We start from the raw sequence: 57,671 nt of genomic DNA on the forward strand, positions 1-57,671 counted from the left end.
CGATCTCTCGTCAGCGGGAGGCGAATTCTACAGCGTTACACGCTGCTGTCAACACCTCTTTTTCTCCGCTTTCGACCGAGAAGATCGAATCGTTAATAGCGTCAAACAACACGACCCTACCAACGCCTTCTGGGCTTCGATGAACTGAAGCAATCCGCTGCTTTATTCTGCATAACTCATTGTTTAGCAAGGAGTTTTACGTTTCGACTGCGCCGGAAGTGGGGCGAATTATAGACGTATACAATCTGCGGTCAAGCGTTAATTACGCTTTTGTTGCAGTGGGTGCTTTTTTAGTAATAAGTCGGGGGATTCGGCGCGCCACTGGCGGTACACGCAGTACCAGAAGCAACGCACCTATAGAAGCATAGATAGCCCATTCCTTCAGATCAGCCCGCACGATCCACAGCATGTGCAACAGACCAAGCCCAAGAATCACATACACCAGCCGATGCAGCTTCTTCCAGCGACTACCCAGTCGGCGTTGGCTATAGCGATTCGACGTGAGCGCCAACACCAACAAAGACAAGAACCCCAGCGCCCCCACAATAATGTAGGGCCGCTTACGCAGCTCCACACCCAATTGCGACCAATCCAGCCCCAGGACAAACACACAGTAAGCCGCCAAATGCAGCACTACATAGGCAAAGCACCACAATCCAAGCTGCCGGCGCACCGCGATCCACCCCGCCCAACCGCTCAGTTTCTGCAGCGGCGTCATTCCAAGGGTAATCAGCAAGAGGATCAGGGTACCCAGGCCAAGCCGATCAACCAGCACCTTGCCCGGATCCGGCCCCAAGGCAAAACTCCATGCATCATACAGCCATAATAACGGCCACACTGCCGCAGCTATAAAAACGCCAATGCGCCAGATGGGGTAACGCATCAGTAGTTCTTCCGCAGATCGAGGCCTGTATATAAAGAGGCGACCTCATCCGAGTAGCCATTGAACATCTGCGTCTCACGCACATTGGGACTGAACAGCCCACTTGGCAGACGACGCTCCCGCGCCTGGGTCCAGCGGGGATGATCCACCGTAGGGTTCACATTCGCATAGAAGCCATACTCATCCGCCGCAATGCTCTGCCAAGTGGTTTTGGGCTGCTCGCTTACAAGACTGATACGCACGATGGATTTCACGCTCTTGAAACCGTACTTCCAAGGTACGACCAGACGCAACGGTGCACCGTTCTGATTGGGCAACTCGCGCCCATACATGCCAACGGCAAGAATCGCCAAAGGGTTCATCGCTTCATCCAGACGCAGCCCTTCTACATAAGGCCAGTCAATCAAGCCAAAACTCGAACGCTGCCCAGGCATGCTCTTGGCATCCTGGAGGGTTTCAAAGCGGATGTATTTGGCCTTGGAGGTCGGCTCAACCTGCTTGAGTAAGGCAGAGATCGGAAAACCCATCCACGGGATGACCATCGACCACGCCTCGACACAGCGTAAACGGTAGATCCGCTCTTCTAATTGATAGGGCTTCATGAAGTCTTCAAGGGCGTAACGCCCCGGCTTTGCAACCTCGCCATCGATCACCACACTCCAGGGCTCGGTCTTGAGTGAGCCTGCATTTTTCGCAGGATCACCCTTGTCTGTACCAAACTCATAGAAATTGTTGTAGTGGGTTGCGTCCTTGAAGGGGGTGATGGACTCATCCTTGACCGTCACCGCCTGCCATTTCGTTGCCGGCAATTTTTCGGCAAACCAATTGGGCGCCTTGCCAGGCTCAACATCGGGATAACGCGCGGCCTCGTCAGCACTGACCCAACGCGGCAGGCTGCTGGCAGCAATGCCGGCAAGCGCACCACCGAGCAAGCTACGGCGAGAAAGGTAGAACGATTCAGGCGTGACATCCGATTCTTGGCAATCGGACGCTTTGGGCAATTTGATTAACATGGCAACTCCGCAGCATTGGAGAACTGATGCACCAATAGACTGCGGAGTATGGGGGAAATTACATTAAGGCAACGTTTTGTCCCGGCGCATATGCAGCAAGTACTGAATCGGCCCCGAAGCGGCGTAGACCAGGAAGGCCAACAGCAGAATCCGAGGAGGATCACTGAAGACCACCGCAAACACCAGTACCACTGCCAGGATCGCCACGAAAGGTACGCGCCCCTTGAGGTCAAGCTCCTTGAAGCTGTTGTACTTGATATTGCTGACCATCAGCATACCGGCAGCAGCAACCATCAACGCCACCAGGAACGACATTTTCGAACCCTGGATGCCGTAGTCGCTGAACGCCCAGACGATACCCGCCACTACGCCCGCCGCTGCCGGACTGGCCAGACCGATGAAGTAACGCTTGTCAGCAGTCCCCACCTGGGTATTGAAGCGAGCCAGGCGCAACGCCGCACCCGCAACATAGATGAAGGCGACCATCCAGCCAACCTTACCCATATCACCCAGCGCCCAGGCGAAGGCCAGCAGTGCAGGTGCAACACCAAAGGCAACCATGTCCGATAGCGAGTCATACTCGGCACCAAAGGCGCTTTGGGTGTTGGTCATGCGCGCCACACGACCATCAAGGCCATCCAGCACCATGGCCACGAAAATCGCGATGGCAGCAAAGCCGAAATACTTGCTGGCGCTCGCCGCATCACCCGCCGCCAGGGCGCTTTGGGCACTCATTGAGTTGATGATGGAATAGAACCCGGCAAACAGGTTTGCCGTAGTGAACAGATTGGGCAGCAAATAGATGCCACGATGCCGGACCTTGCGGCCTTCAGCGTCATGCCCTTCTTCGACATGTTCATCGATCGGTAGCAGGCTTTCGGCGTCAGAAGCCTGGCTTGGCTCTTCGGGACGTTCGCTCATGGACTTTACCTTGCAACGGTGTGAAAAAAATTCGACCAATACTTGCGGCGAGTGTTCGCCCGCAAACGATGCAGCTTTATACCAGAACCCGCCCCTCAAACGAAAAAACGCGGCCTAAGCCGCGTTTTCTGTTGATACGTACGACTTAGTTTTTGGCTTTGTCGACGATCTTGTTGGCACCGATCCACGGCATCATGGAGCGCAGTTGCTCGCCGATGACTTCGATACCGTGAGCAGCGTTGTTACGACGCTTGGCGGTCATCGAAGGGTAGCCGGTAGCACCTTCGCTGATGAACATTTTGGCGTACTCGCCGTCCTGAATACGTTTCAGGGCGTTGCGCATAGCTTGGCGGGACTCGGCGTTGATGACTTCCGGGCCAGTCACGTACTCGCCGTATTCGGCGTTGTTGGAGATCGAGTAGTTCATGTTGGCGATACCGCCTTCGTACATGAGGTCAACGATCAGCTTCAGTTCGTGCAGGCATTCGAAGTAGGCCATTTCCGGCGCGTAGCCAGCTTCAACCAGGGTTTCGAAACCGGCTTTAACCAGCTCAACGGTACCGCCGCACAGAACGGCCTGCTCACCGAACAGGTCGGTTTCGGTCTCGTCCTTGAAGGTGGTTTCGATGATGCCGGTACGACCGCCACCCACACCAGCAGCGTAAGACAGCGCAACGTTCTTGGCGTTGCCCGAAGCATCCTGGTAGATCGCGATCAGGTCAGGGATACCACCGCCTTTGACGAACTCGGAGCGTACGGTGTGGCCCGGTGCCTTCGGCGCGATCATGATCACGTCGAGGTCTGCGCGCGGTACAACCTGGTTGTAGTGGATCGCGAAGCCGTGGGAGAAGGCCAGGGTGGCGCCCTTCTTGATGTTCGGCTCGATTTCGTTCTTGTACAGCGCGGACTGGAACTCGTCCGGGGTCAGGATCATGACCAGGTCGGCGGCAGCAACTGCAGAAGCAACGTCAGTCACTTTCAGGCCGTGGGCTTCAGCCTTGGCAACGGTGGCCGAGCCTTTACGCAGGCCAACAGTCACGTCAACGCCGGAGTCTTTCAGGTTGCAGGCTTGCGCGTGACCCTGGGAGCCGTAGCCGATGATGGCGACTTTCTTGCCCTGGATGATCGACAGGTCACAATCTTTATCGTAATAAACTTTCATGAGGTTCCTCTATATATCCAGGCCGTAAGGCCATTCGCTAATTTGGGTTAGATGCTGAGTACTTTGTCGCCACGGGCAATCCCGGTGACACCACTGCGTACCGTTTCCAGAATCGAGGCCGTCCCGATCGACTGGATGAAGCTGTCCAGCTTGTCGCTCGTACCGGTCAGTTGAACGGTATAAACACTGGCGCTCACATCGACGATCTGCCCGCGATAAATATCGGTAGTGCGCTTGATCTCGGCACGTTGGGCACCCGTAGCCTTGACCTTGACCAGCATCAGCTCGCGCTCGATGTGGGCACTTTCCGACAGGTCGACCAGCTTGACCACTTCGATCAGCTTGTTGAGGTTCTTGGTGATCTGCTCGATCACCTCATCGTGGCCCACGGTGGTCAACGTCAGGCGCGACAAAGTCGGGTCTTCGGTCGGCGCCACGGTCAGGCTTTCGATGTTGTAGTTGCGTTGCGAAAACAGGCCGACAACACGAGACAGAGCGCCGGGTTCGTTCTCCAGAAGCAGGGAGATAATGTGCCGCATGATTAAGTACGCTCCGTCTTGTTCAGCCACATGTCGCGCATAGAGCCGTCTTTGATCTGCATCGGGTAGACGTGCTCACTGGTATCCACCTGAATATCGATGAACACCAGGCGGTCCTTCATGGCGAACGCTTCTTCCATCTTCGGCTTCAGATCTTTCAGATCGGTGATGCGAATGCCAACGTGGCCATAAGCCTCAACCAACTTGATGAAATCCGGCAACGATTCCATATAGGAATGGGAGTGACGGCTACCGTAGCTCATGTCCTGCCACTGACGAACCATGCCCAGCACGCCGTTGTTCAAGCAGACAATCTTCACAGGAAGACCGTACTGCAGGCACGTCGACAGCTCCTGGATGTTCATCTGAATGCTGCCTTCACCAGTGACGCAGGCAACGTCAGAGTCCGGGAAACTCAGCTTCACCCCCATGGCTGCCGGGAAACCAAAGCCCATCGTGCCCAGGCCACCGGAGTTGATCCAGCGGTTAGGCTTGTCGAACTTGTAGTACTGCGCGGCGAACATCTGGTGCTGGCCCACATCGGAGGTCACAAAGGCGTCGCCCTTGGTCACTTCGCAGAGCGTCTCGATCACGGTTTGTGGCTTGATGATGCTGCCGTCGCCCTTGTCGTAAGGGAACAGGCCACGGTCACCACGCCATTCGTCGATCTGCTTCCACCAGCTGGCAACGGATTCCTTGTTCGGCGTCTCGCCGATGTCCTTGAGTGCAGCGACCATTTCGGTCAATACACTTTCTACCGGACCTACGATCGGCACATCGGCCTTGATGGTCTTGGAGATGGACGCCGGGTCGATGTCGATATGGATGATCTTGGCATTCGGGCAGAACTTGCTCGCGCCATTGATCACGCGGTCATCAAAACGCGCGCCCACTGCCAGGATCACGTCGGCGTGGTGCATGGTCAGGTTGGCGGTGTAGCTGCCGTGCATGCCCAGCATGCCCACGAACTGACGGTCCGTACCCGGGAATGCGCCGAGGCCCATCAGGGTGTTGGTGACCGGCAGGTTGAGCAGCTTGGCCAGTTCGGTCAGCGGTGCAGAACCGCCGCCCAGGATCACGCCACCACCTGAGTACAACACGGGACGCTTGGCCGCCAGGAGCATTTCTGCCGCCTTGCGGATTTGCCCCGAGTGCCCACGAACGGCCGGGCTGTAGGAACGCAGCTTGGCTTTCTTCGGGAAAACGTATTCGAATTTTTCAGCCGGGTTGGTCATGTCTTTCGGGATATCGACCACGACTGGACCCGGGCGACCGGACTGCGCGAGGTAGAAGGCCTTTTTCATGACGTCCGGGATTTCCGACGCATGCTTGATCATGAAGCTGTGTTTCACGATCGGCCTGGAGATACCGATCATGTCGGTTTCCTGGAACGCATCGGTCCCCACCATGGTGCTTGGCACCTGGCCGGAAATGATCACCATCGGGATGGAGTCCATATAAGCAGTCGCGATGCCAGTAATGGCATTGGTTGCGCCTGGGCCGGAGGTTACCAGTACCACACCGGCTTTACCGGTGGCACGGGCATAACCGTCAGCCATATGGGTCGCGGCCTGTTCGTGGCGAACCAGGATGTGGGTAACAGCCGGTTCCTTGAACAGTGCGTCGTAAACATGCAGCAGAGCACCACCTGGGTACCCGTAGATATAGTCGACGCCTTCGTCACGCAAAAAGCGGACGAGCATCTCACCGCCAGATAAAAGCTCCACGTTGTTCACCTCTAAAACGCCAGAATACCGTCCGTTGAAAACCGACGGGTCTTAATAGGTTTACTTCTCAACAGAGCATGAGCGACGGTGGTCGCCGACTACGTCAGCACTGACTGAGCAAGTATTGGGATCGTCCCAAGTGTTGCGGGCTTTTCCCACCCAGCGCGAGGTAACGCGTTGCGGGTGTAACAGGTCGGCGCGGATGTGCGCCTCATGATCTGCTGAGCGGGCCTGCTTCTGGCAGTCCCGATACAGCGGACTTTGGATTCTTCTGTTTCAGGCCTCTCAAGTCAAGCAATAATTGCGCTTTTTTCCAACTAAGCGCATGAGAACGTAGAAGAAAGGGCTTTGAGGAGGGATAAAACTCGCCTGAATGTCGTCAAGCGGTAGAAATGTGCGCAAGACTGCCGGAAAAACCGGCAGCCAGGCAATTAACGAGCGTCGACGATCAGTTGATCGAACTTTTTCAGCGCATTACGCAAGCCAAGGCTCTCTCGCGGCCGATCGGCATAGACCATCTCGGCCATTTCGAGAATGCCTGAAGCATTCGGCAACGGCAGGTCCTGTTCGAGGATCTGTTTCATGCGCACCAGGAAGATCCATTGCAACCACTGGTGGAAGTCCAGTGTGTCGACCGCAAACGGCTCGACGCTGCTGAGCGCCTCGACGCTTGGGGACACCTCATCCCACCAGCCCTGCACGCGCAATTCGCGCTCGATCAGCAATAACTGTTCGGCAATCGCGGGAAACCGTGCATCCATCAGAGGCTGACCTTGGCTTTTTGCCGAGCCTGGGCAGCGCCGGCAGCGTCACCTTGTGCTGCACGCGCATCGCCGATCAACGCCCACAGGCTGGCTTGCAGGTCGGGACGACCGTTGGCCAGCGTGAGACCACGACGAGCAAATTGTTCAGCCTGGGGCGCATCGCCCTGGGCCATGCGTACCTGGGCCAGGCGATACAGCACTTGCGGCTCGCGCGGAGCAACACGTTGCGCACGCTCAAGGCTGGATGACGCACCATTCAAGTCACCACCCGCCTGCTGTTGCTGCGCGGTGGTCAGCAAGGCCAGCACCGGGCCGTCCAATTGCTCGTCGGCTGACAAGCCGCCAGCGCTGGAGGACGATGGAATGCCACTCGGCGTCGACGGCATGGTGTAGGTACCCTGGTTGATCGGCGCGGTCTGCATCGGCGCGGCATCGATCGGCCCGGAGGTGCTTGGCCCAGGCGTCCAAGGCTCGGCACTGATTGGCGCCGAGGTAGCTGCACCGCCGCCCGGCACCATCACGACCACACCCGAATCCTGCGGCACGGCCTGAGGCCTGGCCTGGGCCGGACGGTTGGTCACGGTTTGGCGGAAACCGCCATTGGCCGAGATACGGTCATTATTGGAGACAGCTGTACTCGAATCCACCACAGGAATAGAGCCGCGCTGCACGCTGGAGCAACCGCCGAGCAAAGCCAGAGCTGTAATAGCTGGAATCCACCACTTGTTCACTTGAAACCCTCTTTGCTTAATTCATCCAGCCCTTGACCCAATCCATCACCGATTCCGCATCTGCAGGGGCTCCGCCACCGCACGCAGCACCGGCTGGTGGTTCGCTGCCGCGAATATACGGCATCTGCACCGCGCCCGGACAGTTGGCATCGGAGCCCTGGCCGGTATGCGGATCAATCCAGGCCTGCACGATGTTATCCGGCTGCGGCATGTTCAACGGCAGCGGATCGGCCTTGCGCATGAAACTGGTCCAGACCTGCAGCGCGCCGGTGGCACCGGTGAACGGCGTCTTGCCATTGTCGTCACGGCCCAGCCATACCACGGCGAGCACATCCTGGCCGAAACCTGCGAACCAGCTGTCGCGCGAGTCGTTACTGGTACCGGTCTTGCCCGCCAGTGTCAGGTTGGCAGGCAACACCTTATAGACCGAGCTGCCGGTACCTTCACGCATCACACGTTGCATGGCGTTCTGGATCAGATAGATGGAGCCCGCGTCAAAGCGTTGCTGAATCTGGAACGGATAGCGCTTGAGCGGCTCCCCCTCCGCCGTCAGTACACTGCGGATCCCGCGCATAGGGGTGTTGAAGCCACCGTTGGCAAGGGTCTGGTACATGGTCGCCACTTCAATCGGCGTCATGGCACCGGCCCCCAGCAGAATCGACGGGAAAGCCGGGAATTCGCGGGTGATGCCCAGGCGCGCCAGTGTCTTGAGGACATTCGGCACGCCAACCTCCAAGCCGAGCCGGGACGTGGAAATGTTGTAGGAATGGGCCAAGCCCTGATACAGGAACACCGTGCCGTGGGAGCGGCGATCAAAGTTCTGCGGCGTCCAGACCTGGCCGTCGCCCCCCTTGACCGACAGCGGGTCATCCGACAGCCAACTGGTGAGGGTGTATTTGCTCGGTTTTTCCAGCGCCGTCAGGTAGACCGCCGGCTTGACCAGCGAGCCGATCGGCCGCACGGCATCCAGTGCGCGGTTGAAACCGGCAAAGCTGGCCTGGCGACTGCCGATCATGGCCTGGACTTCACCGGTTTCCGGGTTGGTCACCACCATGGCGGCTTCTACTTCGTCGGCGCCCTTACGGCCCGTCAGGCGCTTGAAGGTGTCGTTGACCGATGCTTCTGCCTTCATCTGCAGGATCGGGTCGAAGCTGGTGAAGATCCGCAGGCCTTCTTCGGTCAAGTCTTCGTCGCGATAGTCTTCACGCAACTGGCGCTTTACCAGATCGATAAAGCCTGGGAATGAACTGTCCGCCAACTTCCCGCGGGTTGTCACACCCAGTGGCATTTTCTTCGCCGCGGCCACTTGTTCCGCCGTGGCAACGCCTTGCTGTTCAAGCACATCGAGCACCAGGTTACGGCGCTCAAGCGCACGCTCCGGATTACGACGCGGGTTGTAGTAGGAAGGCCCCTTGACCATGCCCACCAACAAGGCCACTTGATGCAGCTTCAACTCCGACAGCGGTTGACCGAAGAAGAACTGGCTGGCCAAACCGAAGCCGTGCACCGCGCGCTGACCATCCTGGCCGACGAATACCTCGTTGAGGTACGCCTCAAGAATCTCCTGCTTGCTGTAGTGCAACTCGAGCAGCATCGCCATCATGGCTTCGGTGAGCTTACGGGTCAGGCTGCGCTCGTTGGTCAGGTAGAAGTTCTTCACCAACTGCTGGGTCAGCGTACTGCCGCCCTGGGTCATCCTGCCGCCGGAAGTATTCACCCAGACGGCACGGGCAATCGACTTCGGCGAAACGCCCCAGTGACTATAAAAGTCGCGGTCCTCTACAGCCACCAACGTTTCCAGTAGATACGGCGGCACCTGATCAAGCTTGATCAGGATGCGATCTTCAAGGTTCTTCGGGTAAATCCCGCCGATCATCAGCGGTTCAAGGCGTACCACCGGCAACTTGGAACCGTTCAGGGAGGACAGTTCGGCCACATAGTCGCCGGAGAAGCGCACGCGCACAGGCTGGGCCTTCTCCAGGCCTTCATAGAACTGGAAGCCGCGGGTATTGAGGTCGACGGTATTGCCGCTGACTGCAGCCGCCCCTGGACCATTGCTCACGGGTTCGCGTCGATAGCCCAGGGCGTCGAGTTCGGTGAGGAAGTCATCCTTGCTCAGCTTCTGGCCGGTAAAGAGTTCCAGCGGGCGTGCATACACCTTGGCCGGGATAGTCCAGCGCTTGCCGGAGAACTTCTCCTGGACCACAGCGTCGAGGTACACCGCAAAGCCAGCGAGCACCACAAGGCCTACCAGGCCGAGCTTGAGCGCCCAGCCAAGCCACGGGCGCAGGCCGCGGGAAGGAGGTTTTTTACGGGAACGGGGAGATCGGGTTCGAGTCATGGCGGCGGATTATACGCACTTTATTGATGATCAACATGAGCCGGACAGCGGTTTGCACGACCGCCCGTAGCAGCCATAATGCGCGCCATGATTCCCCCCCGACTCTGAAGGATCGCCCGTGAGCCAGTCACTGATCGCAGCCCTGCAAAACCCGGCTTTGTACCCTCATCCGGTTGAAGCGTTCCAGGTCATCGAAACGCATATTTCATGGGTCATCTTGACCGGCCCCTACGCTTATAAATTGAAAAAACCGATGAACTTCGGGTTCCTGGACTTCACCGACCTGGAGAAACGCGGGCACTTCTGCAACGAAGAACTGCGCCTCAACCAACGCCTGACCACAGATCTGTATCTGGAAGTGTTGCCGATTACCGGTACAGCCGAAGCCCCACAATTGGGTGGCGACGGCCCGGTGATCGAATATGCCCTGAAGATGCGTCAGTTCCCGCAAAGCCAATTGCTCAGCACTTTGCAGGCCAATGGCGAATTGACCGCCGCGCACATCGATGAAATGGCCAGGCAGATCGCACGCTTTCACCTCGCCGCACCAAAAGTGCCGCAGGACCACGCGGCCGGCACCCCCGATGAAGTGATGGCGCCGGTACGGCAGAACTTCGACCAGATCCGTCCATTCCTCAGCGACAAGGCCGACCTGATTCAACTGGAAGCCCTGCAAGCCTGGGCCGAAAGCAGCTTCGAGCGCCTGAAACCGCTGCTGGCACAGCGCAAGCTCGACGGTTTCACCCGCGAGTGCCACGGTGATATCCACCTCGGCAACGCCACCTTGATTGACGGCAACGTGGTGATCTTCGACTGCATCGAGTTCAACGAGCCGTTTCGCTTCACCGATGTGTACGCCGACACCGCTTTCCTGGCCATGGACCTGGAAGACCGCGGCCTCAAGTCCCTGGCGCGGCGCTTTATCAGCCAGTACCTGGAACTGACCGGTGACTATCAGGGCCTTGAAGTGCTGAACTTCTACAAAGCCTACCGCGCCCTGGTGCGTGCCAAGGTGTCGCTGTTCAGCATGCCGAGCGAGGCAAGCCCGGTACAGCGCGCCACCACCCTGCGCCAATACCGCAACTACGCCAACCTGGCGGAAAGCTACAGCACCATTCCATCGCGCTTCCTGGCAATTACCCATGGCGTCTCGGCAGTGGGCAAAAGCCACGTGGCCATGCGCCTGGTGGAAGCATTGGGCGCTGTACGCCTGCGCTCGGACGTGGAGCGCAAGCGCATGTTCGGCGAGCAGCAGGTGGAAAACACGCCCCAGGCTGGCATCTATGCGTCCGACGCCAGCGCCAGGACCTACGCTCGCTTGAATGACATCGCGGATACCGTGCTGCGCGCCGGCTTCCCGGTAGTACTGGATGCCACCTTCCTCAAACGCGAACAACGCGACGCCGCAGCCAAAGTGGCCGAAGCCACGGGGGCGCCTTTCCTGATCCTGGACTGCAACGCGCCACAGGCGGTTATCACCAGTTGGTTGGCGCAACGTCAGGCCGACAAAAACGATCCATCCGACGCGACCCTGAGCGTTATCGAAGAACAACAGGCCAACCGTGACCCACTGACCGCTGAAGAACTGTTACTGAGTAAACGCGTCGAGACCAATCAAAGCGGGACCCTCGATGCGTTGGTCGCACAAATTCGCCAGCGCCTGCCAGGTCTGTAAGAAAAATTTCTTGGGCGTGTCGTCTACTTGGACGCACGCCCAAGAAATAGTGGCACTATAATGGCGTCATAATTCCAACAGGAGTCGTTTTCATGAGTCAGCCCAAGCTTCTAGATACACCGCTCTACGCACTCCTGCATAAAGACGATATCCGTGGTTTCAACCAGGAACGCCCTGCAGGCGGCATTATAGACATGCGTGGTGGCGACTTCCGTGGACTGGACCTGCGCGACCTGAACGCCACCGGCGTGGACTTCACCGACGCGTATTTCCGCTCCGCCGACTTGCGCGGCCTGGATTTGCGCGACTGCTCACTGGAAGGCGCCAGCCTGGCCCATGCGCAGATTTCGGGCACCTACTTCCCGCCTGAATTGACTGCCGATGAGATCCTCATGTCGGTCAATTTCGGCACTCGCCTGCGCTACCGCACCAAGTAAGATTCGATCCAAGCCCGACTACGCGCAACGCGTAGCGGGTGCTTCACGCCTGCCCGGCGTCAAAATCCCCGCGCCATTCTTATAAGCTTTTTGGCCGTTTCGGACCAAAGAACTACGCTTTTCCTACTGAGCGCTACACTGCTGTTCAGGCCTGCCTGGTCACGATACCCACCGCACCATTCGGCCGTCGCAAGGAGGCTTGATGAACGATGAGCTGCAACACCTGAAAAACCTCGGCAAGACGTCAGCGCAGTGGCTGCATGCGGTGGGCATCCACAGTGCATCCGACTTGCGCCGCCTGGGAGCGGTCGATGCGTATCGAGCCGTCAGGACTCGCGGGTTTCGCGCATCAAAAGTGTTGCTCTATGCGATCGAAGGGGCCCTGATGGACGTGCACTGGAATGACATTCCGGTCGAGCGTAAGGAGGCGTTGAACCGCCAGCTGGATGCCATTTCAGCGCGCCAGAAGAGCTAGATCGTCAGCAAGGCCCAATGTTTATGCGCACTTCGAACGGACGTTTGAGGAAAAACGCAGATCCTTCAAAAACAACTGTTGACTCTCAAATGAGAATCGTTATGATTATCACAACTGGTCGCGAGATCAGCCGATAACTGAAAGACCATTGGTTCGGACTCTCAGATTATCTCCTCATCAGGCTAATCACGGTTATTTGACCCGGCTTTTGCCGGGTCTTTTTTTGCCTGTGAAAAAGCACGCCTCAGCGAGCAATGATTAACGGGTGGCCCAGCTCCGGGTGCGGCTGAACCAATACTTCCAAACCAAACACGGCCTTAAGCGGCTCGGGCCGCAGCACCTGCGCCGGTGTATCCAACGCGTGGGGACGGCCCTGCTCCAGCAGCAAAATGCGATCACAGTAGCGCGCGGCCAGGTTCAGGTCATGGAGGATCACCAGCACCGCCGCACCACGATCGGCAAAGCGGCGGATCGCTTGCAGGGTCGTGTGCTGATGCAGGGGGTCCAGCATCGATGTCGGCTCATCCAGCAGCAATGTCTGCCCCGCCTCACCCGGCCATAGTTGCGCCAGCACCCGCGCCAAGTGCACACGTTGACGCTCGCCACCAGACAGCGCCAAGTAACTGCGACCTTTCAAGTGTGCGACATCCGCCGCCAGCAAGGCTGCGTGGATAATTTCATCATCGCGCACACGCCCCGCCTGGTGGGGCAAACGGCCCATGCCGACCACCTCTTCGACACGGAACGCGAAGTCCAGGGTCGAGGTTTGTGGCAACACCGCCAGCCGTTGCGCGCGCTGCGGTCCGCTCCAGTCTTTCAACGCCTGCTGCCCCAACCACACCTTGCCCTGATCCGGGTGCAACTCGCCGCACAACGCCCCCAGCAACGTACTCTTGCCCGCACCATTGGGACCCAGCACACCGATCACTTCACCCGGCAGCAACTCCAGAGTGACGTCCGCCAGCACGACCTTGTGGCCACGCCGGATCTGCAGGCCTTCAACACGCAGCATCAGGCACGCCCCCGTAACAACAGGTAAAGAAAAAACGGCGCACCAATAAACGCAGTCACGATACCAATCGGCAATTCAGCCGGCGCCAAGGCCAGTCGCGCAACCAAGTCGGCAAACAGCAACAAACTCGCGCCCGCCAATATCGACGCCGGCAACAGCACGCGGTGATCAGGCCCGGCCAGCAACCTGACCAGATGCGGCACCACCAGCCCGACAAAACCAATCATGCCCGCCGCAGCCACCGCAGCACCTACACCTAATGCGGTACAGAACACCAACTCGCGCTTGAGCCCTTCAACATCAATTCCCAGGTGATTGGCCTCGGATTCGCCGAGCAACAGCGCATTCAACGCCTTGGCCCGGCGCGGCAACCAGAGCGCCACACCGGCACTGACCAGCAATAAGGGCCATAACCGCGAATAGCTCGCGCCGTTGAGGCTGCCAAGGTTCCAGAACGTCAGGGTGCGCAGGGTGGCGTCGTCCGCCAGGTAGGTGAACAGGCCCACTGCCGAGCTTGCCAGTGCGGTGAGGGCAATGCCGGCAAGCAGCATCGTCGCCACATTGGTCTGACCGTTACGGCGCCCCAGCCGATAAACCAGCGCGGTCACGCCCAGCCCGCCTAGAAACGCGCACAGCGACAGCACATAAGGCCCGAATGCCTCCGGTAACCCACCAAAAAACGCACCGCCGACAATGGCGATTGCCGCCCCCAGTGCCGCCCCGCTGGAAACCCCGACCAACCCCGGATCGGCCAGGGGGTTACGAAACAAACCTTGCATGGCCACACCGGACAATGCCAATACGCCGCCAACCGCCAAACCGAGCAACGTACGCGGCAAACGAATCTGCCCCAGGATCAACTCAGCCTGCTCCAGGCCTTGCGCCTCTATCGGCACGCCCATCAAGCGCAATGCCGCCTTGAGTGTATCCAGCAACGGCAAGCTTACCGGGCCCAGTGCCAACGAGAGCCAGGTCGCCATCAGACATAACAGCGCCAGGCCGATGAACAGCGTTTTCGGCTTAACCAGCGTAGTCATGGGGCAGGTTTAGCCTGTGACGGGTAAAAACCGGCCGAGAGCTTCACCAGACTTTGCGGCAGACGAGGCCCGAGCCCGCCAACCAGCAGGGTCGGGTCAAGCTCGAACACGCGGCCACGCTTGGCCGCCGGCGTCGAAGCCAGGATCGGATTCTCCTTGAACAACGCCGCGCGCGCCGCGTCTCCGGTAAGGGCACGATCGGCAAACACCAGCACATCCGGGCTCAACCCTGCCAACGACTCCGCCGAAAACGGCTTGTACCCGCTGTGGGTAGCCAGGTTATGCCCGCCCGCCTGCTGCACCACCCAATCGCCCGCGGTGTCCTTACCGGCAATCAGTGGCTTGCCGCCAGCATGACCGATCAGCAGTAACACGCCCGGTGCCTTCTGCGCGGCCTGCGCCTTGGCGACCCAGCTTTTCTGCTGATCAAGGGCCCGTTCATATCCGGTAAACAATACACTGGCCTTAGCCTCATCTCCCAGCAACTTGCCCAGGTGCTGAAGATTACCCTTCAAGGTCGGCAAATCCGGCTGCGCCGAGAACATCTCGACCTGGACACCTGCACTGCGAATCTGCGCCAGCACCGGTGGCGGCCCCATCTCTTCAGTCCCCACCAGCACCTGTGGGCGCAGGCTGAGAATGCCTTCGGCCGACAATTGCCGCTGATAGCCGATACTTGGCAACGCCTTGAGCGATTCAGGATGCTGGCTGGTGGTGTCCACGCCGACCAACTTCGGCTCACCGCCCAACGCCGTAACCCATTCCGACAGCGCCCCACCGGCACTCACCCAGCGTTGTGGCAGTTCAGAGGCTTGCGCCCCATGGTTGACCAGCAGTCCGACAACAAGCGCAACAGCGCTGGCACTCAGGCGCATAACAGGGTTTCCTTCCAAAGGGCAGGGCCTTTCGAGCACTCATCGATGTGACAGATAACCCCTGGCGGACATCGAACTGAGCACCCAGTCAGCTAACGGGCGAAGCCGGCATTTGATAATTGTTTGCATTTGAACGTCAAGGCACTTAAGGATTGAAATGAAGTTTCTCTGCCCCTCGGACACGCTCGCGCCCAACAGCAGCCTCGGTTTTACGATGGATGGCACGCCGCTGCTGGCGGTACGCCGGGACGGCATCGCCTACTTCTATATCAACCGCTGCCCACATCGCGGCATTCCACTGGAGTGGCAACCCGACCGGTTCCTTGACGACAGCGCCAGCCTGATCCAATGCGCCACCCACGGCGCGCTGTTCCTGATCGAAAGCGGCGAGTGCATTGCCGGCCCATGCGCAGGTAAAAGCCTCAAGGCCCTGCGCGGTCGTGAAGACGCACAGGGCCTGTGGGTGGATCTCTAGTCGAGCAGCACGTCTAACCGACGGTCCACGCAAATCTCCTCGGATGTCACGCGCACCCCATACGCCAACACTTCCACCCCGGCAGCTTTAGCTTCGCGCAAGGCCGCACCATAGGCGGCATCGATTTCCAGCGCCGGACGTACCGCGTCAATCCCCGAGAGGTTGACGCAATACAATTGCACCGCCCGCACACCTTCACGCGCCAGATGCGCCAGTTCCCGCAGGTGCTTGGCGCCACGCTGGGTCACCGCATCGGGGAAGGCAGCAACCCGGGTGTCATCAAACCCCAGCGTGACACTTTTGACTTCCACATACGCCGCGCCGTCGGGATATTCGAGACGAAAGTCGATGCGGCTTTTCTCCTGGCCGTAAGGCACTTCCCGCTTCAACGCGGTGAAACCGTTGAGTTCAGTGATCACGCCAGCGCGCAACGCCTCCTCGACCAACGGATTGGCGCGTGCCGTGTTAACGCACGCCAAGCGGCCCTGGGGCGTTTCGGCAATTTCCCAGGTGCCGGGCAACTTGCGCTTGGGGTCATTGGAGCGACTGAACCAGACCTGCCCGCCTTCCACCATGCAGTTGAGCATCGAACCGGTATTTGGGCAGTGAATAGTCAACAACTCGCCGGTAACGGTTTCGATATCGGTGAGAAAGCGCTTATAGCGGCGAATCAGCCGGCCTTCTTCGAGGGGAGGATAAAAGCGCATCAGCCTTGCCAGCTCCGCAGGCCACGCTGGATTCGTTCCACCGCCTCCTGTAGCCGATCAAGGTTTTGCGTGTAGGCAAAGCGCACATGATGACCCGCTTGATAGCGACCAAAATCCAGACCGGGTGTGAATGCGACATGCTCGGTTTCGAGGAAATGACGACAAAATGCGAAGGCATCTGCGCCGAACGCACTGATATCGGCGTACAAATAGAACGCACCTTCCGGCTCTACGGCAATCCCGAAGCCCAACTCGCGCAAAGCGGGCAGCAGGAAGTCGCGACGCCGGCCAAATTCGGCACGGCGCTCCTCCAGAATGCTCAGGGTTTGCGGGGTAAAGCAGGCGAGCGCGGCATACTGGGCCATGCTGGGCGCGCTGATATACAGATTTTGCGCCAGTTTTTCCAGGTCGCCGACCGCAGCCGGCGGCGCCACCAGCCAGCCCAGGCGCCAGCCGGTCATGCCGAAATACTTCGAAAAACTATTCAGGACGAAGGCCTCATCGTCGACCTCCAGCACGCTGGCGGCGTCAGTGCCGTAGGTCAGGCCGTGATAGATCTCATCCACCACCAAATGGCCGTTACGCGCCTTGATTGCGTCGGAAAGCCCGGCTAATTCATCGCGCGTGAGGATCGTGCCGGTGGGATTCGCCGGGGAGGCAACCAACGCGCCCACGCTGTCCTGATCCCAGTGTCTGGCCACTAGGTCAGCGGTCAGTTGATAACGCACTTCAGGGCCTACCGGCACCAGTTGCGCGGCACCTTCCACCAGGCGCAGGAAGTGCCGGTTACACGGGTAACCCGGGTCTGCCAGCAGCCAATGCTTGCCGGGGTCCACCAACAGGCTGCTGGCCAACAACAGTGCGCCGGAGCCTCCGGGAGTGATCAGGATACGCTCGGGATCGACGTTCAATCCGTAGCGCTGCTGGTAGAAACCGCTGATGGCTTCACGCAATTCCGGCAGGCCACGGGCCGCGGTATAGCGGGTCTTGCCATTGGCCAACGCCGCCTGGCCGGCCTGGATGATCGGCTCGGCCGTGGTGAAATCCGGCTCGCCGATCTCCAGGTGGATCACATCATGGCCTGCCGCTTGCAGCTCATTGGCTCGCGCCAGCAACGCCATGACATGAAAAGGTTCGATAGCGCGACTGCGCGCACTGTAGGGCTGAGCCATTAGCCTTCCTTAACGGTGAGGACAAAATCAGGATTCTACCGAACCCTCGCGGTAAAACATGCTCTATTGCCTGCCTGGCCGTCCAAGATGAACCCGGCAAGCGCTTGCAAAACGACTAAAATCAACATTCGAGACGATGCATACCCAGCCACAGCGGGCTGCTGCAGTTGGCAACCCCTGCGTGACGGGCGTCGACAACCGGGAGTGGCGCACCCTGAATCTATCTGGTAAGTTCGCCCGCTTGCAGCCGCAGGGCCGGCAGGTGTCGGTAACGTTGCAATCCTGCGCAATGGATTAGAAGAGTGAGAGGCGGTCTATTCATGTCCACCCAAGCAAAGCAACAGAGCATCAGCGGCTTCCAACCCTACGTTGAATCGAAGGGTGAGGAATACATGGGCAAGCCCATGCGCGAGCACTTCTCCAAAATCCTGAAGCAGTGGAAGCAGGACTTGATGCAGGAAGTCGACCGCACGGTTGACCATATGAAGGATGAAGCGGCCAACTTCCCGGACCCGGCAGATCGTGCCAGCCAGGAAGAAGAGTTCGCCCTCGAACTGCGCGCCCGCGATCGCGAGCGCAAGCTGATCAAGAAAATCGACAAGACGTTGCAACTGATCGAAGACGAAGAATACGGCTGGTGCGAATCCTGCGGTGTCGAGATCGGTATCCGTCGCCTGGAAGCCCGCCCTACTGCGGACCTCTGCGTAGACTGCAAGACCTTGGCTGAAATCAAGGAAAAACAGGTCGGCAAGTGATCCAGCCGAGCTGAACCAATGGGGCGTGCAAACGCCCCATTTTTGTTTCTGGGATTTACCGATTTTCCAGTAGTATCCGGCCCATGACTGCCTCTACCTATATCGGGCGTTTCGCCCCCACGCCCAGCGGCCATCTGCACTTCGGTTCCCTGGTCGCCGCCCTCGCCTCCTACCTCGACGCCCGCGCCAATCGCGGCCGCTGGCTGATGCGCATGGAAGACCTCGACCCGCCCCGCGAAGAGCCCGGCGCCCAGGTGGCAATCCTGCATGCCCTGGAGAGCTACGGCTTTGAGTGGGATGGCGAACTGGCCAGACAAAGCGAGCGGCAGGACGCCTACGCCAAGGTACTGAACGATATGTTCAACCACGGCCTGGCCTACGCCTGTACCTGTTCACGTAAACAATTGGAGCCCTACGACGGGATTTACCCAGGCCTGTGCCGAAATGCCGGTCACGACCAGCAGGACGCCGCCATCCGCCTGCGTGTTCCCGAGCTGGAGTACCACTTTACTGACCGCGTACAAGGAGAATTCCGACAACACCTGGGCCGTGACGTCGGCGACTTCGTCATCCGTCGCCGCGATGGCCTCTACGCCTACCAACTGGCCGTGGTGCTCGACGATGCCTGGCAAGGGGTTACCGATATCGTGCGCGGCGCCGACCTGCTCGACTCCACGCCACGCCAGCTGTACCTGCAGGAGTTGCTGGGCCTGCGCCAGCCGCGCTATCTGCACGTACCGTTGATCGTCCAGCCAGACGGTAACAAGTTGGGTAAGTCCTATCGTTCCCCGCCGCTGCATCCCGACCAGGCCACGCCGCTGCTATTGAGAGCCCTGCGCGCCCTTGGCCAGCAGCCTGGCGACGAACTGCTTCATGCCAGCCCACGGGAGTTGCTGGATTGGGGCATTGTGCACTGGGATGCCAGCAGGATCCCGCGCACACTGACCCTGGCCGAAGCGCAATTACGCTGAAGGCGCTTGCAGCCTGCCAGCCATCCGTTACCATCGCCGCAGTTTTTTAATCAGAGGCCAACATGTACATCTATCGATTGGTCCTGCTGCTGGTCGTCGGGATCTACTTGTTTTCCCCCGCCATCATGGATTGGTGGATCGACGCCACGGGCGCCTGGTATCGCCCCTATCTGCTGTGGCTGATCCTGATCGTCGTGACCTTCATCCTGCAGAGCCAAAAAGATGCCGATGAGCTTTAGCCTCACCCAGATGCTGCTGATCAGCGCCGCTTACCTGGCGGCACTGTTCGGCGTCGCCTGGATCAGTGAGCGCGGAATGATTCCGCGGGCGATCATTCGCCATCCGTTGACCTACACCTTGTCCCTCGGCGTGTACGCCAGCGCCTGGGCGTTCTATGGCACCGTCGGCCTGGCCTATCAATACGGCTACGGCTTTCTCTCCAGCTACCTGGGTGTGTCCGGCGCGTTCCTGCTGGCACCGGTGCTGCTGTACCCGATCCTGAAAATTACTCGCACCTATCAGTTGTCGTCACTGGCCGACCTGTTCGCCTTCCGCTTCCGCAGCACGTGGGCCGGGGCATTGACTACGGTGTTCATGCTGATCGGCGTGCTGCCCTTGCTGGCCCTGCAGATCCAGGCGGTGGCCGACTCCATCAGCATCCTGACCCGCGAGCCGGTGCAACACCGGGTCGCCCTGGCGTTCTGTGCGCTGATCAGCCTGTTCACGATTTTCTTCGGCTCACGTCACATCGCCACCCGCGAGAAACACGAAGGGCTGGTATTTGCGATTGCGTTCGAATCGGTGATCAAGCTGATCGCCATCGGCGGCGTCGGTCTCTACGCGCTCTATGGCGTGTTCGACGGCCCGCAACAGCTGGAGCTGTGGCTGCTGCAAAACCAGACCGCCCTCGCCGCCCTGCACACGCCGTTGCAGGAAGGCCCATGGCGCACGCTGTTGCTGGTGTTCTTCGCCTCGGCGATCGTAATGCCCCACATGTACCACATGACCTTCACCGAGAACCTCAACCCGCGCTCGCTGGTCAGCGCCAGCTGGGGCTTGCCGCTGTTCCTGCTGTTGATGAGCCTTGCGGTGCCGCTGATCCTCTGGGCCGGCCTGAAACTGGGGGCCACCACCAACCCCGAGTATTTCACCCTGGGTATCGGTATCGCCGCCAATAGCCCGGCGTTGGCGCTGCTGGCGTATGTGGGCGGCTTGTCTGCTGCCAGCGGGCTGATTATCGTCACGACGCTGGCTCTATCGGGCATGGCCCTCAATCACCTGGTGCTGCCGCTGTACCAGCCGCCCGCCGAAGGCAATATCTACCGATGGCTGAAATGGACGCGCCGCGCACTCATCGTCGCGATCATCATGGCCGGCTACGGGTTCTACCTGTTGCTCGGCGCCGGGCAGGACCTGGCCAACCTGGGCATTGTCGCGTTTGTCGCCACCTTGCAGTTCCTGCCGGGAGTGCTGTCGGTGCTGTACTGGCCGACCGCCAACCGCCGTGGGTTTATCGCCGGGCTGCTGGCCGGGATCCTGGTATGGATCGTCACCATGCTACTGCCGTTGGTCGGCAACCTGCAGGGTTTCTACATTCCGCTGCTGAACATGATCTACGTGCTGGACGACACCAGCTGGCACATGGCGGCGATTGCCTCGCTGGCCGCCAACGTACTGATGTTCACCCTGATATCGCTGTTCACCAACGCCAGCCCGGAAGAGACCAGCGCCGCCGAGGCGTGCGCGGTGGATAACGTGCGTCGACCGCAACGCCGCGAACTGCACGCGGCCTCGCCCCAGGAGTTCGCCACGCAACTGGCCAAGCCCTTGGGTGCCAAGGCTGCGCAAAAGGAAGTCGAGCAGGCGCTGCGCGATCTGTACCTGCCCTTTGACGAGCGCCGCCCATATGCGCTGCGTCGCCTGCGCGACCGCATCGAAGCCAACCTCTCCGGCCTGATGGGCCCCAGCGTGTCCCAGGACATGGTGGAAACCTTCCTGCCCTACAAGGCCGGCGGCGAAAACTACGTCACCGAGGACATCCATTTCATCGAAAGCCGGCTGGAGGATTACCACTCACGCCTCACCGGCCTGGCGGCCGAACTCGACGCACTGCGCCGTTACCACCGCCAGACCCTGCAGGAACTGCCGATGGGCGTGTGTTCCCTGGCCAAGGATCAGGAGATCCTGATGTGGAACAAGGCCATGGAAGAACTCACCGGCATCGCCGCGCAACGGGTGGTGGGCTCGCGCCTGAATACCCTGGGCGATCCGTGGAAAGAACTGCTCCAGGGCTTTATCAACCTGCCCGACGAGCACTTGCACAAACAGCACCTGGCGCTCGACGGCCAGACCCGCTGGCTCAACCTGCACAAAGCCGCGATCGATGAACCGTTGGCTCCCGGTAACAGCGGCCTGGTGCTGCTGGTCGAAGACCTGACTGAAACCCAGATGCTCGAAGACAAGCTGGTGCACTCCGAGCGCCTGGCCAGCATTGGTCGCCTGGCAGCGGGCGTGGCCCACGAAATCGGCAACCCGATCACCGGTATCGCCTGCCTCGCGCAAAACCTGCGGGAAGAGCGTGAGGAGGACGGCGAAATCATCGAAATCAGCGGGCAGATCCTCGAACAGACCAAGCGCGTCTCGCGCATCGTGCAGTCGCTGATGAGTTTTGCCCATGCCGGCGGCCATCAGAATCTGGATGAGGCCGTGTGCCTGGCCGAAGTGGCCCAGGATGCCATTGGGCTGCTCGCCTTGAACCGGCGCAATTTCGAAGTACAGTTCTTCAACCTGTGCGACCCCGACCATTGGGTCGACGGCGACTCACAACGCCTGGCCCAAGTGCTGATCAACCTGCTGTCCAACGCCCGTGACGCAACCCCGGCCGGTGGTGCGGTACGCGTCAAGACCGAGGCTTTCGAACATACCGTCGATCTGATCGTCGAAGATGAAGGCAGCGGTATTCCACAGAACATCATGGACCGATTGTTCGAACCCTTCTTCACCACCAAGGACCCGGGTGAAGGTACCGGTCTGGGCCTTGCACTGGTCTATTCCATCGTTGAAGAGCATTATGGACAAATCACCATCGACAGCCCGGCTGACACCGAAAGCCAACGCGGCACCCGTATTCGGGTGACCTTGCCGCGTCATGTCGAAGCGACGTCCGCTGTGAACTGAGACCGTCGAGAGAATTGAATCAATGCCGCACATTTTGATCGTCGAAGACGAAACCATTATCCGCTCTGCCTTGCGTCGCCTGCTTGAACGTAATCAGTACCAGGTCAGCGAAGCCGGCTCGGTGCAGGAAGCACAAGAGCGTTTCAGCATCCCCACGTTCGACCTGATTGTCAGCGACCTGCGTCTGCCCGGAGCGCCGGGCACCGAGCTGATCAAGCTTGGCCAGGGCACTCCGGTGCTGATCATGACCAGCTACGCCAGCCTGCGCTCGGCGGTTGATTCCATGAAGATGGGTGCGGTGGACTACATCGCCAAGCCGTTTGACCACGATGAAATGCTCCAGGCCGTGGCCCGCATCCTGCGTGACCGCCAGTCAGCCAGCAGCGCGCCTGCCGAACAGCGCCCCGCCGGCAAGGCGACCAACGGCGCCGACAAGCCGGGGGTCGACAACAGTAACGGCGAGATCGGCATCATTGGCTCCTGCCCGCCGATGCAGGACCTGTACAGCAAGATCCGTAAGGTCGCGCCCACCGACTCCAATGTATTGATCCAGGGCGAGTCGGGCACCGGTAAAGAACTGGTGGCCCGCGCCCTGCACAACCTGTCCAAACGCGCCAAGGCGCCGATGATTTCGGTGAACTGTGCGGCGATCCCCGAATCCCTGATCGAGTCCGAACTGTTCGGCCACGAGAAAGGCGCGTTTACCGGCGCCAGCGCTGGGCGTGCGGGCCTGGTGGAAGCGGCGGACGGCGGTACGCTGTTCCTTGATGAAATCGGTGAGTTGCCGCTGGAGGCCCAGGCGCGACTGCTGCGTGTGCTGCAGGAAGGTGAGATTCGACGTGTAGGCTCGGTGCAATCGCAGAAGGTTGACGTACGCCTGATCGCGGCCACCCACCGCGACCTGAAGAGCCTGGCCAAGATCGGTCAGTTCCGTGAAGACTTGTATTACCGCCTGCACGTGATCGCGCTCAAATTGCCGGCCCTGCGTGAGCGCGGCGCCGACGTGAATGAGATCGCCAACGCATTCCTGCTGCGCCAGAGTGCGCGTATCAACCGTACCGACCTGACGTTCGCGCCCGACGCCGAGCAGGCGATTCGGCATTACTCGTGGCCGGGTAACGTGCGGGAACTGGAGAATGCGGTCGAGCGTGCGGTGATCCTGTCGGAAAGCCCGGAAATTTCCGCCGAGCTGCTGGGTATCGATATTGAACTCAGTGACTTGGAGGATGACGACTTCATCGGCCTGGTCCCGACACAGGGCGGCGCCAGCAATACCAGCCATGAGCCGACGGAAGATTTGTCACTGGAAGACTATTTCCAGCATTTCGTCCTGGAGCACCAGGACCACATGACCGAGACCGAGTTGGCACGCAAGCTGGGCGTGAGCCGTAAGTGCCTGTGGGAACGCCGCCAGCGCCTGGGCATTCCACGGCGCAAGACCGGGGTGGCCAGCGAAAGCTGAGGGTGCGCCCCCACAGGTAACACCCTCCGATGTGAAAAAACTGTTACCGCGGATATTTCGCGTAACAAAAGCCGGGGCTTACGGTAACGAAGCCCCGGCTTTTTTTCGCCCTTCAAAAACCAAAAACCACCTCAACCCCCCGGTTTTGCTGGGCGACGCAAAAGTTGGCACGCACCCTGCTATATGCTTAGTACAAAAACAATAACAAGCTTTGTACAAGACAATAAAAATAAGACGAATCGACTCACGCATAACAAAAACAACACGGCGGAGGCGCAGCTAACTGATTCTTTTGGAGAGGCGTTGCATTTGGGGCTTGCCCCGCAACCAGGCCGAGAACAACAAAAACTGCCCTAAGGCAGAGCCTGAACTGGTTGGATCGTAGATCAGCAACACAGCGACCAAAGCAATCCGTTTGCTCTTGACTCCCGATTGGGAGTGTCATGAAGGTGAAGCTTCATGGCGAGGGCGATCAACAAAAACAAGAAGCCCGAAATCAATAATAAAAATAGAGCACGCAACTACTTCTGGGGGAGCTTCGGCTCCCCTTGTAGTTTCCGGGATTTGACGATTTAAGGCTTATGGCGCAACGCCGAAGCTTGTTCCTACACCATCCCCTGACTAAATGCTAGAATCCCCGCCCATCATGCGGTCATTCTTCGTTATGGCCGAACATTCCTTCAAACAGTGCATCCCATGCTGAAGAAGTTGTTCCAGTCATTCCGTTCTCCCTTGCGTCGTACGCAACACAAACGCAGCACGCCTGAAGTGCTCAACAGCAGCCAGCATTCGTTGCAGCGCGCTCAATTCAGCCGTTATGCGGTGAATATCGTCGAACGGTTGCAGAACGCCGGTTACCAGGCCTACCTGGTGGGCGGTTGCGTACGCGACATGCTGCTCAATATCACACCTAAGGATTTCGACGTCGCCACCAGTGCCACGCCTGAGCAAGTGCGTGCCGAGTTTCGCAATGCGCGAATCATCGGTCGCCGCTTCAAGCTGGTGCATATCCATTTTGGTCGCGAAATCATCGAGGTCGCGACCTTCCGTGCCGGCCACCCGCAAAACGATGAAGAGGAAGATACCAATCAGTCTTCCCGCAACGAGAGCGGGCGTATCCTGCGCGACAACGTCTACGGCACCCTGGAAGAAGACGCGCAGCGCCGCGACTTCACCATCAATGCCCTCTATTACGATCCGGTCAGCGAACGCATCCTCGATTACGCCAATGGCGTACACGACATCCGCAATAACCTGATCCGCCTGATCGGCGACCCGACGCAGCGCTATCAGGAAGACCCGGTGCGCATGCTGCGGGCCGTGCGCTTCGCCGCCAAGCTCAACTTCGGCATCGAAAAGCACACCGCCGCACCGATACGCGAGCTGGCACCGATGCTGCGGGAAATCCCGTCCGCGCGTCTGTTCGAAGAAGTGCTCAAGCTGTTCCTCTCCGGCTACGCCGCCGACACCTTCGAAATGCTGGTCGACCTGCAGTTGTTCGACCCACTGTTTCCGGCCAGCGCCGAAGCACTGGAGTACAACCCGACTTATACCCACACGCTGATCAGCGAAGCCTTGATCAATACCGACCTGCGCATCAAGCAGAACAAACCGGTCACGCCGGCGTTCCTGTTTGCCGCCCTGTTGTGGCCGGCCCTGCCCAAGCGCGTACTGCGTCTGCAGGAGCGTGGCATGCCGCCGATCCCGGCCATGCAGGAAGCCGCTCACGAGCTGATCGCCGAACAGTGCCAGCGCATTGCTATCCCGAAACGTTTCACGATGCCGATCCGCGAGATCTGGGACATGCAGGAACGCCTGCCGCGCCGCAGCGGCAAGCGAGCCGACCTGCTGCTGGACAACCCGCGCTTCCGTGCCGGCTACGACTTCCTGCTGCTGCGCGAAAGCGCCGGTGAGCAGACCGACGGCCTGGGCGAATGGTGGACCGACTATCAGGATGCCAATGACAGCCAACGCCGCGATATGATTCGCGACCTCGGCAGCAAGGGTGATGGCGAAGGCGCAGGGCCGAAGAAGCGTCGTCGCAGCGGCACCAAGCGCAAACGCAGTGCGGCCGATGCCTCGGGCGCCGCGGGCGAATAAACGTGGAACGCATCTACATCGGCATGGGCAGCAACCTGGCTGCCCCGGATCAACAATTGCGCAGCGCTGTCGAGGCGTTGGCACAATTGCCAGACACTTGCGTCGCCGGCGTTTCCGCCTTTTACCAAAGTGATTCGCTGCTACCGGGCCAACCGCGCTACACCAACGCGGTTGCCGCCCTGGACAGCCGCCTTGCGCCACTTGACCTGCTGGATGCGCTGCAAGCCATCGAAAACGATCAGGGCCGCGAGCGCCTGGAGCGTTGGGGCCCTCGCACCCTTGACCTGGACATTCTGCTGTTTGGCGATCGCCTGATCGACGAACCGCGCCTGAAGGTGCCCCATTACCAGATGCACCTGCGTGCGTTTGTGTTGTACCCATTGGCCGAACTGGCGCCTGCCGCATTGCAATTGCCGGATGGAAAGCGCCTCAGTGCCCTGCTTGAAGCCTGCCCGTTTGTCGGCCTGGAACGGCTCCCCGTTGCTGAATCGCGTCAGTAACAGCGGTAACACCGCCATCGTAACAATGCGGTAACACATCCAATTGACTTCCCGTGTCCTCCTCACGACTATAGGCGTCCCGCTGCCGCCAACCCGGCGCTGAAGGGCGCAATCCAGGCCTTATAAGCACTGCTCTCAAGACGGTGCGCCTGAATAACGAAGACTCACGCGCGTAACTCGCTGTTTCCAAGCGCCTGAACGAGGACCCTTTTCATGCCAGACATTACCCTGACCACCTTGCAGAGCCTCAAGCTCAAAGGTGAAAAAATCACCATGCTGACCTGCTATGACGCCACCTTCGCCCACGCCTGCTGCCAGGCCGGGGTTGAAGTGTTACTGGTAGGCGACTCCCTGGGCATGGTCCTTCAAGGGAATGACAGCACCCTGCCCGTCACCACCGATGAACTGGCCTACCACACCTCCAGCGTCAAGCGCGGCAACGACGGCGCATTCATCATCGCCGACCTGCCGTTCATGGACTACGCCACCGTCGAACAGACCTTCCTGAACGCCGGCAAACTGATGCGTGCCGGTGCACACATGATCAAGGTGGAGGGCGCCGTGTGGCTCGCCGAGTCGATTCGCCTGCTGGCTGAGCGCGGCGTGCCGGTCTGTGCACATATGGGCCTGACGCCACAGTCCGTGAACATCCTCGGCGGCTACAAGGTCCAAGGCCGCAACGAAGCCCAGGCGCGCCAGATGCGTGCCGATGCCATCGCCCTGGAGCAGGCGGGCGTTGCGATGATCCTGCTCGAATGCGTGCCCAGCGAACTCGCAGCAGAAATCACCCAGGCCGTTAAAGTGCCGGTGATCGGTATTGGCGCGGGCTCGGCCACCGACGGCCAGGTGCTGGTGCTGCACGACATGCTCGGCCTGTCGATTACCGGCCGCGTGCCGAAGTTCGTGAAGAACTTCATGACCGGCCAGGACAGCATCCACGCGGCATTGAGTGCTTACGTCGCCGAAGTCAAAGGCGTGACCTTCCCGGGCGCCGAACACGGATTCTCTGCATGAACACCGTAAAAACCGTACGTGAACTCAGAGCCGCCGTCGCCCACGCCCGCAAGGCCGGCAAACGCATCGGCTTCGTGCCCACCATGGGTAACCTGCACAGCGGCCATGCCAGCCTGGTCAGCAAGGCTGTGCAGCAGGCGGACTTTGTCGTGGCGAGTATTTTCGTCAACCCGCTGCAATTCGGCGCCGGCGAAGACCTGGACAAGTACCCTCGCACCCTGGCCGCCGATCAGGAAAAGCTTCTGCAGGCCGGCTGCAACCTGCTGTTCGCGCCGACCGTCGAGGAGATGTACCCCGGCGGCATGACCGGCCAGACCCGCGTCAGCGTCCCGCAATTGTCCGAAGGCTTGTGCGGCGCCAGCCGTCCCGGGCATTTCGAAGGCGTGGCGACCGTGGTCAGCAAACTGTTCAACATGGTCCAGCCGGACATGGCTGTATTTGGCCAGAAGGACTACCAGCAACTGGCCGTGATTCGCGCCATGGTCCATGACCTGAACATGCCGATCCAGATTATCGGCGAGCCCACCGTACGCGCCGATGATGGCCTGGCGCTGTCCTCGCGCAACGGTTTTCTCAGCGAAGAACAACGTGCGATCGCGCCGGTGCTGTACCGCAGCCTCAGCCAGATTGCCGCAGCCATCAAAAGCGGTGATCACGACTTCGCCAGGCTGCGTGCCGAACAGGTGCAGCAGATCGAGGCTGCCGGGTTGCGCCTGGATTACCTCGAAGTGCGCCAGGGCGTGCACCTGCGGGCCGCTACGGCGGAGGATCGGGATATTGTGATTCTGGTGGCGGCCTTTCTAGGCACGACCCGCCTGATCGACAACCTGCATCTGACCCTCGACTGACCTCTCTGAACACCCCGCCGATTGCCCTGATCGCTGTGCCGGTATAAAAAAGTACCGGCCACAGCGCAGACAAAGCCAAGACATATCGACACGCTAGGTTTAATGTAATCGCCCTGCGCTATGGTTAGCGCTGTCTGGAACCCAATCCTTGAGATAAGACTGGATGTTCCGGGCTTTGAAGTGTCCTAAAGGCAGTCCCCGTAATAAAAGGAAACCCGCAGCGATGGCGTACTACCGCACCCCTCATGACGTTACCGCTCTGCCCGCCTGGCAAGCGCTCAATCAACATCGCCAAGCCATGCAGGATTTCAGCATGCGCGAAGCGTTCAATGCCGATCCCCAGCGCTTTTCCCAGTTCACCTTGAGCAGCTGCGGACTTTTCCTCGATTACTCGAAAAACCTGATCACCGGCGAAACCCGCGACCTGCTGGTGGGCCTTGCCAACGAAGTGGGCCTTAAAGACGCAATCAACTCGCTGTATGCGGGCGAGCCGGTCAACTCCTCCGAAGGCCGCCCTGCCCTGCACACCGCCCTGCGCCGCCCGGTGGGCGACAAGCTGTCGGTCAACGGCGTGAACATCATGCCGGACGTGCATAAGGTGCTGAACCAGATCACCGACCTGGTCGGCCGCATCCACGACGGCCTGTGGCGTGGCTACACCGAGAAGCCAATCACCGACGTGGTGAACATCGGCATCGGCGGCTCGTTCCTCGGCCCGGAGCTGGTCTCTGAAGCGCTGTTGTCCTACGCCCACAAAGGCGTGCGCTGCCACTACCTGGCGAACATCGATGGCAGCGAATTCCATGAGCTGACCATGAAGCTGCGCGCCGAGACCACGCTGTTTATCGTCTCGTCGAAATCCTTCAACACCCTGGAAACCCTGAAAAACGCCCAGGCCGCCCGCGCCTGGTACCTGGCCCAGGGTGGCTCGGAAGCCGAGCTGTACCGCCACTTTATCGCCGTGTCGAGCAACAACGCGGCCGCCGTGGCCTTCGGTATCCGCGAAGAAAACATCTTCCCGATGTGGGACTGGGTGGGCGGCCGTTATTCGTTGTGGTCGGCCATCGGCCTGCCAATCGCCCTGGCCATCGGCATGTCCAACTTCAAGGAACTGCTGTCCGGTGCCTACACCATGGACCAGCATTTCCAGAACGCACCGTTCGAACAGAACATGCCGGTGCTGCTGGGCCTGCTGGGCGTGTGGTACGGCAACTTCTGGGGTGCGCAGAGCCATGCGATCCTGCCATACGACCACTACCTGCGTAACATCACCAAGCACTTGCAGCAGCTGGACATGGAATCCAACGGCAAGAGCGTGCGCCAGGACGGCAAACCAGTGTCCACCGACACAGGCCCGGTGATCTGGGGCGGCGTCGGCTGCAACGGCCAACATGCTTATCACCAATTGCTGCACCAGGGCACCCAACTGATCCCGGCCGACTTCATCGTGCCGATCGTCAGCTTCAACCCGGTGTCCGACCACCATCAATGGCTTTACGCCAACTGCCTGTCCCAAAGCCAGGCCCTGATGCTCGGCAAGACCCGCAGCGAAGCCGAAGCCGAGCTGCGCGACAAGGGCATCCCGGAAGACGACGTGCAGAAGCTGGCACCGCACAAGGTGATCCCGGGCAACCGTCCGAGCAACACGCTCGTGGTTGAACGCATCAGCCCGCGTCGCCTGGGCGCCCTGGTTGCGATGTATGAACATAAAGTGTTCGTGCAAAGCGTGATCTGGGGCATCAACGCCTTCGACCAATGGGGCGTGGAGCTGGGCAAGGAGCTGGGCAAGGGCGTATACAATCGCCTCACCGGCGCCGAAGAAACCTTGGCCGAAGACGCGTCGACCCAGGGCCTGATCAACTACTTCCGCGGCCGTCACCGCGGCTGATGCAGGCAACGCAAGGCCAACGTCCGTTTGGACGTTGGCCTTGAACCCTCTCCATACAGGGTGCATCTTTATGACTTGTCGCAAAAACAAGAATAAGGATCGCTCATGTTCGATATCAGCACGTTTCCCATCGCCGATGCCGTCCGCCGGGCTGCGCAACTCAGTCAAGAGGACTACCAGCGCCTCTATCGCCAATCCATCGAACAGCCGGACACGTTCTGGGCCGAACAGGCCAAGGCCTTTCTCGGCTGGATAACACCGTGGCACACCGTCCAGCAGTCAGACATCCAGACCGGTGCCGCCCAGTGGTTTGCCGGTGGCCAGTTGAACGTCAGCTACAACTGCATCGACCGTCACCTGGCGCAACGCGCCGATCAGCCGGCCTTCATCTGGGAAGGTGACGATCCCACAAAATCCTCAAAAATCACCTACCGCCAACTGCACCAAAACGTCTGCCGCCTGGCCAATGTGCTGAAAAGCCGTGGCGTGAAAAAAGGCGACCGGGTGTGTATCTACATGCCGATGATCCCGGAAGCGGCCTACGCCATGCTGGCTTGCACACGGATTGGCGCGGTGCACTCGGTGGTATTTGGCGGGTTCTCACCGGACGCCCTGCGCGACCGCATCCTGGACGCCGACTGCCGCACCGTGATCACAGCCGATGAAGGCGTGCGCGGTGGTAAGCCGGTGGCGTTGAAACAGAATGTCGACAAGGCCCTGGCCAGTTGCCCCGACGTCAGCACGGTGCTGGTGGTACAACGCACCGGCGCCCCGGTGAGCTGGAGCGAAGGCCGCGACCTCAAGTATCAACAGGCCTTGGATGCAGCGAGCGACCATTGCCCTCCAGAACCGATGGACGCCGAAGCCCCGCTGTTTATCCTCTACACCTCCGGCAGCACCGGCAAACCCAAGGGCGTGCTGCACACCACGGGCGGCTACCTGCTCCAGGCGGCAATGACCTTCAAGTACGTACTCGATTACCGCGACGGTGAGGTGTTCTGGTGCACCGCCGACGTGGGTTGGGTCACCGGCCATAGTTACATCGTGTACGGGCCGCTGGCCAATGGCGCGACCTCGCTGATGTTCGAAGGTGTGCCGAGCTACCCGGACAGTTCGCGCTTCTGGCAGGTCATCGATAAACACCAGGTGAATATCTTCTATACCGCCCCCACCGCCTTGCGCGCGTTGATGCGCGAGGGTCACGCCCCGCTGCAGACGACCTCCCGCGCCAGCCTGCGCCTGCTGGGCAGCGTGGGCGAACCGATCAACCCGGAAGCCTGGGACTGGTACTTCAACGCGGTGGGCGAACAGCGTTGCCCCATTGTCGATACCTGGTGGCAGACCGAGACCGGCGGCATCATGCTCAGCCCGCTGGTCAGCGCCCAGCGGATCAAACCGGGTTGCGCCACCCAGCCGATGTTTGGCGTGCAGCCCGTGCTGCTGGATGAACAAGGCAAGGTCATCAGCGGTGCCGGCAGCGGCGTACTGGCGATCAAGGCCAGTTGGCCGGGGCAGATTCGCAGCGTCTACGGCGACCCGCAGCGCATGGTCGACACCTATTTCAAACCCTACCCCGGTTACTATTTCACCGGTGACGGCGCGCGCCGCGATGAGGACGGTGACTACTGGATCACCGGGCGTATCGACGATGTGATCAACGTATCCGGCCACCGTATCGGCACCGCCGAGGTAGAAAGTGCGTTGGTACTGCATGACCAGGTGGCCGAGGCTGCCGTGGTGGGCTACCCCCACGATGTCAAAGGCCAGGGCATCTACGCCTTTGTCACCCCCATGAATGGCGTCGAACCCAGCGAGGCGCTGAAAAAACACCTGCTGGAACTGGTCAGCAAGGAAATCGGCAGCTTTGCCAAGCCGGAACTGATCCAATGGGCACCGGCCTTGCCGAAAACCCGATCCGGCAAGATCATGCGCCGGATTTTGCGCAAGATCGCCTGCAATGAACTGGACAGCCTGGGTGACACCTCGACCCTGGCCGACCCCAGCGTCGTCGACGGCCTGATCGACAAACGCCTGAACCGCTAGGAAACCCGAGTCGCCATGGAATTTATCCGCAGCCGTATCGAAACCCAGTTGATGAGCCTCACCGGCTTGTCACTGGGCCAACTGGATCTGGAAAACCCCAAGGGCGATCCGGGCCTGTTCGGGCCGGACTCGGTCAGTTGGCAAGTCCATGGTGACTTCAGCAGCATGCTTATCGGCGGCATCAGCGCCTTGATGCTGCAAGCCTTGCACCCATTGGCCCTGGCCGGCGTGTGGGACCATTCGAATTTTCGCCAGGACATGCTTGGGCGCCTGCGCCGTACCTCGCAGTTTATTTCCGGTACCACGTTCGGCGCGCGCAAAGACGCCGACTGGCTGATCGAAAAAGTGCGCACCATTCACCTGCAGGTGGTGGGCCATGCCCCGGACGGGAGGCCTTACGCGGCCAGCGATCCAGCGCTGCTGACCTGGGTGCATGTGGCGGAGGTGAGCAACTTTCTTGCTGCCCACTTGCGCTATCGCAACCCGCACCTCTGCGGCCGTGATCAGGACCGTTACTACAACGAGATCGCCGTCGTCGCAGAACGGCTCGGCGCGCAGGATGTGCCGCATTCACGCCAGGAAATTTCCGATTACCTTGAGAGCATCCGCCCGCAATTGCTGTGCGACGAGCGCAGCCGCGAAGTGCTGCGCCTGTTGCTGAACGCGCCCTCCCCCAGCCTGTTGGCCAAGCCTTTTGGTGCCTTGATGATGCAAGCCGGGATCGACCTGCTGCCGGACTGGGCCAGCACCCTGCTCGATCAGCACCAGAGCCCCCTGCAACGCCAGATGATCCGCGCCGGGGTCAAGCGCAGCGCACCGTTGTTGCGCTGGGCGATGCGCAATGGTTCGGTGCAGCGTGCACACCGGCGGATGGGGTTGATGTAGGCGACGCGCCATAGCTGCTAAACTCCGCGCCCTCATTGCCCCCATTTACCTAAGCAAGGCGCGCTCCATGTCTCCCTTGAATCAGGCGCTGCGCGCCGCCCTCGATCATCGCCAGGATCTGATCAGCGAACTGCACGCCCAGGGCACCGACTGCTATCGGCTGTTCCATGGCAGCCAGGAAGGCGCCGGCGGCCTGACCATCGACCGCTATGGCCCGCAGTTACTGGTGCAAAGCTTCCATCAGTCGTTGGAAACCGCCGACCTGCTGGAGCTGCACCAACTGATCAACCAGTACATGGGCCTGGAGTTGCTGCTGGTCTACAACGACCGCTCCCGCGGCAACTCGCGGGTCGATCGCGAAGATTCGGTATACCGCGCCGAACCTGCCGCGCTGGAAGACCTGGTCGGCCACGAATGGGGCCTCAATTACCGTGTCCGTGGGCGCCACGCCGGCCAGGACCCACTGCTGTTCCTCGACCTGCGCAATACCCGCGGCTGGGTCAAGGACCACAGCGCCGGCAAAAGCGTACTGAACCTGTTTGCCTACACCTGTGGGGTGGGCCTGAGCGCCGCTGCCGGTGGTGCGCGCGAGGTATGCAACCTGGACTTCGCCGAGGGCAACCTGGCGGTGGGAGGTGAAAACGGCCAGCTGAATCCACAGCTTCCCACCATGGAGTTCGTGCAATCGGACTACTTCCCGGCGATTCGCCAACTGGCCGGGCTGCCGATCACCCAGCGTCGCGGGCAGAAACTGCCGAGCTATCCGCGCCTCGAGCAGCGTCAATATGACCTGGTGTTGCTCGACCCGCCGGCCTGGGCCAAGAGTGCCTTCGGTACCGTCGACCTGTTGCGTGACTACCAGAGCCTGCTCAAGCCGGCACTGCTCGCTACAGCAGACAATGGCGTGCTGATCTGCTGTAACAACCTGGCAAAAGTCAGCATGGAGAATTGGCGTGAACAGGTGCTGCGTTGTGCGCAAAAGGCTGGGCGTCCGGTGCGGGACTGGAAAATCATGACACCCGGCGCGGACTTTCCCTCACAAGATCAACAGCCACCGCTGAAGACTCTGATACTTCAACTGTAAGCAGCATCCTAAAGGCCCGGTTCTTCGGAACCGAAATCCCGTGCCATACTCCAAGGCACTCCTGTTTGACATAGATGGCGCCGCCCCATGCCCAAAGGATTGATTCGCGCCACTGGCGCCTTGTTGACTGCCCTCGCGTTGTACAGCTTGCTGGGCTTTCTGATTTTGCCTGGCATCGCCCTTCGTATTGCCAACCAACAGTTAGCCAATTACGCCACGGTGCCGGCACGCATCGAGCGGATCGAACTTAACCCGTTCAGCCTGGAAGTCACGGTATGGGGCTTGAAGATTGGCGAACCCGGTAAGGAACAGGTAGGTTTCGAACGGCTTTACGCCAACCTGCAGGCCGATAGCCTGTGGACCCGCGCCCTGCACCTGGCGGATGTGCAACTGGACAAGCCCAGGACCGAGTTGTTGTTCGACAAATCAGGCCAGCTGAATCTGGCGCAGTTGTTCAAGCTGCCACCGAGCGAGCCGACCCCGGCAGACCCTGACGCCAAACCGTTCCCGCTGCGTGTCGACAGTATCAAGCTGGCTGGCGGTTATTTGCATTTCCAAGACCTGCGCCCCAGCGAACCCATCGAATTCCTCTACGATACCCTCGACTTCGAGCTGAAGAACCTCAGCACCCTGCCGGAAGACAATGCGGACATGACCTTGGTCGCCGCCGGCCCTGAAGGCGGACAGATCGACTGGAAAGGCAACTTCAGCCTGGTGCCGATCACGTCCGAAGGTACGCTCAAAGTCACCGGCGGCAAGATGAAAGCCTGGTGGCCGTATGTGCGTGACGCCTTACCCCTGGTACTTGAAGACGGCGTGCTCAACTTCAGTACCGAATACAGGTTCAGTCTGGCCAAAGAAACCGAGCTGAACCTGACCAATACCGCCGCCAGCATCGCACCGTTCGCCATCAAGGCCCCGGATGGCCGGCCGTTGGTGCGCCTGGAGCGTTTGGACGTCAGTGAGACCACGGTGGACCTGGCCAAACAGCAGGTGGTGGTGGGCAAGATCCGCAGCAATAAACTCGAGACCTGGGCGGCTCGTGAAGCGGATGGGCAACTGGACTGGCAAAAACTGTTCGCCGGCCAGCCAGGCAAACCGGCCAAGGCGCCGGAGCCTGCGACTGCACCCGCCACGGCCGACTCGCCAAAGCCTGCGCCCGTCGCCCCAAGCAAGCCCTGGCAAGTGCTGCTCAAGGATGTACAGCTGCGCAACTACCAGGTGCACTTGGCCGACCGCCAGGCCAAACCTGCGGTGGCGCTGGAGCTCGGCCCGTTGAACGTCGACGTGCAGAACTTCGACAGCCTCAACCAGAGCCCCTTCACCCTGAAGGTCGACACCGGCCTGGGCAAGCAGGGCAAGATCCAGGCAACCGGCACGGTCAACCTCAACCCGGTCAGCGCCAAGTTGAAGGTCAATACCAAGGACATCGACCTGCGGGTCGCCCAGTCCTATATCAGCCCGTTTATCCGCCTGGAACTGCGCAGTGGCATGCTTGGCAGCGACCTCGACGTGAACCTGAAAAGCACCGATCCCCTGGCGCTGCAGATCACCGGCCGCGCGCAGGTTGACCAATTGCATACCCTCGACACCCTCAAGACCCGCGACTTCCTCAAATGGCAGCGCCTGGTGCTCGAAGGCGTGAACTACCAACACGGCGACAGCCTGTCGATCGACAAGGTCAACCTGCTGCAGCCCTATGCGCGGTTCATGATCAACGATGACCGCACCACCAACGTCGACGACCTGCTGATCCCGCAGCCGGCCGACAGTGGCGCCAAATCGTCAGCCAAACCTGCCGCGAGCAAAGAAAAATCCCTGGGCATCCATATCGGGCAGATTGCGATCAACGACGGTTCGGCCAACTTCGCCGACTTCAGCCTCACCCCCAACTTCGCCACTGCGATCCAACAGCTCAACGGGCAGATCGGCACCATCGACAGTCACCAGGCCAAACCGGCGAGCGTTGACATCAAGGGCAAGGTCGACCGTTATGCACCGGTGACCATCAAAGGCAGCGTGAACCCGTTTGACCCGATGGCGGCGCTGGACATCGCCACCAGCTTCAAACGTGTCGAGCTGACCACCCTGACGCCTTACTCGGGCAAGTTCGCCGGTTTCCGCATCCGCAAGGGCCGCCTCAACCTTGACCTGCATTACGTGATCACCAAGGGCCAGTTGAAGGCTGAGAACAAAGTGGTGGTCGAGCAATTGCAACTGGGCGAAAAAGTCGACAGCGCCGATGCCGTGGACTTGCCGATTCGTCTGGCAATCGCCTTGCTCAAGGACAGCGACGGCAAGATCTCCATCGAACTGCCCGTATCCGGTGACCTGAATAACCCGCAATTCAGCGTGATGCCCATTGTGTGGCAAACCCTGCGCAATCTGGTGGTGCGAGCGGCCACTGCGCCGTTCAAGTTTATTGGCGGATTGGTCACCGGAGGCGGAGCGGAGGACTTGGGTAGCGTGTCGTTCGCGGCAGGCTCCAGCGAGTTGAACAAAGATGCCGAAGGCGCTCTCAACACCTTGGCCAAAGCCTTGAAAGAACGCCCTGCCCTACGCCTGGAAATCGAAGGCACGGCCGCAGCCAGCAGCGACGGCCCATTCCTGGCGGCCCAGCGACTGGAGCGGGAATACCAATACAACTACTACAAAATGCTGCAGCGCCGTGGCGAGAAAGTCCCGGCCCAGGCGTCCTTGCTGGAAGTCCCTGAGAGCGAAAAAGCCCCCTTGCTCGAAGGTATTTACCGCACCCGCTTGAAACAGCAGCCTCCGGCTGAATGGAAGGACCTGAGCAGCAGTGACCGCACCGCCAGGTTGAAAGAGGGCGTGATCAAGTTCTGGAGTGGCAGTGACGTGCTGCTGCGCCAGTTGGGCCAGGACCGTGCGAGCACGATCAAGGACTACCTAGTGGATAAAGCCCAGCTGGAGGACGACCGGGTCTACTTCATTGACGCGCAACTGGGCCAGGCAGAAAAAGACGGTCGAGTGATAACGCCGATGCACTTGGACGCCGAGTAGGCGCCGCTGGCGCATTACTTTCCCGCCCCAATAGAACAGGCCCCGACACAGAAGTGCCGGGGCCTGTAATGACCACATCCGTGTGGTCGGTCGCATGAAACTTAGAGGTGCATTGAGTGGATATCTAACTCACGCGCCGCCGCCGCTAGTTCAGACGAATTCTTGAGCGTTACTCTGCTTTCAGGCCATCGGCCGATACAGCTTTAACGCCTTTGATTTTCTTGGTGATGTTCACCGCGGTCGTTTTCTGTGCCTCGGTCACAGCGACCGAAGAGGACAGGGAAACTACACCCTTGTTGGTTTCGACTTTGATGTCGGTGCCAGGAATGCCTTTCTCGGTGACCAGGTCAGCTTTGACTTTAGTGGTGATCCAGGTATCAGAGGTTGCGCCTTTGGCGTCAGCCGCTGCACCTTTGGTTTTGTCGATGTTGTCTGCCTTGGTAGCGCCGCCAGCCAACAGGCCGTCAGCCGAAACTGCGGTTACACCTTTGATTTTCTTGGTGATCGCTACGGCAGTTTCTTTCTGCGCGTCCGAAATGGCTACGGTCGAAGACAGGGAAACCACACCTTTGTTGGTCTCAACCTTGATGTCCGAACCAGGGATGCCTTTTTCGGTCAGCAGATCGGATTTAACTTTGGTGGTGATCCAAGTATCCGAAACGCTTTCTTTTGCCTTGGTGGCTTCACCGGCCGCCAGGGTCATTGGAGCTTGGGAAGTCTGGGCAAAGGCCACGTTAGCACCCATGGCCAGGGTCAGAGCGGTAGCAGTAGCGAGAGCGAACTTCTTCATACGAGTAACTCCTGTTTTATTAAAAGTCTGCAGTGTGTGAACCTTGATGCTGCAGCGTTAACAGGGTTATTGCAGGCAGTGTGCCAAGTCGCCACAGAAGATTAAATCGTTAAAAATCATATACTTATAAAAACACTCGAATTTCGGAATCGTGCAACTTGCATGAACGCCATCATGCCTGCGTGCAAGTTGCGGCTTTTGCGATTTACTAAGCGTCTGATTTTTCGGCATTTTCCTTCAGGCGTAAAAAAAGGACTCCGAAGAGTCCTTTTTTCAGCGTTAGCCTGGGGTAATTAAACGCCCGAAGCCTTGGCTGCTGCTACGTCCTTGATGGACAGCTTGATACGGCCGCGGTTGTCCACGTCCAGTACCAGCACTTCCACTTCCTGGCCTTCTTTCAGAATGTCGGTCACTTTCTCAACGCGAGCGTCGCTCAGCATGGAGATGTGAACCAGACCATCTTTGCCTGGCAGGATGTTGACGAATGCGCCGAAGTCGACGATGCGCTCAACCTTACCGACGTAGATCTTGCCGATCTCGGCTTCAGCGGTGATGCCGAGGACGCGTTGACGCGCAGCTTCTGCAGCTTCCTTGGTTTCGCCGAAGATCTTGATCGAGCCGTCGTCTTCGATGTCGATCGAAGCCTTGGTCTCTTCACAGATCGCACGAATGGTCGCGCCGCCTTTACCGATAACATCACGGATTTTGTCGGTGTCGATTTTCATCGCGATCATGGTCGGAGCATTTTCCGACAGTTCGGTACGGGACTGACCAATGATCTGGTTCATCTGACCGAGGATGTTCAGGCGCGCTTCCAGGGCTTGGCCCAGGGCGATTTCCATGATCTCTTCGGTGATGCCCTTGATCTTGATGTCCATCTGCAGCGCGGTAACACCTTTGGCGGTACCGGCTACTTTGAAGTCCATATCGCCCAGGTGGTCTTCGTCACCCAGGATGTCGGTCAGGATGGCGAACTTCTCGCCTTCTTTAACCAGGCCCATGGCGATACCGGCAACCGGCGCCTTCATCGGCACACCCGCGTCCATCAGCGCCAGGGAAGCACCGCAGACCGAAGCCATGGAGCTGGAGCCGTTGGACTCGGTGATTTCCGACACCACACGGATGGTGTACGGGAACACGTCAGCAGCAGGCAGCATGGCCTGGACCGAACGACGGGCCAGACGGCCGTGACCGATTTCGCGACGACCAGCACCGCCCATGCGACCACACTCGCCCACCGAGAACGGCGGGAAGTTGTAGTGCAGCATGAAGGGGTCTTTTTTCTCGCCTTCCAGGGTGTCCAGCAGCTGTGCGTCACGGGCAGTACCCAGGGTCGCAACGACCAGTGCCTGGGTTTCACCACGGGTGAACAGTGCCGAACCGTGAGTCTTCGGCAGAACACCGACTTCGATGTTCAGCGGACGAACGGTGCGGGTGTCGCGGCCGTCGATACGTGGCTTGCCGTTAACGATGTTTTCGCGAACGGTGCGGTATTCGATTTCACCAAAGGCTGCTTTGACTTCGCTGGAAGAAGGCTGGCCTTCTTCGCCGGACAGCTTGGCAACAACCTGGTCCTTCAGCTCACCCAGGCGAGCGTAACGGTCGGCCTTGACGGTGATGGTGTAGGCGTCGGAGATCGCAGTGCCGAACTCGGAGCGGATAGCGCCCAGCAGTTCGGTTGCTTCGGCTTGCGGAGCCCAGGCCCAGGTCGGCTTGGCAGCTTCGGCAGCCAGTTCTTTAACAGCGTTGATCACAACCTGGAACTCGTCGTGGGCAAATAGTACTGCGCCCAGCATCTGGTCTTCGGTCAGCTCTTTGGCTTCCGATTCAACCATCAATACGGCTTCCGACGTACCGGCAACGACCATGTCCAGGCTCGATGCTTTCAGTTGCTCGTAAGTCGGGTTCAGCAGGTAACCGGTGCTTTCGTGGAAAGCAACGCGGGCTGCGCCGATCGGGCCATCGAAAGGAATACCGGAGATGGCCAGGGCAGCCGAAGTACCGATCATCGCCGCGACGTCAGGATCGGTTTTCTTGCTGGTGGAAACGACGGTGCAGACAACCTGCACTTCGTTCATGAAGCCTTCTGGGAACAGCGGACGGATCGGACGGTCGATCAGTCGGGAAGTCAGGGTTTCTTTCTCGGAAGGACGGCCTTCGCGCTTGAAGAAACCGCCAGGGATCTTACCGGCAGCGTAAGTCTTTTCCTGGTAGTGAACGGAAAGAGGGAAGAAGCCTTTGCTTGGGTCGGCGTGCTTGGCGCCAACAACGGTCACCAATACGGTAACGTCGTCGTCAACGGTAACCAGCACTGCGCCGGAGGCTTGACGGGCGATACGGCCTGTCTCGAGGGTAACGGTCGACTGACCGAACTGGAATTTTTTGATAACCGGGTTCACGGTGTCCTACCTTCTTTGTGGCTCTTGGGGAACTTGTCTTCTTGCGAAATTCTTGGGCAATGTCGGGAATCGGCCCAACCCTTGTCCAGGGGTAAAACGTGTATCCAGATAAAACTTGAGGCTGGGAGCCTACCATGGGCCAGCGGGAATCCCACTGACACACGGCAGACAACCAACCTCTAGCGCAATCGCTGATTAGCGACGCAGACCCAGGCGACCGATCAGAGCCTGATAACGACCCAGATCCTTGCCTTTCAGGTAGTCCAGCAGCTTACGGCGCTGGTTTACCATGCGGATCAGACCACGACGGGAGTGGTGATCTTTACCGTTGGCCTTGAAGTGACCCTGCAGCTTGTTGATGTTGTGGGTCAGCAGTGCAACTTGCACTTCTGGCGAACCAGTGTCACCAACAGCTTGCTGGTAGTCAGCTACGATTTGTGCTTTTTCTTGAACGTCGAGAGCCATGAGGCAATCCTTTTTTCAGGAAACCACCCAAAGGGCAGTTTCAACAGGCCAGGGACAAATCCCTGTATCTAAAAATGAGTGTTGACCGTGCCTGTTAACAGCCACACTCGTTCGGTCATTCTGACCGAATCAGTCGACGTGGCGCGATGCGCCCGTCTTCGCTCACTTCACCGATACCGATAAAGCGACCGTTATGATCCTGTACCCGCACCATGCCGAACTTCGGGGCATCCGGGGCGCGTACCGGCTGGCCGTTAAGCCAGTAGAACGCGCTGTGTTCCGAAAAGTGCAGTAATGGCCAATCCAGCAAGCCACTGTCCGACGGCATCAGGAAGCGATCAACCGCTTCGTTGCCACCTTCGGCGTGTACCGCCTCCAACTCTTCCAGTGTGACCGTCTGGGCCAGGCTGAAAGGTCCGGCCTGGGTGCGTCGCAGTTCAGCTACATACGCGCCGCAACCGAGCTGCTCACCAATATCTTCCACCAGGGTACGGATATAAGTGCCTTTGCTGCAGTCCACGGCCAAGCGTGCGGTGTCACCTTCACAGGCGAGCAATTCCAAGCGCGCAATAGTAACAGAACGCGGTTCGCGCTCCACTACTTCGCCCGCACGTGCCAGCTTGTAAAGGGGCTGCCCATCACGCTTGAGCGCCGAGTACATCGGCGGTATCTGACTGATTTGCCCACGAAAAGCAGGTAAAGCAGCTTCGATATCAGCACGACCAACGGTCACGTCGCGAACCTGCAAAACATCACCTTCGGCGTCTGCCGTGGTGGTGGTCTTGCCCAGTTGCATCAGGGTTTCGTAACCCTTGTCGGAATCGAGCAGGTATTGCGAGAACTTGGTGGCCTCGCCAAAGCACAACGGCAGTACACCGGTGGCCAGGGGATCGAGGCTGCCGGTGTGTCCGGCCTTCTCGGCATTGAGCAACCAGCGGACCTTCTGCAACGCGGCATTGGAGGTAAAGCCAATCGGCTTGTCGAGCAGAATGATGCCGCTGACGTTGCGACGGATACGTTTGACCTGAGCCACCGCTTACTCCTTGGCGTCTTCAGGTGTGGATGGGTGCTGGCTGTCTTCAGCCACGGCGCGCTCGATCAGTGCCGACAGGTGCGCGCCACGCACAACGCTTTCGTCGTAGTGGAAGTGCAACTGGGGCACGCTGCGCAGCTTCATTTCACGGGCCAACTGCATGCGCAGGAAACCTGCGGCCGAGTTGAGTACCTTGATGCTTTGCGCGATTTCTTCGCTGTTGTCCTGCCCCATCACGGTGATGAAGATCTTCGCGTGACCCACGTCACGGCTCACTTCAACAGCGGTGATGGTGACCAGGCCAACGCGGGGGTCTTTGACTTCGCGACGGATCAGTTGGGCCAGCTCACGCTGCATCTGATCGCCGATACGCTGGGTACGGCTGTATTCTTTTGCCATGTCTTGTTACCTGTTACTGCCACACGGTGAAACCCATGGGGTCTGAAAGCGGCAAACGCCCGGCCTGACAAAAGCCAGACCGGGCGTTGCGTTTAGAGTCCTCACGCTGCGCGGGGCATTTGCATGCCCACACGCGGCGTGGCTCCTGAAGTGCGCGAGTTAGAGGCTGCGAGCAACCTGAACCTTCTCGTAGACTTCGATCTTGTCGCCAGCCTTGACGTCGTTGTAGCTCTTGACGCCGATACCGCATTCCATGCCGGCACGCACTTCGGAAGCGTCATCCTTGAAGCGGCGCAGGGATTCCAGCTCGCCTTCGAAGATAACGATGTCTTCACGCAGTACACGGATTGGACGATTACGGTACACGGTACCTTCGATAACCATGCAGCCGGCGATCGCACCGAATTTCGGCGAGCGGAACACGTCACGTACTTCGGCGACACCCAGGATGTTCTCCCGGACGTCACTGCCAAGCATACCGGTGAGGGCTTTCTTGACGTCTTCGATGATGTCGTAGATGACGTTGTAGTAACGCATGTCCAGGCCTTCCTGCTCGACGATCTTGCGAGCGCCAGCATCGGCACGCACGTTGAAGCCGAACAGTACAGCGTTGGAAGCCAGTGCCAGGTTGGCGTCGGACTCGGTAATACCACCGACACCGCCACCCACAACACGCACTTGCACTTCGTCGTTACCCAGGCCATTCAAGGCGCCGTTCAACGCTTCGAGGGAACCACGAACGTCAGACTTGAGGACGATGTTAAGCGTCTTCTTCTCGGCCTGGCCCATGTTCTCGAAGATGTTTTCCAGCTTGCCGGCATGCGCGCGAGCCAGTTTGACTTCACGGAACTTGCCTTGACGGAACAGAGCCACTTCACGGGCTTTCTTCTCGTCAGACAGCACGCTCATCTCGTCGCCAGCGTCCGGGGTACCGTCCAGGCCGAGGATCTCGACAGGGATGGAAGGACCGGCTTCCTTGATTGGCTTGCCGTTCTCGTCGAGCATGGCACGTACACGGCCATAGTTCGAACCGACCAGTACCATGTCGCCTTGACGCAGGGTACCGTCTTGAACCAGTACGGTTGCAACCGGGCCACGACCCTTGTCGAGACGCGACTCAACCACAACACCACGACCTGGGGCCGATGGGGTTGCTTTCAGTTCAAGTACTTCAGCTTGCAGCAGGACAGCTTCGAGCAGTTCGTCCACGCCAGTACCGACTTTCGCCGAAACCGAAACGAATGGCGTATCACCGCCCCACTCTTCAGACGTCACGCCATGAACCGACAGTTCGCTACGGATGCGATCGAGATCGGCGCCCGGCTTGTCGATCTTGTTCACGGCAACAACCAGAGGAACACCAGCGGCTTTAGCGTGCTGGACAGCTTCAATGGTCTGCGGCATCACGCCGTCGTCCGCTGCAACGACCAGGATCACGATGTCAGTCGCCTTGGCACCACGGGCACGCATTGCGGTAAACGCGGCGTGACCTGGGGTGTCGAGGAAGGTGACCATGCCGCGCTCGGTTTCAACGTGGTACGCACCGATGTGCTGGGTGATACCGCCGGCTTCGCCAGCAGCTACCTTGGCACGACGGATGTAGTCGAGCAGCGAAGTCTTACCATGGTCAACGTGGCCCATTACGGTCACGACTGGCGCACGGGAGAATGTCTCGCCTTCAAACTTCAGGGACTCAGCCAGGGAATCTTCCAGGGCGGTGTCGCTGACCAGGGTCACTTTGTGGCCCAGTTCTTCGGCTACCAGTTGAGCAGTTTCCTGATCAAGCACCTGGTTGATGGTCGCTGGAGTACCCAGTTTGAACATGAACTTGATGATTTCAGCAGCCTTGACCGACATCTGGTTGGCAAGATCGCCAACCGTGATGGTCTCGCCGATCTGCACATCACGCACGACAGGGCCGGTTGGGCTCTGGAAACCGTGGGCGTTGCGTTTCTTCAGCTTGGCCTTGCCGCGACCACCACGACGGAAGCCATCGCTTTCTTCGTCGGTAGTCCGTGGAGCAACGCGTGGAGCAGGCGCTTTCTCTTTGACCGAAGCACGATGCGGAGCGTTTTTGCGCTCGCCATCGCCACCACCACCGCGACGATTGTTATCGTCGGCACGTGGTTTATCCGGACGACGAGGTTCTTCGCGCTTGCGGGCATCGGCAGCAGGTGCTGGTGCAGCGGCAACCGGAGCGGCCTCACGCACAGCGTCTGCAGGAGCGCCAGGCGCGGCTACCGCTTCAGTGGAAGCAGTTTGCGCAGCAGCAGGCTGACGACGCGCTTCTTCTTCGGCGCGACGCTTGGCTTCTTCTTCAGCCTTCTGACGTGCAGCATTTTCTACTGCGCGACGTTCTTCCAGTTCGCGTTTGCGCTCGGCTTCGATTTCTTCCGGGCTGCGCTGTACGAAGACTTTCTTCTTGCGTACTTCAACGCTGATGCTCTTGCTACCCGCAACCCGCAGGGTGCTGGTGGTTTTGCGCTGCAATGTAATCTTGCGCGGTTCTTCCACTTTCGCCTTGTGGCTGCTCTTCAAGTGAGTCAGCAAAGACTGCTTCTCACTATCGCTCACACCTTCATCGGCGGCGGTGTGCGGCAGACCTGCCTCACGCATCTGCTGCAACAGGCGCTCTACCGGTGTTTTGACCTCATCGGCCAGTTGTTTCACCGTGACTTGCGTCATGCACTTCTCTCCTCAGGCCGCGCCTAATTACTCGAACCAATGGGCTCGGGCGGCCATGATCAACTTGCCGGCACGATCATCGTCAATGCCGTCGATGTCGAGCAGATCGTCAATAGACTGCTCGGCCAGGTCTTCGCGGGTAATTACGCCGCGCACCGCCAGTTCCATCGCCAAATCCTTGTCCATACCCTCAAGCGAGAGCAGGTCTTCGGCCGGATGGGCGTCTGCCAGCTTTTCCTCAGTAGCGATGGCTTTAGTCAACAAACGATCCTTGGCCCGAGCGCGAAGCTCGTTGACGGTGTCTTCGTCAAAGCCGTCGATGTTGAGCATTTCTTCCAACGGTACGTAGGCAATCTCTTCCAGGCTGGTGAAGCCTTCATCTACCAGCACCTGCGCCAGGTCTTCGTCGACTTCCAACTCGTCGATGAAGTTGCGCAGGATGTCACCGGTTTCAGCTTGCTGCTTAGCCTGGATGTCCGATTCGGTCATTACGTTCAGGGTCCAGCCGGTCAACTGGCTGGCCAGACGCACGTTCTGACCACCACGACCAATGGCCTGGGCCAGATTGTCTGCGCCAACGGCGATGTCCATTGCATGGGCATCTTCGTCAACGATAATTGCCGCCACTTCAGCCGGCGACATGGCATTGATCACGAACTGCGCCGGGTTATCGTCCCAGAGGACGATGTCCACACGCTCACCACCCAATTCGCCCGACACTGCCTGGACGCGCGAACCGCGCATACCGATGCAAGCGCCTTGCGGGTCGATGCGTTTGTCCTTGGAGCGGACCGCGATCTTGGCACGCGAACCCGGGTCGCGGGACGCAGCCATGACTTCGATCAGGCCTTCGGCAATTTCCGGCACCTCGATACGGAACAACTCAATCAGCATTTCCGGCGCAGTACGCGACAGAATCAACTGAGGGCCACGGTTCTCGGTGCGGATTTCCTTGAGCAGCGCACGCAAACGCACGCCAACACGGAAGGTTTCGCGAGAGATGATGTCTTCGCGGGCCAGCAACGCTTCAGCGTTGTTGCCCAGGTCGACGATCACATTGTCGCGGGTCACTTTTTTCACGGTGCCGGAGATGATTTCCCCCAGGCGCTCGCGATAGGCATCAACGACTTGAGCGCGCTCGGCTTCGCGAACCTTCTGCACGATGACCTGCTTGGCGGTCTGTGCAGCAATGCGGCCGAACTCGATGGACTCGATCTTTTCTTCAACGACATCACCGACCTGGGCGCCTGGGTGCGTTTCAGCAACCTTGCTTGGCCAGGTTTCGATGGCCGGATCATCAAGATCGGCCTCTTCGACGACCGTCCAGCGACGGAAAGTCTCATAGGCACCGGTGTGGCGGTTGATTTCCACACGCAGATCAACTTCGTCTTCAAAACGCTTTTTGGTAGCAGTGGCCAGGGCCAGCTCCAGCGCTTCAAAAATCACGTTTGCCGGTACGCCCTTTTCATTGGATACCGACTCAACAACCAGCAGTACTTCTTTGCTCATCGTACGCCTCGCCTTTCGCAAGCCATTGGATCCGCGGGATCCGCGTCTCAGTCAAAACTGGGAATAATGTTGGCCTTGTCGATCATATCGATCGGCAACAGGAACTCATGGTCTTCTACCTGCACCACGACATCCTGTTCTTCTACACCGCGCAGAAGGCCCTGAAAGTTGCGACGCCCTTCAAACGGGGATCGCAGCTTGATCTTCACTTGTTCACCGGCAAATTTTGCAAACTGATCAATAGTGAACAGTGGGCGTTCCATGCCTGGCGAGGAAACTTCGAGGGTGTACTCAACGGAGATAGGATCTTCAACATCCAGAACACCGCTGATCTGACGGCTGACAATGGCACAATCGTCCACCAGCACGCCGCCCTCTTTATCGATATAAACGCGCAACATTGAGTGGCGACCTTGAGCCGAAAACTCAATACCCCAGCATTCATAGCCTAGGGCCACGACCACCGGGGCCAACAAGGCCTGCAACTCTTCTAGCTTGCTCGACACCTGAACCCCCTCGTGCATGTATGTGCATGCTGTGCAAAATAAAAAAATGGGCGAAACGCCCATCCTTGAAACGCCGTCGAACAGCGGCGTTGAAAGTGTCCAGCTAACAAAAAGCCCCTTAAAAGGGGCTCCGCTAAAACTGGTTGCGGGGGCCGGATTTGAACCGACGACCTTCGGGTTATGAGCCCGACGAGCTACCAGACTGCTCCACCCCGCGACAAAGCTGGGGCGGAAGTATACGACCGATCCCTTACAGGGTCAATGTAACCTTCCACCTACAAGAAAGCCCGCAACAGCGGGCTCTCCTGATAATTGGTACCGAGAAGGGGACTCGAACCCCTACACCCTATGGGCACAACCACCTCAAGGTTGCGTGTCTACCAATTCCACCACCTCGGCAATACAGCGTTTACAACCCTTCTTACTTCTGCTCTTGAGCTGGAGGTACGTCAGTCGCTGGAGTAGCCGACTTTTGCTCTTGAAGCACCGGGACATCATCAGAAGCCGGTTTTGCTTTTGGAACTTCCAACACTGCTGGGTTTGGCAAACCTACCTGAGTCAGCACATGAGCCTTCTCTTTAGCAAAGTAACCCAACCCCAAGCTGGTTATGAAGAAACCGGCGGCAAGTATAGCAGTAAACTTACTAAGAAAGGTAGAGGAACCTTGGCTTCCGAACACAGTATTTGAAGCACCTGCACCGAAAGACGCACCAGCATCCGCACCTTTACCCTGTTGCAACAAAACCAGGGCAACTACGCCCAGGGCAGCCAACAGATGAAAAACGACTACGACTGTTTCCAGCATTTTTTCAGTTTCCCGCGGCGCGACAAATCGCACCGAACTCATCTGCATTCAGGGAAGCTCCACCAATGAGCCCCCCATCGATATCCGGCATGCCGAACAGTTCGACCGCATTGGCCGCCTTCGCGCTGCCGCCGTATAGAAGCCGCACACCTTGTGCGACTTCAGAATTCTCTGCCGCCAACTGCGCGCGGATGGCTGCGTGCACATCCTGCGCCTGTTGCGGTGTAGCAGTCAGCCCGGTACCAATGGCCCAGACCGGCTCGTAAGCAATTACCGCCTTTGCGAACGCACCAACACCCAGCTCCTCGATGATGCTGCCAAGCTGACGCGAGACAACTTCAAGAGTCTTGCCCGATTCCCGCTGCTCAAGGGTCTCCCCAATACACAACACCGGAATCAAGCCACAAGCCTGCGCTGCTGCGAACTTGCGATTGAGTGTCCCATCACGCTCGCCCATCATCTGACGGCGCTCGGAGTGCCCGACAAGCACATAGGAACAACCCGCATCAACCAGCTGACTCGGTGCAATCTCACCGGTCAACGCACCTTGCATGGCTTCCACCGCAGAGTTCTGCGCGCCGACCTGAATCGACTTACCTTTCAAGCCATCCACCACTTGGGTGATATGCAAGCAAGGCGGGAACACCGCGATATCAACACCGCTAGGCAAGGCCAAGTGACGAAGGCCATTGATCAGCTCAGCGACACTGGCGCGGGTACCGTGCATCTTCCAGTTACCAGCTACCATAGTGCGACGCATGCTGTACCTCGTCGGTCAAAGTGGGCGCAGATGTTACCCAACCACATCATCACTGGCAAGCCGAATTCAGGCGCAAACTTCAGTTACCAGTTTTGCCAGGTCTTCGGCATGGCCGCGAACCTGTATTTCGTCGTCACCTTCGACCATGACGCGTACCAAAGGCTCTGTGCCGGACTTGCGTAGCAATACCCGTCCACGACCAGCCATTGCCAGGGTCGCGCGCTCACAAGCCTCTTTGACAGCAGGGTGCTCGATCGGGTTTTCCCCACCTGCGAAACGCACGTTCAGCAATACTTGCGGGCATTTGCGCAAAGCCTGACGCGCCTGGGCCAGGCTCTCTTCGCGGCGACGCAAAGCCAATAGCACCTGCAACGCCGCAATAATCGCGTCACCGGTGGTGGTGTGCTGGAAGCACACCACGTGCCCGGAGTTCTCACCACCTACCTGCCAGTTACGCTCCAGCAGCTCGGCGATCACATACCGGTCACCGACGTTGGCGCGAACAAAAGGAATACCCAGGTCTGCCAACGCCAACTCAAGCCCCAGGTTGCTCATCAGCGTACCGACGACACCGCCTTGCAGCTTGTTACGCTCATGCAGGTCGCGGGCAATGATGAACAACAGATCATCGCCGTCCACCACGGCACCCGTGTGGTCAACCATCAGCACGCGGTCGCCGTCACCGTCGAAGGCAATCCCGAGGTCGGCGTGCTCGGCCAGGACAGCGGCCTGCAACTGCTCCATATGGGTGGAGCCGCAGTTTTCGTTGATGTTCAATCCGTTGGGCTGAGCCGACAGCACTGTCACGTCTGCGCCAAGCTCCCTGAATACGCTTGGCGCGACTTTGTAGGTCGCACCATGGGCGCAGTCGACAACAACCTTCAGGCCGGCAAAATTGGTACTGGTAGGCACACTGCTCTTGCAGAACTCGATATAACGACCGGACGCGTCATTGATGCGCGACACCTTGCCCAGCTTGCTGGACTCGACCACGGTCATCGGCGCATCCAACAGCTCTTCGATCATCAACTCGATCTCATCCGGCAACTTGGTGCCCTGACCGGAGAAGAACTTGATGCCGTTGTCGTCATGTGGATTGTGCGAAGCACTGATCACAATACCGGCCTCAGCGTGAAAGGTACGCGTCAGGTATGCAATCGCGGGCGTCGGCATTGGCCCCAGCAACATCACATCGGCGCCTGCGGCGGATAAGCCGGCCTCAAGCGCTGATTCAAACATGTATCCCGAAATCCGGGTGTCCTTGCCCACCAGGATGCGGCACGCCCCCATGCTGCGGAAAGCCATACCAGCCGCCCATCCAAGCTTGAGCATGAAATCAGGAGTAATCGGAAACTCGCCGACCCGACCACGGATACCGTCGGTGCCAAAGTATTTTTTAGTCATAAGTGCTCCATCATTCTTATTCGGCTGATTCCACAGCTGCAATCATGCGTACCACATCCACGGTCTCAGCAACGTCATGCACACGCAAGATGCGCGCACCCTTGGTCACCGCGAGCGCCGCCAGTGCAAGACCGCCGTACAACCGCTCACCCACCGGACGGCTCAATGCCAGCCCTATCATGCTCTTGCGCGAAACACCGACCAACAGGGGCCGACCAAGGGCATGCAAGGACTCCATGTGTTTGAACAAACTCAAATTGTGTTGCAGGGTCTTGGCGAAACCAAACCCCGGATCAAGGATGATCCTTTCCGGCGCAATACCTACCGCGACGCACTGGGCAACGCGCTCGGAGAGAAAACCACTCACTTCACCAACCAGGTCATCATAGTGCGGGCTGTCCTGCATATTGCCGGGCTCACCCAGCATATGCATCAAACACACCGGCAAACCGGTGGCTGCGGCTGCATCCAGGGCACCGTCGCGCCGCAGGGACCGCACATCGTTGATCAAGCCGGCACCTAATCGCGCAGTCTCACGCATCACGGCCGGGGTGGAGGTATCAACCGAAATGATCACATCCAACTCTCGAGCGATGCGCTCGACAATCGGCGCCACGCGCTCCAACTCCTCCAGAGGAGAAACTGCGCGAGCACCAGGCCGAGTCGATTCACCGCCCACATCAATCAAGGTCGCGCCAGCCGCCACCATGGCTTCTGCGTGGCGCAATGCAGCATCAAGCTGGCTGAAGCGGCCACCATCGGAAAAGGAGTCAGGGGTTACATTAAGAATGCCCATGACATGCGTATGGGCCAAATCAAGAACCCGGTTGCCGCAAGGCAACCGGGGGGAGGACGGAGCAAAAGTCATTTCAAACCTTAATGGTCAGCTGCCGGGCCGCCGATTGGGGTTTCAGGGCGCTCGTTCTGAACCACTGGCGGGGTGCCCGAAGTACCCGAACCACCTTCCCAATCACGAGGCTCACGAGGCGCCCGACCGGCCATAATGTCGTCGATCTGGTCTGCGTCGATGGTCTCGTACTTCATCAGTGCATCAGCCATTGCATCAAGTTTGTCGCGATTATCCGTCAGGATCTGCTTGGCAGTGCCGTAGCACTGGTCAATGATACTGCGCACCTCAGAATCGATCAGCTTGGCTGTCTCACCGGAGAAACTGGCGTTTTGACCACCGCCGCCACGCCCCAGGAATACTTCACCTTCTTCTTCGGCATACATCAAAGGACCGAGTTTTTCCGACAAGCCCCACTTGGTCACCATGTTCCGCGCAATCTGGCTGGCGCGCATGATGTCGTTGGAAGCCCCAGTGGTCACGCCGTCGAAGCCCAAGGTCATTTCTTCAGCAATTCGACCGCCGTACAGCGAGCAGATCTGACTGATCAGCGCACGCTTGGAGAGGCTATAACGATCCTCCTCCGGCAGGAACATGGTGACACCCAACGCACGACCACGAGGAATAATCGACACTTTGTAGACCGGGTCATGCTCAGGCACGACGCGCCCCACAATGGCGTGGCCGGCTTCGTGATAAGCAGTGTTCTGCTTCTCTTTTTCGGACATGACCATGGATTTGCGCTCAGCGCCCATCATGATCTTGTCTTTCGCCAACTCGAACTCTTTCATTTCAACGATGCGCTTGCCGGTACGGGCTGCAAACAACGAAGCCTCGTTCACCAGGTTGGCCAGGTCAGCACCCGAGAACCCCGGGGTACCACGGGCAATCACAGCCGGTGCAACGTCGTCGCCCATTGGCACTTTGCGCATGTGCACTTTCAGGATTTGTTCGCGCCCACGGATGTCCGGCAGGCCAACCACCACCTGGCGGTCAAAGCGGCCTGGACGCAGCAGCGCAGGATCCAACACGTCCGGACGGTTGGTTGCCGCGATGACGATGATGCCGTCATTCATCTCGAAACCATCCATCTCGACCAGCAACTGGTTGAGGGTTTGCTCACGCTCATCATGACCACCGCCCATGCCAGCACCACGATGGCGACCAACGGCGTCGATTTCATCGATGAAGATGATGCATGGCGCATGCTTCTTGGCCTGTTCGAACATGTCGCGAACGCGGCTCGCACCGACACCGACGAACATTTCAACGAAGTCAGAACCGGAAATGGTGAAGAACGGTACCTTGGCTTCGCCGGCAATGGCCTTGGCCAGCAAGGTTTTACCGGTACCTGGAGGGCCGACCATCAGCACTCCGCGAGGAATACGGCCACCCAGGCGCTGGAATTTGCCTGGATCGCGCAAGAACTCAACCAACTCGCCGACTTCTTCCTTGGCTTCGTCGCAACCCGCTACGTCCGCCAGGGTAGTCTTTACCTGATCTTCAGAGAGCAGGCGCGCCTTACTCTTGCCGAAGCTCATCGGCCCGCCCTTGCCTCCCGCACCGCCTTGCATCTGGCGCATGAAGAACATGAACACGGCAATGATCACCAGGATCGGGAAGCTTGCCACCAGGAGTTGAGTCCAGATGCTCTGCTGCTCAGGCTGCTTGCCTTCGACAACCACGTGGTTATCCACCAGGTCGCCGATCAGACCGTTGTCCTGAATTGCCGGACGAATGGTCTTGAAGCTGTCGCCATCGTTGCGTTTGCCGGTGATCACGTAGCCATCAACCGCTACGCGCTCGACCTTGCCATCCTTAACTTGCTGGATGAAGTCGGAATAGTTGAGGGTCTGCGGCTCGTTAGGGCTGGAGAAGTTGTTCATCACCGTCACGAGGACAGCCGCGATGATCAACCACAGGATCAGATTCTTTGCCATATCGTTCAATTAACTACCCTCTGAAGCAAGCTCCGCTACTGGCGCGCGCTTCGCATGATATTCACCGGCCTAACTTACTACATTACCTACAACTCTGGCAGGCGCCGTCTGTAACCCTTTGTGAAACTTTGACTACACAATATTCGTAAAGCTTCGTGACGAAAGCGATATAAAAAAACCTATCGCCCTCCTCGAATTCCTCAAAAACGCTCTTCACTCGCCGCGCCTTCGACGCCACGGAAGCCGCGGCACAGCAGGTATTGCTCCCTGGACCGGTCCCGGGAAGAGTCTGGTTTACGCGTCTGCACCTTGTCGAACAATTTGCGGATGTTCTTGTGGTACTCGTCGAAACCCTCTCCCTGGAACACCTTCACCAGGAAATCGCCACCGGGACGCAACACCCGACCCGCCAAATCCAGCGCCAATTCGCAAAGGAACATGGCCCGCGGCATATCAACGGCCGGTAATCCACTCATATTGGGGGCCATGTCGGAAATCACAAGGTCTACCTGCGAATTTCCCACAGCCTCAAGGATCTGGGCGAGCACTGTGTCCTGGGTAAAGTCTCCATGAACAAAGGTCACATCCGGGATGCTGTCCATTTCCAGGATGTCGGAAGCAATCAGGCGACCTTGACCACCAATCAGACGACTGGTCACCTGGGACCAGCCACCGGGAGCCGCGCCAAGATCGATGACGCTCATGCCTGGACGAATCAACTTGTCCTTGTCCTGGATCTCCAACAGCTTGTAGCTGGCCCGGGAACGATAGCCATCCTTTTGCGCCTTTTTGACGTAAGGATCGTTGAAATGCTCTTGCAGCCACTTAAGGCTAGTTTTGGAACGGGCCACGGGCCACCTCGAAAATAAAACGGGTCGTGATTAACTGGGCGGTCCCGGACTCGCTCGGGTAAACTGGCCGCCGCTTTTTACAAGATCAGACGCAGGGGTCAGATTATGCCGCTCACTCAAGAGCAGAAGAAACAGTACAAATCCATTGGCCACCATCTGAAACCAGTTCTGATTGTGGCAGACAACGGTTTGACTGAAGGTGTGTTAGCCGAACTTGAACGCGCATTGGGCGATCACGAACTGATCAAGATCAAGGTCAACATCCTTGACCGCGAGGCGCGCCTGGCCGCCATTGCAGAACTGTGCAAGGTTGGCAAGGCGGACCTGGTTCAGGTCATCGGCAAGATGGCGCTGCTGTATCGCAAGAACTTCAGCGTCAACAAGCAACTGTCGAACGTACACCGCTTCAAGTAATACAAAGGGTCACGGGCGTGCTTCGCGCGCCCCGCCACTCCATCCCGGAGCAGGCTGTATAACCAGCACCAGGCCGGAGAACCCTAGCACAAGATAGCTGAATAGCTGCCAGCGCAACGCTTCCGGCAGCCAGACATGCACAATGCAATACATTGCACACGCATACAGCGCCATCAACAGCAGTTGGCCGCGAATATCCCGCCACAGACTCTCCAAGCCTTCAGCCTTGACCAGCACCAACGCCTGAAGCGCTACGCACGCCGCCGCGAAACCCACCAGCAGCGCACTCAGTAATCCATCGATTTCATCGATCAGCAACGGAGCCAGGCCAATCACGCCCAGCACCGGCAATACACCAAGATGTAACAACCATAGGCCGCCCACCCAAAGCATCTGGGCAAGCTGCCAAAGCATGGCGCCCGCACGAAGCGGGCGCCGCCTTTCAGATGTGACGAACTTCAACAATCTCGTACTCGATCACACCGCCTGGCGTTTTGACAGACACCACATCACCCTCTTCCTTGGCGATCAAGGCACGGGCCAGTGGTGAGCCGACGGAGATCTTGCCGAGCTTGAAGTCAGCCTCGTCCTCTCCCACGATGTGGTAGACCACGCTCTCGTCAGTCTCAACGTTGGCGATCTCCACGGTGGTACCGAAAATCACCTTGCCAGTGTGGGGAATAGTCGTGACGTCGATGATCACCGCATTCTGCAAACGGCCTTCGATATCACGGATCCGCGCTTCGACCATACCCTGCTGCTCACGAGCAGCGTGGTATTCGGCGTTTTCCTTCAGGTCACCCAGCTCGCGGGCCGTACCAATGTCCTGACTCAGCTTTGGACGTACGACCTTGGTCAGATGGGCGTGCTCCTCTTCCAGGGCCTTGGCACCCTGGACGGTCATTGGGTATTTGATCATGCCTTCAATCCTGCATGTAGATCCTGCAAGCGACGCACGGTCTTTTCCGGACCGAACTTGAGCGCTTCGCAGATAGCTTCGCCAGCAGCAATAGTGGTGGTGCAGTAGATCTTGTGCTGCAAGGCATTACGGCGAATGGAGTAGGAATCCGCGATCGACTGGCGACCTTCGGTGGTGTTGATGATCAGCGTGACTTCATCATTCTTGATCATGTCGACCACATGCGGACGGCCTTCCGTCACCTTGTTCACGCGGCGCACTTTCAAGCCGGCCGCTTCGATCAGCTTGGCGGTCCCGGCAGTTGCCACGATTTCAAAGCCCAAGTTGATCAGATCACGGGCCACGCCTGCAACCAGCGGCTTGTCATCATCACGCACGCTGATAAATGCAGTACCGCCGGTCGGCAGCACTTCGCTGGCGCCCATCTGGGCCTTGGCGAATGCTTCACCGAAGGTGTCGCCCACGCCCATCACTTCACCGGTGGACTTCATCTCCGGACCGAGGATCGGGTCCACACCAGGGAATTTGGCAAATGGGAACACTGCCTCTTTCACACTGTAGAAGTTCGGAATGATTTCCTTGGTGAAGCCAATTTCCTTCAGGGTCTTACCCGCCATCACACGCGCAGCGATCATGGCCAGGGACACGCCGATGCACTTGGAAACGAACGGCACGGTACGCGAAGCACGCGGGTTGACTTCAATGACGTAGATGTCTTCGCCCTGCAGCGCCAACTGTACGTTCATCAGGCCGACAACACCCAACTCCAAGGCCATTTTCTTGACCTGCTCGCGCATCTCGTCCTGGATATGTGCAGGCAACGAATACGGCGGCAGCGAGCACGCGGAGTCACCGGAGTGAACGCCCGCCTGCTCGATGTGCTGCATGATCGCGCCGATGACCACGTCGGTACCGTCGCAAACTGCATCCACGTCCATTTCGATGGCGCAGTTGAGGAAGTGGTCCAGCAGCACCGGGCTGTCGTTGGACACTTTTACCGCATCACGCAGGTAACGCTTGAGCTCTTCTTCTTCGTAGACGATTTCCATCGCCCGGCCGCCCAGCACGTAGGATGGACGCACCACCAGCGGGTAGCCGATCTTGCTGGCTGCACGGATGGCCTCGTCTTCGCTGCGCACGGTAGCGTTTGGCGGCTGGCGCAGGTTCAGGCGCTCAACCATTTGCTGGAAGCGCTCACGATCTTCGGCACGGTCGATGGCGTCAGGGCTCGTGCCGATGATTGGCACGCCGGCGGCCTCAAGGGCACGCGCCAGTTTCAGCGGGGTTTGGCCGCCGTACTGGACGATCACGCCTTTGGGCTTCTCGACGCGACAGATTTCCAACACGTCTTCCAACGTTACCGGCTCGAAGTACAGGCGGTCGGAAGTGTCGTAGTCAGTGGAAACAGTTTCCGGGTTGCAGTTGACCATGATGGTCTCGTACCCGTCTTCGCGCAGCGCGAGGGCGGCATGTACGCAGCAATAGTCGAATTCGATGCCTTGGCCGATACGGTTCGGACCACCACCCAGGATGATAATCTTGTCGCGGCCCGACGGCGCGGCCTCGCACTCTTCCTCGTAGGTGGAGTACAGGTACGCAGTGTCGGTGGCGAACTCGGCAGCACAGGTGTCAACGCGCTTGTAGACCGGGAAGATCTCCAGCTTGTGGCGATGCGTGCGCAGGTTTTTCTCGGTCACACCCAGCAGCTTGGCCAGGCGCTGGTCGGAGAAGCCTTTGCGCTTGAGGCGGAACATCATGTCGCGATCGATGCTGGCCAGACCCAGGGTCTTGACCTTCTCCTCTTCCTTGATCAGATCTTCGATCTGCACCAGGAACCACGGATCGATCATGTTCATGCCGAAGATGTCTTCGACAGTCATGCCGGCGCGGAAGGCGTCAGCCACATACCAGATACGCTCGGCGCCCGGCACGGTCAGCTCGCGCTTGAGGATGCTCATGCTTTCCGGATTGCTCAGGTCGAGCTTCTCGTCCAGGCCGCAAACGCCCACTTCCAGGCCACGCAGGGCTTTCTGCAGGGACTCCTGGAAGGTTCGGCCGATGGCCATGACTTCACCCACCGACTTCATCTGGGTGGTCAGGCGCGCGTCGGCTTTGGCGAACTTCTCGAAGGCAAAGCGTGGCAGCTTGGTCACGACATAGTCGATGGACGGTTCGAAGGACGCCGGCGTAGCGCCGCCCGTGATTTCGTTTTGCAGTTCGTCCAGGGTGTAACCGATAGCCAGCTTGGCGG

At 59.0% G+C, this 57,671-nt stretch carries 50 protein-coding genes and 2 tRNA genes (1 of these 52 running past the window's edge); 19 read left to right on the plus strand and 33 right to left on the minus strand.

Annotation, left to right across the window (positions count from 1 at the left end; genetic code table 11):
• Positions 1-262: 262 nt before the first annotated feature.
• The 9 genes from msrQ to mrcB form a co-directional block, all read right to left on the minus strand.
• The gene (gene msrQ / locus B9N88_RS16295) at positions 263-883 is read right to left on the minus strand and encodes a protein-methionine-sulfoxide reductase heme-binding subunit MsrQ (protein WP_027605400.1); all 621 of its coding nucleotides are present in this window, start codon (positions 881-883) and stop codon (positions 263-265) included.
• Positions 883-1,896, minus strand: coding sequence for a protein-methionine-sulfoxide reductase catalytic subunit MsrP (gene msrP, locus B9N88_RS16300; RefSeq protein WP_027605399.1), 1,014 nt, complete (start codon positions 1,894-1,896; stop codon positions 883-885). Before msrP ends, msrQ begins: the two co-directional genes overlap by 1 nt.
• Positions 1,897-1,959: 63 nt before the next feature.
• Positions 1,960-2,817 carry a CDP-diacylglycerol--serine O-phosphatidyltransferase gene (pssA, locus tag B9N88_RS16305; RefSeq protein WP_027605398.1) on the minus strand — a complete coding sequence of 286 codons (858 nt, stop codon included), beginning with the start codon at positions 2,815-2,817 and terminating at the stop codon, positions 1,960-1,962.
• Positions 2,818-2,962: 145 nt separating this feature from the next.
• Positions 2,963-3,979 (minus strand): ketol-acid reductoisomerase, encoded by a 1,017-nt coding sequence (ilvC, locus tag B9N88_RS16310; protein WP_003176099.1) that lies wholly within the window; start codon positions 3,977-3,979, stop codon positions 2,963-2,965.
• Positions 3,980-4,026: 47 nt separating this feature from the next.
• Entirely contained in the window at positions 4,027-4,518 is a 492-nt protein-coding gene (gene ilvN / locus B9N88_RS16315) for an acetolactate synthase small subunit (protein WP_003176102.1), read from the minus strand.
• Between the two features lie 2 nt (positions 4,519-4,520).
• Positions 4,521-6,245 carry an acetolactate synthase 3 large subunit gene (locus tag B9N88_RS16320; protein WP_027605397.1) on the minus strand — a complete coding sequence of 575 codons (1,725 nt, stop codon included), beginning with the start codon at positions 6,243-6,245 and terminating at the stop codon, positions 4,521-4,523.
• A 431-nt stretch (positions 6,246-6,676) separates the two neighbouring features.
• The gene (locus B9N88_RS16325; protein ID WP_027605396.1) at positions 6,677-7,006 is read right to left on the minus strand and encodes a YqcC family protein; all 330 of its coding nucleotides are present in this window, start codon (positions 7,004-7,006) and stop codon (positions 6,677-6,679) included.
• A complete protein-coding gene (locus tag B9N88_RS16330) occupies positions 7,006-7,740 on the minus strand; it encodes a tetratricopeptide repeat protein (RefSeq protein WP_027605395.1) in 735 nt (244 codons plus the stop codon). The genes B9N88_RS16325 and B9N88_RS16330 overlap by 1 nt, the downstream gene beginning before the upstream one ends.
• Before the next feature lie 16 nt (positions 7,741-7,756).
• Entirely contained in the window at positions 7,757-10,081 is a 2,325-nt protein-coding gene (gene mrcB / locus B9N88_RS16335; protein WP_027605394.1) for a penicillin-binding protein 1B, read from the minus strand.
• Between the two features lie 118 nt (positions 10,082-10,199).
• On the opposite strand from mrcB, the gene B9N88_RS16340 reads away from it, so the two are divergent.
• The 3 genes from B9N88_RS16340 (at position 10,200) to B9N88_RS16350 (ending at position 12,668) form a co-directional block, all read left to right on the plus strand.
• The gene (locus tag B9N88_RS16340; RefSeq protein WP_027605393.1) at positions 10,200-11,756 is read left to right on the plus strand and encodes a bifunctional aminoglycoside phosphotransferase/ATP-binding protein; all 1,557 of its coding nucleotides are present in this window, start codon (positions 10,200-10,202) and stop codon (positions 11,754-11,756) included.
• A gap of 92 nt (positions 11,757-11,848) precedes the next feature.
• Positions 11,849-12,193, plus strand: coding sequence for a pentapeptide repeat-containing protein (locus tag B9N88_RS16345; RefSeq protein ID WP_027605392.1), 345 nt, complete (start codon positions 11,849-11,851; stop codon positions 12,191-12,193).
• Between the two features lie 202 nt (positions 12,194-12,395).
• Complete coding sequence (locus B9N88_RS16350) at positions 12,396-12,668, plus strand: TfoX/Sxy family protein (protein ID WP_027605391.1); 273 nt, start codon at positions 12,396-12,398, stop codon at positions 12,666-12,668.
• Between the two features lie 244 nt (positions 12,669-12,912).
• On the opposite strand, the gene B9N88_RS16355 is transcribed toward B9N88_RS16350, so the two are convergent.
• Genes B9N88_RS16355 through B9N88_RS16365 form a run of 3 tightly spaced genes read right to left on the minus strand, consistent with a single transcriptional unit; the run spans position 12,913 to position 15,592 of the window.
• Positions 12,913-13,680 (minus strand): heme ABC transporter ATP-binding protein, encoded by a 768-nt coding sequence (locus tag B9N88_RS16355; RefSeq protein WP_027605390.1) that lies wholly within the window; start codon positions 13,678-13,680, stop codon positions 12,913-12,915.
• On the minus strand, positions 13,680-14,663 hold the full coding sequence (locus B9N88_RS16360; protein ID WP_177327727.1) for a FecCD family ABC transporter permease: 984 nt from the start codon (positions 14,661-14,663) through the stop codon (positions 13,680-13,682). Before B9N88_RS16360 ends, B9N88_RS16355 begins: the two co-directional genes overlap by 1 nt.
• A gap of 50 nt (positions 14,664-14,713) precedes the next feature.
• Entirely contained in the window at positions 14,714-15,592 is an 879-nt protein-coding gene (locus B9N88_RS16365) for a heme/hemin ABC transporter substrate-binding protein (RefSeq protein ID WP_027605388.1), read from the minus strand.
• Positions 15,593-15,749: 157 nt separating this feature from the next.
• Between B9N88_RS16365 and B9N88_RS16370 the strand changes: the two genes are divergently transcribed.
• A complete protein-coding gene (locus B9N88_RS16370) occupies positions 15,750-16,067 on the plus strand; it encodes a Rieske (2Fe-2S) protein (protein WP_027605387.1) in 318 nt (105 codons plus the stop codon).
• On the opposite strand, the gene sfsA is transcribed toward B9N88_RS16370, so the two are convergent.
• Positions 16,064-16,774, minus strand: coding sequence for a DNA/RNA nuclease SfsA (gene sfsA, locus B9N88_RS16375; RefSeq protein WP_027605386.1), 711 nt, complete (start codon positions 16,772-16,774; stop codon positions 16,064-16,066). The two genes, B9N88_RS16370 and sfsA, sit on opposite strands and share 4 nt — an antisense overlap.
• Positions 16,774-17,946 (minus strand): pyridoxal phosphate-dependent aminotransferase, encoded by a 1,173-nt coding sequence (locus tag B9N88_RS16380; RefSeq protein WP_027605385.1) that lies wholly within the window; start codon positions 17,944-17,946, stop codon positions 16,774-16,776. The genes sfsA and B9N88_RS16380 overlap by 1 nt, the downstream gene beginning before the upstream one ends.
• 320 nt (positions 17,947-18,266) lie before the next feature.
• Between B9N88_RS16380 and dksA the strand changes: the two genes are divergently transcribed.
• The 14 genes from dksA to B9N88_RS16445 all read left to right on the plus strand — a co-directional run bounded on the left by dksA (position 18,267) and on the right by B9N88_RS16445 (position 37,694).
• Positions 18,267-18,701, plus strand: coding sequence for an RNA polymerase-binding protein DksA (gene dksA / locus B9N88_RS16385; protein ID WP_005791430.1), 435 nt, complete (start codon positions 18,267-18,269; stop codon positions 18,699-18,701).
• Positions 18,702-18,784: 83 nt separating this feature from the next.
• Entirely contained in the window at positions 18,785-19,672 is an 888-nt protein-coding gene (gluQRS, locus tag B9N88_RS16390; protein WP_027605384.1) for a tRNA glutamyl-Q(34) synthetase GluQRS, read from the plus strand.
• A gap of 62 nt (positions 19,673-19,734) precedes the next feature.
• Positions 19,735-19,911, plus strand: coding sequence for a hypothetical protein (locus tag B9N88_RS32370; RefSeq protein ID WP_003176118.1), 177 nt, complete (start codon positions 19,735-19,737; stop codon positions 19,909-19,911).
• Positions 19,895-22,849 carry a sensor histidine kinase gene (locus B9N88_RS16395; RefSeq protein ID WP_027605383.1) on the plus strand — a complete coding sequence of 985 codons (2,955 nt, stop codon included), beginning with the start codon at positions 19,895-19,897 and terminating at the stop codon, positions 22,847-22,849. The genes B9N88_RS32370 and B9N88_RS16395 overlap by 17 nt, the downstream gene beginning before the upstream one ends.
• A gap of 22 nt (positions 22,850-22,871) precedes the next feature.
• On the plus strand, positions 22,872-24,311 hold the full coding sequence (locus B9N88_RS16400; RefSeq protein ID WP_027605382.1) for a sigma-54-dependent transcriptional regulator: 1,440 nt from the start codon (positions 22,872-22,874) through the stop codon (positions 24,309-24,311).
• 696 nt (positions 24,312-25,007) lie between these two features.
• A complete protein-coding gene (locus tag B9N88_RS16405) occupies positions 25,008-26,411 on the plus strand; it encodes a polynucleotide adenylyltransferase PcnB (RefSeq protein ID WP_027605381.1) in 1,404 nt (467 codons plus the stop codon).
• A gap of 2 nt (positions 26,412-26,413) precedes the next feature.
• On the plus strand, positions 26,414-26,911 hold the full coding sequence (folK, locus tag B9N88_RS16410) for a 2-amino-4-hydroxy-6-hydroxymethyldihydropteridine diphosphokinase (protein ID WP_027605380.1): 498 nt from the start codon (positions 26,414-26,416) through the stop codon (positions 26,909-26,911).
• 213 nt (positions 26,912-27,124) lie between these two features.
• Positions 27,125-27,925, plus strand: a complete 801-nt coding sequence (panB, locus tag B9N88_RS16415) for a 3-methyl-2-oxobutanoate hydroxymethyltransferase (protein ID WP_027605379.1) — start codon at positions 27,125-27,127, stop codon at positions 27,923-27,925.
• On the plus strand, positions 27,922-28,773 hold the full coding sequence (panC, locus tag B9N88_RS16420) for a pantoate--beta-alanine ligase (protein ID WP_027605378.1): 852 nt from the start codon (positions 27,922-27,924) through the stop codon (positions 28,771-28,773). Before panB ends, panC begins: the two co-directional genes overlap by 4 nt.
• Positions 28,774-28,996: 223 nt before the next feature.
• On the plus strand, positions 28,997-30,661 hold the full coding sequence (gene pgi, locus B9N88_RS16425; protein WP_027605377.1) for a glucose-6-phosphate isomerase: 1,665 nt from the start codon (positions 28,997-28,999) through the stop codon (positions 30,659-30,661).
• A gap of 105 nt (positions 30,662-30,766) precedes the next feature.
• Positions 30,767-32,704, plus strand: a complete 1,938-nt coding sequence (gene acs, locus B9N88_RS16430; RefSeq protein WP_027605376.1) for an acetate--CoA ligase — start codon at positions 30,767-30,769, stop codon at positions 32,702-32,704.
• A 15-nt stretch (positions 32,705-32,719) separates the two neighbouring features.
• The gene (locus B9N88_RS16435) at positions 32,720-33,589 is read left to right on the plus strand and encodes an oxygenase MpaB family protein (RefSeq protein ID WP_027605375.1); all 870 of its coding nucleotides are present in this window, start codon (positions 32,720-32,722) and stop codon (positions 33,587-33,589) included.
• Between the two features lie 67 nt (positions 33,590-33,656).
• Positions 33,657-34,673, plus strand: coding sequence for a class I SAM-dependent rRNA methyltransferase (locus B9N88_RS16440; RefSeq protein WP_027605374.1), 1,017 nt, complete (start codon positions 33,657-33,659; stop codon positions 34,671-34,673).
• Positions 34,674-34,760: 87 nt separating this feature from the next.
• Positions 34,761-37,694 carry a DUF748 domain-containing protein gene (locus B9N88_RS16445; RefSeq protein WP_027605373.1) on the plus strand — a complete coding sequence of 978 codons (2,934 nt, stop codon included), beginning with the start codon at positions 34,761-34,763 and terminating at the stop codon, positions 37,692-37,694.
• Positions 37,695-37,863: 169 nt separating this feature from the next.
• On the opposite strand, the gene B9N88_RS16450 is transcribed toward B9N88_RS16445, so the two are convergent.
• The 16 genes from B9N88_RS16450 to rlmE form a co-directional block, all read right to left on the minus strand.
• The gene (locus B9N88_RS16450; protein ID WP_027605372.1) at positions 37,864-38,484 is read right to left on the minus strand and encodes a BON domain-containing protein; all 621 of its coding nucleotides are present in this window, start codon (positions 38,482-38,484) and stop codon (positions 37,864-37,866) included.
• A gap of 293 nt (positions 38,485-38,777) precedes the next feature.
• The gene (pnp, locus tag B9N88_RS16455; protein WP_027605371.1) at positions 38,778-40,883 is read right to left on the minus strand and encodes a polyribonucleotide nucleotidyltransferase; all 2,106 of its coding nucleotides are present in this window, start codon (positions 40,881-40,883) and stop codon (positions 38,778-38,780) included.
• Between the two features lie 195 nt (positions 40,884-41,078).
• Positions 41,079-41,348, minus strand: a complete 270-nt coding sequence (gene rpsO / locus B9N88_RS16460; protein WP_003176135.1) for a 30S ribosomal protein S15 — start codon at positions 41,346-41,348, stop codon at positions 41,079-41,081.
• A 115-nt stretch (positions 41,349-41,463) separates the two neighbouring features.
• Positions 41,464-42,381 (minus strand): tRNA pseudouridine(55) synthase TruB, encoded by a 918-nt coding sequence (gene truB / locus B9N88_RS16465; RefSeq protein ID WP_027605370.1) that lies wholly within the window; start codon positions 42,379-42,381, stop codon positions 41,464-41,466.
• Between the two features lie 3 nt (positions 42,382-42,384).
• Positions 42,385-42,780, minus strand: a complete 396-nt coding sequence (gene rbfA / locus B9N88_RS16470; RefSeq protein ID WP_003176137.1) for a 30S ribosome-binding factor RbfA — start codon at positions 42,778-42,780, stop codon at positions 42,385-42,387.
• Between the two features lie 159 nt (positions 42,781-42,939).
• Positions 42,940-45,465: a translation initiation factor IF-2 gene (gene infB / locus B9N88_RS16475; protein WP_027605369.1), complete on the minus strand. Its 2,526-nt coding sequence runs from the start codon at positions 45,463-45,465 to the stop codon at positions 42,940-42,942.
• 27 nt (positions 45,466-45,492) lie between these two features.
• On the minus strand, positions 45,493-46,974 hold the full coding sequence (gene nusA, locus B9N88_RS16480; protein ID WP_003212187.1) for a transcription termination factor NusA: 1,482 nt from the start codon (positions 46,972-46,974) through the stop codon (positions 45,493-45,495).
• Positions 46,975-47,021: 47 nt separating this feature from the next.
• A complete protein-coding gene (gene rimP / locus B9N88_RS16485; RefSeq protein WP_003235029.1) occupies positions 47,022-47,480 on the minus strand; it encodes a ribosome maturation factor RimP in 459 nt (152 codons plus the stop codon).
• A gap of 140 nt (positions 47,481-47,620) precedes the next feature.
• Positions 47,621-47,697: transfer RNA gene (locus tag B9N88_RS16490), tRNA-Met, on the minus strand.
• Positions 47,698-47,793: 96 nt separating this feature from the next.
• Positions 47,794-47,879: transfer RNA gene (locus B9N88_RS16495), tRNA-Leu, on the minus strand.
• Positions 47,880-47,901: 22 nt separating this feature from the next.
• On the minus strand, positions 47,902-48,285 hold the full coding sequence (secG, locus tag B9N88_RS16500) for a preprotein translocase subunit SecG (RefSeq protein WP_010206600.1): 384 nt from the start codon (positions 48,283-48,285) through the stop codon (positions 47,902-47,904).
• Positions 48,286-48,289: 4 nt separating this feature from the next.
• Positions 48,290-49,045, minus strand: coding sequence for a triose-phosphate isomerase (tpiA, locus tag B9N88_RS16505; RefSeq protein ID WP_027605368.1), 756 nt, complete (start codon positions 49,043-49,045; stop codon positions 48,290-48,292).
• Positions 49,046-49,111: 66 nt separating this feature from the next.
• A complete protein-coding gene (gene glmM / locus B9N88_RS16510) occupies positions 49,112-50,449 on the minus strand; it encodes a phosphoglucosamine mutase (RefSeq protein ID WP_027605367.1) in 1,338 nt (445 codons plus the stop codon).
• Positions 50,450-50,465: 16 nt separating this feature from the next.
• Complete coding sequence (folP, locus tag B9N88_RS16515; RefSeq protein ID WP_027605366.1) at positions 50,466-51,317, minus strand: dihydropteroate synthase; 852 nt, start codon at positions 51,315-51,317, stop codon at positions 50,466-50,468.
• Between the two features lie 8 nt (positions 51,318-51,325).
• Positions 51,326-53,236, minus strand: a complete 1,911-nt coding sequence (gene ftsH, locus B9N88_RS16520; RefSeq protein ID WP_027605365.1) for an ATP-dependent zinc metalloprotease FtsH — start codon at positions 53,234-53,236, stop codon at positions 51,326-51,328.
• A 200-nt stretch (positions 53,237-53,436) separates the two neighbouring features.
• Positions 53,437-54,087, minus strand: coding sequence for a 23S rRNA (uridine(2552)-2'-O)-methyltransferase RlmE (gene rlmE / locus B9N88_RS16525; protein WP_015885924.1), 651 nt, complete (start codon positions 54,085-54,087; stop codon positions 53,437-53,439).
• A gap of 105 nt (positions 54,088-54,192) precedes the next feature.
• Between rlmE and B9N88_RS16530 the strand changes: the two genes are divergently transcribed.
• Positions 54,193-54,501: a YhbY family RNA-binding protein gene (locus B9N88_RS16530; RefSeq protein ID WP_017139256.1), complete on the plus strand. Its 309-nt coding sequence runs from the start codon at positions 54,193-54,195 to the stop codon at positions 54,499-54,501.
• 9 nt (positions 54,502-54,510) lie between these two features.
• Here B9N88_RS16530 and B9N88_RS16535 read toward each other — a convergent pair whose 3' ends face one another.
• The 3 genes in view from B9N88_RS16535 to carB are tightly spaced (at most 28 nt apart) and all read right to left on the minus strand, a layout consistent with a single transcriptional unit that may run on beyond the window.
• Positions 54,511-54,915 carry a hypothetical protein gene (locus B9N88_RS16535; protein ID WP_027605364.1) on the minus strand — a complete coding sequence of 135 codons (405 nt, stop codon included), beginning with the start codon at positions 54,913-54,915 and terminating at the stop codon, positions 54,511-54,513.
• A 28-nt stretch (positions 54,916-54,943) separates the two neighbouring features.
• A complete protein-coding gene (greA, locus tag B9N88_RS16540; protein WP_027605363.1) occupies positions 54,944-55,420 on the minus strand; it encodes a transcription elongation factor GreA in 477 nt (158 codons plus the stop codon).
• On the minus strand, positions 55,417-57,671 hold the 3' portion of the coding sequence (carB, locus tag B9N88_RS16545; RefSeq protein WP_027605362.1) for a carbamoyl-phosphate synthase large subunit. Its footprint extends 967 nt past the window's final position; the window shows 2,255 of its 3,222 coding nt (coding positions 968-3,222); its start codon lies beyond the right edge, outside the window; its stop codon occupies positions 55,417-55,419. Before carB ends, greA begins: the two co-directional genes overlap by 4 nt.

Origin of the sequence: Pseudomonas sp. LAMO17WK12:I1 (genome assembly GCF_900177315.1) — a bacterium.
In the GTDB taxonomy this organism is placed as follows: Bacteria; Pseudomonadota; Gammaproteobacteria; order Pseudomonadales; family Pseudomonadaceae; genus Aquipseudomonas; species Aquipseudomonas marginalis.

Coding starts and splice junctions, on each gene's coding strand:
- mrcB (WP_027605394.1), bottom strand. CDS start 10,081: ATGACTCGAACCCGATCTCCCCGTTCCCGTAAAAAACCTCCTTCCCGC.
- B9N88_RS16530 (WP_017139256.1), top strand. CDS start 54,193: ATGCCGCTCACTCAAGAGCAGAAGAAACAGTACAAATCCATTGGCCAC.
- B9N88_RS16450 (WP_027605372.1), bottom strand. CDS start 38,484: ATGAAGAAGTTCGCTCTCGCTACTGCTACCGCTCTGACCCTGGCCATG.
- msrP (WP_027605399.1), bottom strand. CDS start 1,896: ATGTTAATCAAATTGCCCAAAGCGTCCGATTGCCAAGAATCGGATGTC.
- secG (WP_010206600.1), bottom strand. CDS start 48,285: ATGCTGGAAACAGTCGTAGTCGTTTTTCATCTGTTGGCTGCCCTGGGC.
- folP (WP_027605366.1), bottom strand. CDS start 51,317: ATGACTTTTGCTCCGTCCTCCCCCCGGTTGCCTTGCGGCAACCGGGTT.
- panB (WP_027605379.1), top strand. CDS start 27,125: ATGCCAGACATTACCCTGACCACCTTGCAGAGCCTCAAGCTCAAAGGT.
- dksA (WP_005791430.1), top strand. CDS start 18,267: ATGTCCACCCAAGCAAAGCAACAGAGCATCAGCGGCTTCCAACCCTAC.
- B9N88_RS16440 (WP_027605374.1), top strand. CDS start 33,657: ATGTCTCCCTTGAATCAGGCGCTGCGCGCCGCCCTCGATCATCGCCAG.
- B9N88_RS16365 (WP_027605388.1), bottom strand. CDS start 15,592: ATGCGCCTGAGTGCCAGCGCTGTTGCGCTTGTTGTCGGACTGCTGGTC.
- msrQ (WP_027605400.1), bottom strand. CDS start 883: ATGCGTTACCCCATCTGGCGCATTGGCGTTTTTATAGCTGCGGCAGTG.
- pssA (WP_027605398.1), bottom strand. CDS start 2,817: ATGAGCGAACGTCCCGAAGAGCCAAGCCAGGCTTCTGACGCCGAAAGC.
- B9N88_RS16370 (WP_027605387.1), top strand. CDS start 15,750: ATGAAGTTTCTCTGCCCCTCGGACACGCTCGCGCCCAACAGCAGCCTC.
- B9N88_RS16445 (WP_027605373.1), top strand. CDS start 34,761: ATGCCCAAAGGATTGATTCGCGCCACTGGCGCCTTGTTGACTGCCCTC.
- ilvC (WP_003176099.1), bottom strand. CDS start 3,979: ATGAAAGTTTATTACGATAAAGATTGTGACCTGTCGATCATCCAGGGC.
- B9N88_RS16345 (WP_027605392.1), top strand. CDS start 11,849: ATGAGTCAGCCCAAGCTTCTAGATACACCGCTCTACGCACTCCTGCAT.
- B9N88_RS16325 (WP_027605396.1), bottom strand. CDS start 7,006: ATGGATGCACGGTTTCCCGCGATTGCCGAACAGTTATTGCTGATCGAG.
- gluQRS (WP_027605384.1), top strand. CDS start 18,785: ATGACTGCCTCTACCTATATCGGGCGTTTCGCCCCCACGCCCAGCGGC.
- B9N88_RS32370 (WP_003176118.1), top strand. CDS start 19,735: ATGTACATCTATCGATTGGTCCTGCTGCTGGTCGTCGGGATCTACTTG.
- B9N88_RS16350 (WP_027605391.1), top strand. CDS start 12,396: ATGAACGATGAGCTGCAACACCTGAAAAACCTCGGCAAGACGTCAGCG.
- rbfA (WP_003176137.1), bottom strand. CDS start 42,780: ATGGCAAAAGAATACAGCCGTACCCAGCGTATCGGCGATCAGATGCAG.
- tpiA (WP_027605368.1), bottom strand. CDS start 49,045: ATGCGTCGCACTATGGTAGCTGGTAACTGGAAGATGCACGGTACCCGC.
- nusA (WP_003212187.1), bottom strand. CDS start 46,974: ATGAGCAAAGAAGTACTGCTGGTTGTTGAGTCGGTATCCAATGAAAAG.
- sfsA (WP_027605386.1), bottom strand. CDS start 16,774: ATGCGCTTTTATCCTCCCCTCGAAGAAGGCCGGCTGATTCGCCGCTAT.
- rpsO (WP_003176135.1), bottom strand. CDS start 41,348: ATGGCTCTCGACGTTCAAGAAAAAGCACAAATCGTAGCTGACTACCAG.
- B9N88_RS16395 (WP_027605383.1), top strand. CDS start 19,895: ATGCCGATGAGCTTTAGCCTCACCCAGATGCTGCTGATCAGCGCCGCT.
- B9N88_RS16400 (WP_027605382.1), top strand. CDS start 22,872: ATGCCGCACATTTTGATCGTCGAAGACGAAACCATTATCCGCTCTGCC.
- panC (WP_027605378.1), top strand. CDS start 27,922: ATGAACACCGTAAAAACCGTACGTGAACTCAGAGCCGCCGTCGCCCAC.
- B9N88_RS16535 (WP_027605364.1), bottom strand. CDS start 54,915: ATGCTTTGGCAGCTTGCCCAGATGCTTTGGGTGGGCGGCCTATGGTTG.
- B9N88_RS16435 (WP_027605375.1), top strand. CDS start 32,720: ATGGAATTTATCCGCAGCCGTATCGAAACCCAGTTGATGAGCCTCACC.
- acs (WP_027605376.1), top strand. CDS start 30,767: ATGTTCGATATCAGCACGTTTCCCATCGCCGATGCCGTCCGCCGGGCT.
- glmM (WP_027605367.1), bottom strand. CDS start 50,449: ATGACTAAAAAATACTTTGGCACCGACGGTATCCGTGGTCGGGTCGGC.
- B9N88_RS16380 (WP_027605385.1), bottom strand. CDS start 17,946: ATGGCTCAGCCCTACAGTGCGCGCAGTCGCGCTATCGAACCTTTTCAT.
- B9N88_RS16355 (WP_027605390.1), bottom strand. CDS start 13,680: ATGCTGCGTGTTGAAGGCCTGCAGATCCGGCGTGGCCACAAGGTCGTG.
- ftsH (WP_027605365.1), bottom strand. CDS start 53,236: ATGGCAAAGAATCTGATCCTGTGGTTGATCATCGCGGCTGTCCTCGTG.
- pgi (WP_027605377.1), top strand. CDS start 28,997: ATGGCGTACTACCGCACCCCTCATGACGTTACCGCTCTGCCCGCCTGG.
- B9N88_RS16405 (WP_027605381.1), top strand. CDS start 25,008: ATGCTGAAGAAGTTGTTCCAGTCATTCCGTTCTCCCTTGCGTCGTACG.
- ilvN (WP_003176102.1), bottom strand. CDS start 4,518: ATGCGGCACATTATCTCCCTGCTTCTGGAGAACGAACCCGGCGCTCTG.
- infB (WP_027605369.1), bottom strand. CDS start 45,465: ATGACGCAAGTCACGGTGAAACAACTGGCCGATGAGGTCAAAACACCG.
- greA (WP_027605363.1), bottom strand. CDS start 55,420: ATGATCAAATACCCAATGACCGTCCAGGGTGCCAAGGCCCTGGAAGAG.